Consider the following 57,671-nt stretch of genomic DNA (forward strand, 5'->3'; position numbering starts at 1 on the left):
TCCAGCGCCATCAAGCGTTCAGCCGTAAAGCTGATCATGTCGCGCAACAAATCGCTGTCGGAGGTCTTTTCAACAAGCCCTTTCAGGGCCATCATATCGTTGGTCATCGGTGGTCTTTCGTCTCTGGAATGAGTGTAGGAACCCAAACCATATCCGAAAATCACTGATGGCCAACCCCGCTTCGCTGAGGCTCGCTTTGCCCTTTGGACGGGCAGCGAGCCTAGCGCTACGCTCTCAACCAATTACACCACGCTGTGGGACACGACCTCCGCCAGCCCTCCCACCGCAACTCGCTTCTGCATAACCTCAGTATAGCACAGACATTCGTAATGTCCGGTTTCAGGCGAGGGTTGGACATCAGGGCCAAACTTCCGCCTTGGGCGCGTAGGCGAAGCGATGCTACGCTACGCGCCACCTCGGAGTGACGTTATAATTTGCCAACTGAGCAAAAGGGTTTGCGGCAACTGGGCATACCTATTTTGACTGCCTCGCCGACGGCAATGTGCTATCGTGACGGCATGGACGCGTCACACATTCTCGACACACTGATCATTGCTCCAATCCCGATCATTATATGCATCGGCGCCGTGATTACGCAGCAGGTGGCAAAGTCTGGAGGTAGTTTCGACAATCGCGCGCCGCTGGCGAAATGGTTGGGCTCAGCTGTCATTATAATTTCCACTGGGTTGGTCTGCGGCCTTTACACAGACGGAGCCAACCTCATACGGAACGGTGTGCCACATGACCTTTTATCATGTTTCACAGGCACAATCGTTTTCGTGGGGTTCGCTGTGGCTGGACTGCCTATATTCGCCTTGCTTTGGGGCTTGGATAGAATTGTGAGAAAAGTATTCAACTTGCCCCGTAGCGACAAAAATTGGGACATTTTTAATAGTCTGTAGTGGGCGCGTCCTACTTGGACGAGGAGTAAGCCGGGCTACTAGAGTCCGCTTCGGGCGCCTTCCGGAGGGCAACAGCCGCGAGCGAACTCAGGTTTTTGAAGCCATGCAGTCGAAGCGAGTTGCCTTCAGTCGATTTGTATAGTTGGGTTTTGGGCAAAGGGGGGAGGCGAATATGCAAATTGCGGATGACCTAAAAAAGCTCAGGAATGTGGGACCGGCTGCGCGGAAAGATTTTGCTGTCCTAAGGATCGAAACCGTTTCCCAACTCGCTGAATGCAACCCAGACGAACTTTACAGCAGGCTCCAATCGGAAACAGGGGTAGCTCACGATCCATGTGTTTGGGACGTGTTTGCCGCAGCAATCCACCAAGCCAAGACTGGAGAGGCGCTCAATTGGTGGGCTTTCACCCCCGTTCGCAAAGCGCGACAACAGAACGGTACTTTTTGAAGTTCGATAAGCCACCGAACGAGCGATTTCCCCCGTTGCTGGGTATGTCGGTTTTATTGATACGGACCGGGTTTAGTAGACGAGTGCGGATCGAAACTTCGCTAGATGTCCGCTTACGGGTTCACCACACAATCGACAGCCCTATGTCCGAAATGGGCGCACAGGCGACTTGACCTCCCTCAAAGGGCTTAGCGGCCATGGCAAGGAGGTGGAACATTAGCTCACTTGCTTCTGCTTAGCGGCTCGGTTGCAAAAGAATGTGTTTGACGTACACTCATCAAAACATGGGGGTGGGGATGACAACTGACAAACTTAAATATTTCTCAAGATTTTGGCCGCGCGTAGGTGCGTGGTTCATCGATGCCGTCCTGCTCGGAATCGTCGGCTATGCCATTGGCTGGATGGCAATGGACTACGTGTCACCGCTCGGGGCGAACGGCCGGTTCTTCGGACTGGCAGCTGGTGTTCTGTATAACGGAATTCTCGGAAGTAGCCTTGGCGGCGGCCGGACGGTTGGGAAGCGGCTGCTGGGGCTGAAGGTCGTGGGCCTGAATGGCAAACCGCTTAACCTCTTTGTGTCACTTTGGCGCGCTTTGTTCCTGGTGGTGCCTGGAATTCTCAACGGTTGGTACTTCAATGTCACCGACCCTTTTTCGGTTCAGGTGCTAACTTTAGTCGCGATCACGGCGGTATTTGGTATTGGGTTGGCGCAGGTCTATTTGCTCTTGTTCGGTTGGCCAGCGCGTCGGCTGGTTCATGACCTGGTATCCGGCTCAGTCGTGATCCGTGCCGAGACGGGCCAATTCCCTACGCCGAAGGTGGGTGTCCACGTAGTCGTCGCAACTGGTATAGTACTATTGGCGCTTGGTCTCGCGATGGCTGGGCCTGCTATGCTTAAGGCCTGGATGCCAAAGTTCGAAACCCTGTTGGCGCCACAACAAAAGGTTGTCGATGCTGTAGGCAGACTGCCCGAAGTTGGCGAGGTCTCTGTCCAGGACAGCACCATGACATTCTATTCGAACGGCCAGCAATCGACAACACGGACACTTATCGTCACAGCAAGGACTGGTAAATGGCCCGCAGATACCGATGCCTTGTTGGCAAAGATCGGAGCTCAGGCAGTCAAGGTCTACAGTTTTGCGCCTGGGCAGAGGCTGACGGTCAAGATTGTTCGCGGCTTTGACCTTGGTATCGCCAGCTACACAGAAGCCCGGAGCGCGCCATACGTGACGACATGCACGACGGCCAATGTGAAGTGTCTGGAAAAATAGCGGCAGACATGGACGGACCTGTCGTCTTTTGACTGACATCAACCAGCGTATCAGAGTGACTGCCGTAACAGCCACATCGAATCAAATGTTGCCATTTTGAAATCCTTGTCCAAATATTCCTGTGTTGGCGAGGTGCTGGGATACATCTTGGAGATGGGAAGGAGCTCTGTTGCTAGTTACCGAACCTGATATTTACGGAACTCGATGAGCCTCCCAGGCGAAGTTTGCGTCGAACGCCCCGACCTATCGTCGTAATTTTACCAAGCTATTTAACTGCCAAATCAGGCAGCCATGGCTCAACCTGAACAGCGATACTTTTGGCGGCAATGAGACCGTGAACACCATAGGCGCCCACCATATCGAGCTGGTAGGCGTCGTCCACTTTCTTGATTTCTAGACTTTGCAGCGCGTTTTGGTGATTCCAGTCGTCGAGCTCAACGCGCCCAATTCCAGATAAAGAAAAGGTGACTAGGGCATGCAAGTCGAGGCGATAGTAGCCACGCTCGTCAATGTCCGAATTCATTCTAAATGCAAATAAGCGAACGATCGACGGGATCGGGTCACGACGGAGTTCGATGCTTACGACTTCAGCGTCATGGAACAGCGGTACGTGCCCGAACCACCGGATGACCGGACCCCAATCAAGCTGATTTTCTTCCATCTTGTGCTTGGTAGCTTTAAGTCCGCTTTTCGGCAAGGGTTTTCGAACGCGGACAGGTTGGTCCGACTTCCGCATTGGGCGCCGGGCGGCCCTTTATCACGTTGATGTGGTTACCGATTTCTGATCGATGTAAACAAGCCCTACCGTATTTGATTTGGCGAGCAAACACTGAGGCAATATAAGCTAAGCACATGGTTTTCATCCCACGCCAACATCGATGCCGCCTGTTTGTGCTCATTGCGCGCGACGCCCGCGTCGGAGTAATTTTTCGTCACGGCCCGAAGAAACATACGCGAATGATCCGCTGGGATTTGTCGCAAGATCGCTTCGACGCTGGCCAGTGGTTCAAAGGTTCGATCTTCGATCACTTTTCCGACGTGTCCCCAAACGGCGATTTTGTCATTTACTACGCTTCTAAACATACCGGTGACCCGCCGGCCTGGACCGCAATCAGTCAGCCTCCGTATTTTACGGCGCTGGCGGTTTGGCCCCAAGCCCACACAAGTAGCGGCGGCGGCTTGTTGATGACAGACGGCCAAGTCATGCTAAACCATCTATTGGCCGAGACGGCATTGCTTCAAGGTTTTAAGTTGCGCAAAGGGATGACCGTCGAGCGGCGAAACTGGGAGGCTCACTCGGGCAAAGATCTTTATCATACCCGACTGCTTCGCGACGGTTGGAGGCTGCTGGACGATAGCCGAGGCTTTATCGTCAGCAAGAAAAACTGGCCCCTGTACGAAAAGACATCTCTGTTCGATGTCCGCCTATGGATGCAGTTATCCCGTCGAGCAGGTGTGGATGCCCTAAACTTCGAGGTGATCTTACCTACAGGTGAGGTGTGGCTAAAAGGACCAAATTTTGATTGGGCTGATTTCGACCACAACGGTGATCTGCTAATTTCAATAGAGGGAAAGCTTTGGCGAGTGCTCAACAGCGAAATTGGCCTTACTAACAGTCAGGCTCGCCTGGTTGCCGATTTCTCGGACATGCAATTCGAACCGATCAAGGCTCCGCCCGGGGCTGTTCATTGGCCGAATAATGTATCGGGACGTTAGAAAAGGCGGGTCGACGAAGCCGCCCAGCTTGGGCATTGAATGTCCGCTTCGGAACAAGAAATTTTAGATCGCAACTCTCGTGTTGCCATTTCCGCTTTGGGCGCCGAAGCGACTTCGGGGCCTGCCCATTAGTGGACGAATTTGCGTGGGTCAACGCGCAGCAAAATGCCGAGTCCAACTCAAACGAAATCAACGGAACTGGATTGCTAATTGCCCAGGCGCCAGACAAGGCCGATGAAGATGCGGCGGGAGCGGAAGTCGTCGAAGCCCGTTTGGCGCACGGTAATCGTGTCCCGCGTAAAGGTCTCCCGCGTGCCAGCCAAGACGTCTTGAGCGCGGATTACGAGGTTGATTTTTTTCGTCAGTTTGTGCGTCCAGGTTGCGTTGATCTGTTCGGTGCCCGAGCGCTGGCCTTGGCCGGTCAGGATGGCACCACGGGCCTGGGCATCGAGCGAAAAGGTGTCTCCGTCGTATGGCTGGTAGTCGATATTGAGCTGGCCGGTCCATGATGGACCGGATTGACGAGAGCCGGCATCGGCCTGGAGTTCGGCGTAGAACAGGTTGAGGTCGACAGTGTAGTCGAGTTTGCCCCATTTTCCGTTGGCCGAGATGTCGACCCCGCCGGAGCGTCCGGCACCACTGTTGCGCTTGGTCGTCAGCAGGACGTTACCCGAGGTGAAATAGCTATAGTCGGTGACGGTGCGAGCGCTGGTGCGGTAGTAAAGCGTCGCCTCGTAGCCGCGGCCGCCGTCCGGCGGGGTGTAGGCATAGCCGGCTTCGAGCGAGGTGACGCGCTGTGGCTTCAAGCCGGGGTTGCCAGCGGTTACATTCTGGGCGTCCACGTAGGTGACGAACGGGTTAAGGTCGCGCGGGTCGGGGCGTTGCAGGCTGCTGGTGAAGCTGGCCTTGATGCGGCGCTTCGTGTCGATATCGTAGCTGAGGTGGAGGCTCGGATTGAGGTTGGCGTACTTGTGTGCGCTGGCTGCCATATCGGTACGCACGGTTTCCAGCCGCACGCCGCCGAGGGCCGTCCACTTGCCTGCCGCCGCCTGGAAGGTGAGATAGGCAGCTGTAACCTTCTGGTCTACGGCAAATCGGTTGGAAGTGTCCGCGCGCGGCGTTTCGGTTCCCGTGGCGGGATCTATGCCGGCACTGTAGTTGACAAAACGGTCGGTCTGGTGCTGGGCGTCAAAGCCGGCCGAGATTTGTGTCGTTTCGCTCAGCGGTCGGGAATAGTCGCCGTTGACGCCCGCGGTCTTGCGGACTGAGCGGCTGAGGATGCGGTCCATCGTGTCGGGCTGGACGGGCCAGGCGAAGAGGTTGGTGTACGATTTGTCGCGCGTGGCGTCGCTTTCGGTGAAACGCGCCCCGACCTTGAGTTCGCCGCCGTCCTTCTGCCGCCGGTCGAAATTGGCGTTGAGGGCGCTATCGATCTGAGTGCCCGGACCTTTTGAACGGCGGTCGTAGGCGTCGGTAAGAGCGCCCGAGGCGGCGTAGTCGCGATGGTATTCGTCGAGATTGTTGGCAGAACGGCGCGAGGCGTAGCTGCCTGACAGGCTGATCGTGTCGCGGTCATCGGCATCGTAGTCGACGCCGAACGAAGCGCTGCGGCTGGCGCGGCGTGGGAAGCCCGATGAACTTTGCGTGCTACGGCCGGTGGCGGCGCCGGATGCGTCGAGCCAGGTTACGTCTGAGGCCGTGGAGCGCGGTCCGCCATCGTGGCGCACGCCGACGGTGGCGTTGAGCGACAGCCGGCCGCGCGAATAGTTGCCGGACAGACCCGAATTATAGATGGCATCGCGACTGATATTGGCCCTGAAAGCAGCGTGGCTGCCGAACTTGCGGTTTTTTTTCAGCACGATGTTAATGATGCCGCCACCGTTGGCGTTATAGGCGGCCGATGGGTTGGTGATAACCTCGACGCTAGCGATATCGGCGCCGTTCATAGATTGAAGGGTCACGGCGCGGCTTTCGCCCTGCATCATAGCCGACGGTTTGCCGTTGACGTAGACCGCGACATTAGAACTGCCGCGCAGGGAGACGTTGCCATCGGGCGTGACCGAAACCGATGGCACGGTTTTCAGCACGTCCGCGGCGGAGCCCGAGGTGGCGGCCGGGTTTCCGTCCTGGTTATAGACGGTGCGGTCGATCTTTTTGACGATTTTGGGGGCCTTGCCCTGGACGATGACGACCGTGGAGTCTTGGGCGGTCTGGGGTTGCGTTTGGGCCTGAGCCTGAGCCTGAGCCTGAGCTTGAGCTTGAGCGGGAGAGGCGATGGCGATGATGACGAGAATGGGGGGCGCGGATTGTTTCATGATGGTCGCCCCATGAAGGTGTGCGGCATATGTCGCATATGGCCGCACCCGGTTTAAGAAGGGAATTCATCGGTTTTGAACGGCTAGTGAGAGGCGGCTAAATTAACGTCCAGGAGCGGCGCCGGATCGACGGTATTGTCGCCCTGCCATATCTCGAAATGCAGGTGCGGCGTCTTTGTGCCATTGCCGCTGTTACCAACCGCGCCGATCGTCTGGCCGGCATTGACCGTGTTGCCAGTCCTGACGTCGACGCGGCTCAGATGGGCATAGCGCGTCTTTTTGCCGTCGGCGTGATCGATCTCCACGACTGTACCGTAACCGGGGCGATCGCCGGTGAAGCTAATCGTTCCGCCAGTGACGGCATTGACCGGTGTGCCCGTGGGGGCGATGAAATCGATACCTTGGTGAAAGGCCATTTCGCCATGGACCGGGTGCTTGCGCAAGCCGAAGCCAGCGCCGGGCGTGCCATTGACCGGCGTCGGGAAGGCGGGGGTGGAAATAGGGTTGGCGGGCGGCACGTCAGCGGCGACCGGCGCAAGCGGTTGTTGGGCAAAAGCAAGTTCGGCACCCACCGCCGGCACAGCCAGGCAGAGCAGCGTCGTCAGCGCGATAAGAGCTTTGGGTGGCGTCTTGCGGGTCATGATGGTCTCCAGTCGCATTTTGCAGGTGGCGAGATCGGACAAGGCTGGGATGGTGGCTGGCAGGCCCGGTGCGGCTGTGATAGTGCGTAGCAGGATTTCGGCATAGATGCGGCGCTTTTCCGGCGCGGTCTGGGTGACGGCAGCGTCGCAGGCCAGCTCGGCGGCGAGGCGACAGACGCGGGCCTGCAGGCGCAGGGCCGGATTGAACCACAATATGGCCTCGACGAGGCCTAGCACCAGGAACCACAGCGGATCATGCCGCCGCTGGTGCGCGCGTTCGTGCTCGACAATGAGGTTGAACTGATCCGTTGTCATCGCGTCACTTAAGGATTGCGGCACGACGATTCGGCGGCGGTTCCATGCAAAGGGCGGCACGACAGCCTGGGTCTGGTAGACGCCATTGCCGAGTAGCGTGGCCCTCGCGGCGATGCGGGCGAAGCGCAAGTGGGCGCGACCGAGCCGAAACAGCGCGACCAAGGCGCCCAGGCCCCAGATGGCCTGCGCCACTATCGGCCACGTCCAGCCTATCGAGGAAAAACTGTGCACCTGCGCCGCTTTTGGCGCGGTTATTTCGGGCTCGAAGGTGGGCAGTTGCGGCAGGAGATGCGTCATCACTTGGGGTGCGGGCACGGGCAGTACCAGCAGGAGGACGCCGGCTACGAAGGGCACCAGCATGAGCGCGAACAGCAGCTTTTCGGCCGCGTCGGAAAGGATTGGACGGCGGCGCAGGGCAGCGGCGCGGACAACGAAAACGATGATACTCCACAGCAGGGGCAAAAGCATCAGGGTGACGATCGCGCTCATTGGTCGTCCGCCTTGCTGAGCTTTTCCAGCATGGCCTCCAGCTCAGCAATTTCGTTGGGCGAAATATTGCGGCTATGGGCGAAGGTCGCGGCCGGCACAGGCTCGGTCAGGTCAAGTACGTTTTTGGCAAAATCACTGACCAGGGCGGCAAGGGTTTCCAGCTTGCCTTGCGCAGCAACATAGGTCTTGACGCCATGCACAGTCTCGATTGCCAGCAAGCCCTTGTCGACCATGCGCTCCAGAGTCTTGCGCGTGGCGGAAAAGGACCATTGGGTCTCAGTTTCGCTCAGGGTCTGGATCTCACGCGCACTGAGACGTTTATCCCGCCAAAGGTGTCGCAGCAGCTTCAGTTCATATTCGCTGGGCCGGATCATGTGTGCTCCCCACGTCGCCGTTATGTGACGAATGTCACACGTCGGCGACGCGAAGTCAAGGACATGAAAACGTCGGCACCGCAGGATAGAGGAGGCGCGTGGTTTCAACCTTGCTCGGATCCGCTAGGGCGCACAGGCGTCTCCATAGATTTAGGGAACCGTCACTGGAAAGGTTGAAGTCGACCGCAATCGCGCGGCTAGCACGTCTCCTCCCTCTGCTCTGCCAGCAGCAAACTCTTTGTCGGTTATGCCGACCAACGTAAGGAGGTTGACGTGACCTGACGGCAACTCAAAGCCTTTGGGGAGATTTTCCGGAACGACAACGAACGCATTGCGTAAACGGCCATTTGAAATGCCATCGATAGCGCCGCCCAACGGAATACGCGCTCCGACGCCGATTTGCCGGGGTTCGCCAGTTGCCCTGTGACTAGCAGAAGGTCATAGGCAAGAATATGCAACAAAAACCCAATTGCCCAATTGCCAGGCTCACTCGCCATAAAGACAAATTCAACGCCCCGTCCAGACGCGCCGTCCGTTCCGTAATCCGAAGTATTTAGCTCCCAAGGGTTTGAGTGCCCAGACGTCACGTACAGCCATGAAGGGCGAGCCGGTGTCGGTGCAAATTCAAGTACACCGTAAAACAGCCAGCGCGGATCAATATTCACTGCCCCAAACGCGTTGGTGATGGCCTGTTGGGAAAGGGGAAAGATACCCCTGCTTTGAGTGCCAAAGAGGGACGGGTAGACTTCCTCTTCTCGGATCCTCCAAACCTCTTCGAGGTCGATGGATGGATGCTGAATTGTGCTGCTAGGCAGGGCCCGTAGAAACTTTTTGATCTTTTCAAACGTGTGTTTGCGGCCTCCCTGTGGGCACTTCGCCGGCGAGAGCGCCGAGTGTCAAGCCAGGAACGCCACATGTGAGCTGCAAAATGACGCCCAATGTTTTTGAATTTGGATGCCAGGTGGATTTGGGCTCTTGTTCCGCTTATGGGATCATGCCCCATATCCCGATATGACCGTTTCGGGCGCGATGCGGATTCAAGCCCTGATCCGACCAAGAGAGTCGTTTTCTGCTAGGCGCGGCCTCGCTTCCACGCGGAAGTGTTCCGGCTTGGCGCTCCTATCCCGTCAGCCCCGGTTCACTTGCCGTTCAGACGCAGTCTGATAAAACGGCACAAGAAGCCATGGATGGCAGGGGGCTGTTTTGACATCGACACAGACACGGCGCGCGCATTTGGCGTCTCTTGTTTCGGCCATTGGCCTCGGCGCGGCCACACAGTCGAGAGCGGCCGACCCGCGCTTCGATGGCACCTGGACCGGTATTCTTCAGGCCGGCAATCTGCGCCTCACCCTACAACTGGTCATCGCGGGAGACGTCGTTACGCTGATCAGCGTCGACCAAGGCCGGGCAAGTATCGCAGCCACCGAGGTCGCCATCATTGGTGGCACCATCAGGCTCGGCTTTCCGGCTCTGGACGCCACCTTCGAAGGCCATTTGCGCGACGACAGCCATATCGACGGCGTCTTCACCCAGGGCCAATCGGCCACCATAGGCTTCGTCCGCGGCGAGATAGCCGAAGCCCCTGAGCCCGTGACGAGTGATGCCAATCCCATCATCCCGACGCCGAAACTTAATCAGATCGGTTTTACGCCCAAGGCCACTAAACAGTTTGCCGTTACGATCCAGCGGGATCAGCCGCTTAAAACCTTCGATGTCGTGGATGAGACTGGTAAGGTGGTGTTCAGTGCAAAGCCCTTGGGCCGGGTCTTCGACTTGCGCCAGAGTGCGGGCGAGACCGGCATGTGTGGCGATTTTAGCAGTCTGACGCGTCCCGGGCGCTATCGTGTACGGACCGGAAGCGAGCTGTCGCACGCCTTCGTCATCGGCGATGGCGTCTATCGGGACGTCCTGCGCGACGCGGCGCGCTGTTTCCATCTGATCCGTGCCAATGTTGACATCGACGACGCCAGGACCGGCGTGAAGCACAAGGCTGGCCACGCCAGTGACGCCGCCGTGTTGGTCGACGGCAAGACACGCGATCTTAGCGGCGGCTGGTATAATGCCGGCGATTTCGGCAAATATACGCACATGCACGCGTTGTCAGTCAGCCACATGCTGCGCCTGTACGAGTTACACCCGGAGACGGCTAAGCTTACGCTCGACGTACCCGTCCTTTATGACGGCTTGCCCGATCTGCTGCAAACCGCGCGTTGGGGATTGGACTGGCTTCTTCGCATGCAGAATACCGACGGCAGCGTGTTGCATAAGGTCGACAGCCAGCCGGTCCTAACGTGGGGCAAGCTGCCGGCCGACGACAACGCCCCCCGCGCGGCCATGGCGCCGTCCAGCATCGATGCCGGGGTATTCACCGGCGTCATGGCTCAGGCCGCGCGTGCCTTCGCGACGCAGGAGCCGGTATTTGCCGCGACGTGCAAGACTGCGGCGTTAAAGGCGTGGCAATGGCTGTCGCAGCATCCTCATGCCGACCACAACGATACCTATTATCTCGACCCCGATGCCAGTCAGGAAACGCTGTGGGCGCGATGCGAGATCGCCGTGTTGCAAGATACCGATATCGGCAAGATCATCCTGCCGGACATAAGCGTCCTGCCCTTTTACTGGCCATCCCCTCAAGTCCTGGGAATCATGTCGCTGGCCCTGCGCGGCCATGCCCAGGCAAAGGCCATGATCGTCGCGGGCTCCCGCCAGATCAAAACACGTACGGAGGGCGATGCCTACGGCTTCTCGGCCTCGGCGCAAAACTACAGTTGGGGATCGAACGAGATGGCTCTGAACGAGGCCGTCGTCTGCCTATATGCCGATCATCTGGAGCCGGACGCCGGCCTGAAGCCGGTGGCGCAAAGATTGTTCGATTACGTGTTGGGCCGTAACAGTCTCGACCACTCCTTCGTCACGGGCCACGGTGCACGCCCGACCCAGCGGCCGTTCCACTGGATATGCAACATGGAGAACGTCGCCATTCCCGGTTGGGCCAGCGGCGGCGCCAACGGTCAGGCCGCCGGGGCAGACGCCCTGTTGCAGGCTGCCATCGCGCGCGGCACGCCGCCGGCAAAGTGTTTCGTCGATGCCTGCCAGAACGAGGGCTCCTATGCGTCGAACGAGGGAGAAACCTCGGAAAATGCCGCACTCGTCTTTGTCGCCGGGATGTTGGGCTAGTGTCCGCTTTTGGGTGAAGCTTTTGCAATATTTCGGAGCCAAGCTGACGGCCGGATTGGGCGCGAGGGAGACCTGGGCGGTGCTTGATCCGAAGCGATCATCCTATTCTCTCCGAACTACTGGCGGTCGAGTAGTCTTAATACATACCTGATGTCTTCGCGACCGGCGTCCAGCCGACGGTGCTCGGCGCCAGTTAAGAGGCACAGCGGCCGAGGGGTCGACCAGGCCGACAATCAGGTCAAGAATTGGTTCCGCAAGGTTTCTGCAGGGATGAATAGCCGCAGGGGCTGACTAGGTAAGGCCTGGAACCCAAAACCTACATAGATTGCTCTGCGACGAGCGATTGCTTCGGCATCTCCGTCGTCTAAGACGTCGAGTATGACCACGGCTATACCCAGCTGTTCGGATATGTGCGCGATGCGGCGCAGACAATCGACGAGCAGGTCGGCACCCAGACCGGAACCTTTGAAGCGGATGTCTCGACCGATCATGGAAATGTAGGCAGCAGGAATGTTACCATGACCCGGACGTGTTCGCGCGTATTTGGGCGGGAGATTCTCGTATGACATCGAATGCGCATTTAGCGCATAGAAGCCTGCGACCGTGCCGGCGGCATCCGTCATGACAAAGACGCGCACATTGTCGGCGCGCGACAGCTTGCCAGCCGTTCGCTTGAAGAAATTGTCTACGGCCTCAACACCGCATGAAAAAGCCGCTCGATCGTGCTTCTCTGGATCGAGCGGCTCTATCTTAAAGCTCGGCGCGTCGGTCATATCGTCGACTGGGTCCGGCCTTTGTAGCGAGCGTGGGCGGCTTGCAGGGCAGCAGTTGGTGTTGCCGGCGTATCCAGCGCTGTGAAGAAGGTGTGGAAGTCCGCGGCCTGAATCTGAGTCTGTTCGTGAGCCTTGATGGTCTCCATAGCCGATCTATAGGCGGCGCTGATCATGAACGCGGAATCGTCAACGCCAGACAGGGCTGCGGCGCGCTGAATTGTTTCCTTCACGCGCGCTTTAGTGCGAAACTGCATGCGCGCATCATTCGGTTCGTCGACGGCATCGGCCGGGTTATTGAACGCTAACATCTGGCCCTCCTTGGCACTTCCTATAATGTACGGCAATTTGGCGTACATTTCAAGGTCTCCTGTTACGACAAGCATGTCTGGTTTAGCTGCCCGTCGCACTGCCAATCCGCTTCCGCTTTCGGCATAAGTCTCGTGACTGGCCGAATGTCCGTGGGCGCACAAGCGACGCCGGGTCGTGCTCGAAACGAGATGTGTGGCCGTGTACCGGAGGAAGGAACTAATCGTCTGAATCAATATTTTCGGGGAGTGCAAATAGCAACAAAGTCTTGTGAAGTAATGCGGTAGTAGTGGCTGAAGTCCTTTTCCGGAAATCCGGACCCGCCTCCTTCCGGGCCATACCAGTCCATTACGATATAGAACCGGGTGCCGAGCCTAGTCACGTACATCCAGCCGTCTTCCAGTTCGAGCAGTTTTTCCCCCCCACGGTCGAGATAAAGCGTGCACATGCGGTGCCATCCGGGTGCACCGCATTCGGACCGGAGCGTATCCGTTCGACCATCGCCATCGAAATCAGCCGACTTGAAGGTGTATTGGCCGTCATCTGTGGTCGAATAGGTAAACGGCCATTGATTGGCGGAAAGCACGGCCTGCAATCTGTCGTAACGTCTTTGCCAAGCAGGGGGGCCACGAAGGGACTCCAAAGCCGGTCCGTTAATGGCTCTCAAGGCCTTCCGATTTATGGCGGAAACTTTATGAAGTGTCTGGCATGGCGTCGGGGAGGTTGCGTGCGCAGGTGTGGCCAGAAACAGCGATATGACCAATGTCAAATATCGCGCGCGCCTGAGCTGGTTACATATGCCTGAACAGCTCAAAACGCCTGCCATCGTCGCGCACCTATCCATCTGTCAAGTCCTTCATATGATCCGAGGCAGATACCAGACCGCGACCCTACATGTCCGGAATTTTTAGCGGCCATCGCGGCAAAATTGTCCGGCAAGGGCGCTCAGGTGCCATCATTCAGGTTTCTTAGCCGGCGCGGCATCCCTCATCTGGATCAGCGTTTGAGTTTGCAAGTTGAGTGATGGTACGCCCATTGCAGCTCTTAGTGCGTCCGAGATCGCGGTACGATCATATGGTTCTTGCGTAGTGGCTTTGTCTTTGGGTGTCATGTACTGCGTGCCGAAGACCTGAGGGCGACCGATAGCAAGGAGATAACGGTCAAGTGTCGCCGCAGCAATCCACTTTGCAGCGGCTTTTCCACGCGCAACAGCAGCTGTTGCTAGGACATGGGCCTTCAAATAATCTGCTTCGTTGTCACCGTGCTGGTATACAAAGGCCGCGTGATAGAGGTCGTCGGCACTATGCAGCAGACCTTGATCAAGCAATTCGCCGGTGCGGACCCGGCGCTGGCGATCCGCTTCGCGTTGCATTGCGAAGTCCTTTGGTGGCCAGGTTTGACGGCTCGTTTGGTCAGCGTCGAAGATCGCAGTCATCTCAACATTGGTTGCCCGATAAAGCGGCGTAGGGTAGGCTTGGTTTTGATCCCAGCTACCCATCGCCGCATTCGGGGCTTCACGCACGAGAAGTAGCGGGTCAACCTTTATGCCGAACGCGGCAAGCGTAAGGTTTTCGGCGGCGACATGACTATCATCTATGGATTTCAGTCTGAATACATCTGGAGATGAGCCGGGACGCGGATCATCAAAAGTAAGTTCAAGGGTCTCACCAGCGGCAACAACTTTGTTCGCAACGCGATGTTCAATAGGCCCCGCGACATGGCTAAAGCTTTCGCCGTCGGTGCTCATGTTCGCCGGACGATCCCAAGTGGCGGTCCAGATCCCGTTAGACGCTTTTTCAATATCAAACTGGTAGATCAGCGTGCCCTCAGAGATCGCTGCCCAGATGCCAGACGGGGGCGTGGCCATAGCTGGCATTGAGAAAAATAACGCCCCGATAGTAGCTGCTATTCTGATAAACATATCTTCCCCTCCGTTCCTTTCGGATTTCGAGCCGCCTCGCAGCTTAAGGTAGTCCTAGCGGTAAGGAAAGAGGCTGCCGATCGGAGTGACTTTGGGGGCGCCGGACATCGGGCTCTTAACGGCAGAGTTATGGATAAGAGCGGATTCGCAATTAGTCAGAAGTGCGTAGAACATGTGTAGTCCGCTTTCGGGCAAGAACGTTCTTAGCAACCTGAATGTCCGGAGTGGGCGCGTAGGTGACTGGCGCGCCTCGGTCCAAAGCCGTCATTCGGCGATTTTCTAAAAATCTCAATTGCAGACCTTCTGTTCAATCGTAAGAGCCTGCAACAGCGATCAGGCAGTTGGTTCTATTGGCGGCAAATGTGGGCAGACATCATTTCAGCGGTTTCAGGACGAATTCGAAGACGTCATTCGCCCGAAGCGGTACTTCACGGGTGAACCGGCCTTTCTTGATCGAGACCTCGCCCGTGAACACAGGCGCGCCCGCACTGACGGCGTTAAGGTCGCTGACTTGCGCGCGTGTCAGTTGGTTCGGCGATCCCATTTCGACATAGGCTGTGTATGGGTCGTTCTGCTTGTAGCCGATCCGATAGATATCAAGCCGATACGTACCGTTCGTCATGCCAGTAATCTCAAGGCCCAGAGTGCCCTTGTCGGTCGTCGGCTGTTCCTTCTTGTAGAACACCTGGTCGGTCTGTCCCTTGGGAGGCACGACGGGCGAATAGTTCCAGATTAGGGCTTGCACGGAGCCGTCCTTCGACGTGGTCACCCAGGACGCCGCATCGTTGCTTTCCACGTCGGTGTCGCCCAGTCGCTTCAGGAACTTGAAGGCGTGGAAGGATGGCTTCTTGATACCCTGCAGGTTCAGCATGCCAAAACCGCCATGAAAGGGGGTGAAGCGCGGGCCGTTTTCTTCGAAGATGTCGGTGAAGGTCCAGTAGGACAGGGAATCGACGTATGGCGTGGCGCGCTTAACCACATTCATGATGAAACTGGCCTGGTGATACTGGTCATGCATATAGTCGGTTGGCGTGTAGGACGAACTCCATTCCGTGAAATGTAGTTCCTTATCGCGTAATGGGCTTACATCCATCAGCTCGCGCGAGTGCCGCATCCGGCCGGCGACGCGCTCGGGGTCTGGATCGATGATCGTGCCCGCCGTGCCGTCCTCGTCGAGGAAGCCTTGTTCAACGCCGTAGGCATGCAAGGCAATAAAGTCGATCGGTGCGGGATTTTCGATAATCCACTTTTCGAACGCCTGTTCGGAGGCGTAGGGCACCGCCGTGGCTGGACCACCGATACGGCATTTGGCGCACTCGGCGCGGATCGCTTCGGAAGTCGTCTTGTAGAGCTTGAAATAGTCTTCAAGCGGGTGTGGCCAGAAGCCCCGAATGTCAGGCTCGTTCCAGACTTCATAATACCACTTGGAGATCTCCTCCTCACCGTAACGCTCCTTCCAGTGAACCATCAGGGCGCGAATCAGGCCCGCCCACTTTGCATGGTCCTTGGGCAAAGACGTGTTACCCTTCCACCAGAAGACGGTGGTCGTACCATCGGCCAGTTTGGACGGCATGAAGGTCAACTCGACAAACGGTCGGATTTTCTTCTCAAGCAGCGCGTCGTAGAGCGCGTCGACATACTGAAAATTATACTTCGGATTTCCCTGCTTATCCTCGTCGTAGACGGCCATTTCGTCATTGAGGATGCCGTGCATGCGCAGGTATTTAAAGCCAATCTCCTCCTGGACGGTATCCAACTGCCCTTGCCAGTCGGCCCTTAGGCCCTCAGCCGCGCGCCCGGCGCCGACGACTTCCAGGGGCACATTTGAATGGGGGCCGAGCGTATGCGAGACATCGGCTTTTACTATCCGGGTGGCAACGGGCTCCGCTAAGAGGGGAGATGCTATTAGCAGCATGGCGACAGTCGAAAAAGCCAAGCTCATAAGGGCGCGAGGTTTAAGCATTTCTCTCCTCCTTAGCAGGCGTTTACCTGCAAGTTATTTTTATTGGTGATAACTGACCGGAAAATGCGTCGGCGTCAACAATCATGTCAGACAATTGATCATTGACAGTGACATCAAGTAACCCATAGTCTGGTAGCGCTAACAACCTCAAGGGCATATTGGGCCAGGGAGACGTCGGACTTGCGTCAGGGTGGGGAACTCGGGCGCGCTTTGCATCTATATCGGGTGTCATTGCAGGCTTCGGGAAGGGCTGGTTCGCGCATACGTATGCCCGCCCCTGTCCCACAGTTTACGGTCGCACTTGGCGGTCAACTAGAACAACAGGAGCAGGGATATGAAGGGGATTTCAAAGCTGGCCCTGACGGCGCTAGTCTTGCAGCTTGGGAGCGCAGCCATTGCCTGGGGCGCGGAATCGCGGGATATGCCGCCGCTAGATACGCGCGGTATGGCGCCTTTCTTCGAACCGGCAAGCGCCGGGCCTAAAGCTCCGGACGCCCAGGGATTCTTGCAGCGCTGGCTGCTTCTGGAGCCAATCACAAAGCCCAATACCAGTAATGCGGGCTTTACTGGCGCCTATGTGCGCGATGCGCTGGCCATCAGCACCTTTCCAGGTGGAACGGCGGCCAGGCCAAAGGCCGGCACTACGGTGCAGGTGGGCAGCGAGATCTTGCGCTGGCATGCGCTTGACGCCAAGCTGTTCGACGTCAAGCTGTTCTCTTTCGCACAAGGCCTGAACAAGCCGGTTTATGGCGTGATATTCTGGGCGGAAACGGTGGTCGACAGCCCGCGCGATATCCGCAATGTCCGTCTAGCCGTCGGTTCGAACTCAGCCTCGATGTGGTGGGTCAATGGCGAGGAGGCTGCCGGCTTATTTGGTGACCGCCGCATGGTGATGGACGATGTGGTGTCCGCACCGATCACCCTGCACAAGGGGCGCAACGTTGTTCGCGGGGCCGTCATCAACGGACCGGGGCTAAGCGACTTTTGCGCACGCTTCATCGACGAAAATGGTCAGCCGGTCCGCGATATCACCACCCACCTCGATTAAGCCACGATGACGCCAAAAGGCGCACAGATAACAGGAGACGCTCCATGAAACCAAAACTCCGGGCGGCAGCCCTCCTTTCCGTCCTGTCCTGCCTGACGTCGCTGCCCGCCTCGGCGCAGCTTGCCGGCGAGCCTTTTATTCACGACCCCGCGACGATCACGGCGTCCGACGGGAAATACTATACGTATGGCACCGGCACCGGCAGCTTGGTATCTGATGACGGCTGGACCTGGCATTCCGGTGCCGAAAGGCCCGGCCGTGGCCTGGCGCCCGACATCATTAAGATCGGTGACCGCTACTACGTGGCCTACGCCGCCGGTGGCGGCGGGATGAACGGTGGCCACGCTGGCGCAATCAAGCTCATGTGGAGCAGGTCTCTCGATCCCAAATCACCCGATTACGGCTTTCAAGAGGTTGGCGACGTGGCGACCAGCGACGGCGTGGAAGCCACTGACGCAATCGACCCCGCCTTTCTCTATGCCGATGGCCGGCTGTGGCTGACTTATGGCACTTATTACGGGTTCATTCAGTTGGTCGAACTAGACCCGAAGACCGGGCTCAGGATCGCTGGCAACCAGCCGGTGGCGATAGCCATCGATATGGAAGCGACCGCGATGATCTACCGCGACGGCTGGTACTACCTGCTGGGGACGCACGGCACCTGTTGCGACGGACCTAACTCGTCCTACAATATCCGGGTTGGCCGTTCCCGCAGCGTGCAAGGGGCTTATCTCGACCATATGGACACCCCTTTGCTCAGGGGGGGCGGCAAGCTGGTTTCGAACGGCCGCGGGCGGCATTATGGGCCGGGGCATTTCGGACGCATAGAGCTTGGTGATGGCGTCGAGAAATTCTCGATGCACTACGAAGCCGACCTGGACCGCAGCGGCCGCAGCGTGCTGGCCATCGCGCCCCTGCTGTGGAAGGACGGCTGGCCGGTCGAGGGCGAAAATATCAAGGCCGGGACCTATGAGATCGAATCCGAGCGCAGCGGCTTCGCCCTCCAGCTCGCCACCGACTTCGTGCGGATGGACTTCGATCGCCGGCGTAGCTTCACGGCGGCGCCGAGGGACCCGGTCGCCCCGATCCCCAACCAGACCCTGGACCAGGATTCGGCCGCCTGGCCGGCAGGCAGCATCGATATCGACCTGGGCGCCTATATGATCCGCGCCCATCAGCAGTGGACGGTTACGCCCGTACCTGAGGCGGGCGGCGTCATGGGAACGCCCTATTACAAGATCGTCCTGGCTGGCACCGAACGCACACTCACCGCGGCGGCGAATTCAAAGTTGGAGGTGGCGCCGGCCTTCACCGGCGCGCCGGAACAGCTGTGGCGGATCGACCAGCTTATCGACGGCGCCTTTCGGATCGTGCCCAAGGCGGCGCCGGGCGCCACGGCGGACGTGGCTCTGGTGGCCATCGGTGCCAGCACGCCTGCGCTGGTGCGATTCGACCCGAAAAGTGATGCCGGGCGGTGGCGCTTCCGGACGCCCTGATCTCGTCATCCTAGGCAATGACGGCTGGTTGCAAGCACGCTCCTAATCCGGATGGAGTGATTCATTTGGCCCGGGGACTGAGCCAGCCGTTTGTGGTGATCCAGTCCATGATGGCGCTTTGCCACGTGTCACGCGGTAGCAGTGGGAAGCCGTGCTGCCCTTTATCGAAAAACCTCGCCTCTCCCGGCACACCGGCGTGGCGAAGGGCTTCAAAATAGACAATGCTGTTGTCTATATCGACCAGTTGATCATCGGCGGCGTGAAGAATCAGGGCAGGCGGCGTCTCGGCGGTCACGTGCCTTTCGTTGGAAAGCGCCTCGGTCTGGGCGTCGGAAGGCGACGAGCCTAGAAGCGCGTTCCGCGAGCCCATGTGTGTAATCTTGGCGTCCATGCTTATCACCGGGTATACAAGGACTTGAAAGTCGGGGCGAAGGCTTATGCCCTCAGGGTTGTCCACGTAGGAGGTCTGAAAATGGGTTGCCAGCGTCGACGCAACGTGGCCGCCGGCCGAGTAGCCGACCACCCCGACGCGCACCGGATCGAGACTCCACTCCTCTGCATGTAGCCTTATGAAACGGAGACCCTGCTGTGCGTCCTGGAGCGGTCCGATCGACTTGTCCGGCATCGTCAGGTCATTGGGCAGCCTATATTTCAGAACGAAAGCGGCGATACCATGATCGGCGAAATATTGAGCCTGCTGGACGCCTTCATAGTCGAAGGTTAGGCCTGCGTAGCCGCCGCCTGGGACAATCAGGACGCTGGCGCCCGTCGCCTTTGCCTTGGCGGGCAGGTAGACCTGGATGGCCGGGCGGGATACGTTCTGGATCCAGCCCTTGTCGGCGCCGGTTTCATTATTGGGTCCGGGTTTGGAATTCGGAATGACACCGTCCCCGTAAAGCGCAAAGGCTTGCATTTGGGCCGGAAAGGCGGAGGCGGGATCCAAGGTCGCTGCCCTCGCCGGCATTGCGAAAATCGCCGTGGCCACGATGAAAAACGCAAGTTTCAATGCCATGCTTTCGACTCCCTTTTTGCCTCATATCTCGGCATAACCCTCTGATATGTAAAATCGGCAGGCCTTTCAAGGAAATGGTCCCGCAGCTCCGGATTCGCGCTAACACCACCACCTCGCATCAGTGATGGATTCAAAGGGTTCACCAGGTTCCACTTTCGGGCAAACAATGCCGAACCGCACTCGCTGACTTCATTTTCGCTCTGGGCGCAAGGAAGCCGAACTCCATTCGCCAAAGACGGAACGTCGCGTTCATTTGGCGTAAAGGTAACGCGGCCCAACCACAGCGATCCAACCTTTGAATTTGCAGGTATTGATTGATAACATAGCGAAGCTGTTATGTATTTGGGGGAGTGGGTATGCTTAAAAAATGGCGGCAGGTATCCGTTTGGCAAAACGTAACAGCGGCGCTTTGGTATGTCTTCGGCGTTTTTGCAGGTGGCGCCTTAATTGTTCTTGCAACCGATCTTAGCGGAATTCACCTGTGGGGTGAGCTTCGAATTGTCTGTCGCTTTGTTTATTATTGGTCAGCGGCTTTCCTTCTCGCCGGTTCCTGGATCTTTCGGACGTTTCATCTGGCGACTGGCGTTGATCAAGGCCTGTTTTCATATGGCTTAGGGCCGTGGCTTCATGGGTGCGTGTTTGGCTTGGTCGTCGGCGGCCCGTCGGCATATGCCATATGGACATGTTTTCGATACGACGAGACTCAAAAGCGCGATGCAGGCGAGTCGGAAAAGCAAAAAGTTCTTCGTGCTGTGAACCGCACCGTAGAGCGACTGGGACTGGCATTATATTTTCTGTTTATGTCGTTCGCGCTCGGGTTCTTTGTTCTTGCACATCAAACTTTCGCTAGTGGTCTAGTTTCGCTGATTTTAGAAGAGCGTCTATCGACCTTAATTCCTAAGCTGTGTGGCCTAATAGTTTACATCGGAATTTCTGCGGTTGCATTGTTTGTCGCAACGGTGAGACTGAATGGCTATTTTCTCGGTATGGCGTCGACAGTTTTGGCTTTGCTTATAGTCCAGTCCGCCATCTGGTGGTGCCCAACTTGGCCATAGTCGACATCGACGTGGTCTTGATCCGCCCCGGATTTGGCGGAGGCTCGAACTCACGAGGGAATGATTTCTTTAGTTTGGATCTTTGAACCGTGACGCCGATGTCCGCTATTGAATGTTCCAGCACGGATGAGATGTCCGGAGTGGGCGCGATGCGGCACCACCACGGTTCGGTATGAAGTTGCAGTTCCTTTTTTTGACAGATTCGGTTAGCTTTGCGAGATGACCATTAAATCTCTAACTGCTGAGGAACGAGACATTATTCTTAGGTCCCTGTCTGCCACATTTGAATATTTCGACTTTGACTTCCAGACGCGGCTTAGTGTGGATGAGGACGCAGTGCGCGGAGTGATCTCTGGCTGGCCCAATGTCGATGATAGTGATGACGATGGGGAGCCGGCGTTAGTAATTAACAACTCGCTGAACGACTTGCTCTATGGAGTGGGCGTAAAAGACGAAGATTTCATACGCCTTACGGGTGTGGGAAGGGCGGAAATTTTACGTGTCTACAGGAAGTGGGCCGTTGAACGTGGTTGGAAGTCAACTGGCGGCCACTGATCGCACTTTATTTCTGCATAGCCAACCCGGACTGGCCGCACTTTCAACATGCAGATTGTCCGCTTTTGAGCAATTCTATTCACCTTAACGTTCTCTTCCGCAATGGGCGCACAGGCGACGTCGGCCGGCTTGTAGAGCCAGTAAGGCGTCGCGACCTCGCACGTGTCAGAGGCGCGTGTCAGGCCCCTAGTGACTCGTCTTCTTCCGGACAGGCTTGGAGGCTGTCTTGGACTGAGCCACTGAGGGCGCCGTATCGGCTGGATAAGAGGCCGTGATGTCTTTGATGACGTATGCATATTCAAAGCCAGGGTCCTGTCCAGGAATAATGCCGTTCATACCTGAAAGGTCCTGCCTCCCAAGAATAGGGGATGGGCCTGGCGCCGAATTATTATATGTCCCCCAGGCGGAGCCACCATTTGACACGATGATTTCAACTGTTTTGATCGAGTCTGGCAAAAAGGCCGCGGCCCTTTTCGTTGGGGTTTCGAGACGCGCTGCGTGACTCGTCCCGCTGTATGCAATAACAAAGCCCTTCGCCATGGAGGCCGTGATGCTCTCGCCCATGCATTTATTGCCAAAGGCATCCGGGTCGGCCGGGACGCCGTCAAATCGACATCCAAGCTGATAATCGATCGTCACGCGACCGCTTTTGTCGCGAAGGGTCCGCAACCAATTGATCAGATCAACCATCGCCTGTGAGGTGCGACCATCCGAAGGATGCGCCCATTCCAAGGCCCAGGCAGGACTGGTCTCGGGAGGAAGCTCTAGAGAGACGACGACCGGCCCCTCGATTTGAACAACGGCTTGCTTCACGAAACAGGCCAGAACCTTTGGCATCTCCTGTGTCCCGTGCAATTCGCCGACGTAAATACCGCGTCCTGCTAGCAACTCACGTGGCAAAGGCGAGCAGTCTTGGGCACTGACAGGTGACTTTCCTTCTTTCGCCGCGCTAGCGGAAGAGGCAGCCCCGCTTAGGAGGACAAGGAGCATAAGCGCGCTCAACATAGGTCGGCCGTTTGACATCTGGATCGCCCTATCTCTTCGCGGGGTTGTTGATAGGTAGGAAGTCGACGGTTGCCGGTGAACCCGCCAGCAAAAAAATGACCGTCAGCGCTGTAAGACACTTACACATGAAACATCCCCGTGATTGTTATTTTATGGGTAATATCATCATGGTTGCGGTTTTGTGGCAAGAGTGGAAGTTGGTGTCTTACGCCTGTAGGCGGAGATTTTCATTTTATCAGGCTAACCATGGCCTGTGATAGTTACGCAATTTTTCGTTGGAATAAGATCGGTCTAATGCATTCCCGGATGAGCTTGGGCTGTAGGCCTTAAGAGGTCCGCTTTCGGCCAAAGCGCCGCCTGACGAGATCGACTTCCGCCTTGGTATAGGTTATCGGATGCCTGCCGAGCGCCGGCGTTTGATCCAAGCCTGAAGGCAGGCGTCGGATAAGCCTCCAAGGAGGAAGCCGCGGGAATGTCGAGCTGTGATTATGCCAACCTATGGGGATTTGGTAAGTTTGGCACTTGGGGTGATGCCCATTTGAGTCTTTTTATGCATCCCGTTCGTTGCGAAGACGATCATAGGGTTTGGTTTTTGATAGGTTTTCTGCCGTCCCCTGTCGGTTGACTGGCCCAGGCATTGACCAGAACGCCAATTTGGCAACGACGGTGCCGATCGCTGTCTTTTAAGACAGCGGCACATTGTCCAACACGCGTTGTTCTGTTGCGCGATCTGGAACAACCGGTTGCAAGACTTAGCTGATCATAACAGCGCTTGGACTTGAGCCAACCGTTCGAGGTCGCCGAGGTTTACGCGAAATTCCTTGAGTAAATGAAATAGGGTAGTAGTTACGTTGGTTGCGGCCCCCCGCAACCAAAGTACCCCTCGACTTTGTCGAGGAAGAGGACGAGCCCGGATGGTCCTCAAGCAAAAATGCCTCAGATTTCCCGGCACTTTCGTGCGGAACCACCGCACTTTTTCGGGGTTGCGTAGACCGTAATGGAATGAATCAATTGACGCATAACCTCTCCGATTTCCGGAACGGTTATGCGTCCGCTCAGTTGCCCTTCAAGTTGTCGAATTGGTCCCGGCACTTCCGCAGGACTGTCGATCCGTGTCGTTCTTACAGCAGCGTTGGTCCTGGCGCGGATTGGGTGCACCAACATAGGCGGGATGGAATGAAAAAAGATGGATGAGGATATGGTCGTCAGAACTCGATGGCCTCGGCATAAACGATACGTTCCCCGAAGAATGGGTCTTCTTCGTGATTGCCCGCTGGTTCCACAGGATAGGTTTCCGTCTCGGTAATCAACACCCGACGTTTGCCACCGGCAGGCGTCAGCGGTGGGTAGAATGTCTCGTTGTACAAAAGATTGGGCGCGATCATGGTCGCCGCGGCAATGGCATCAGATCGAGTTGCTGCCGTCTCGTTCTGCGCGCTGCTTACGCGCTGAAATTTTCCTTTGATTGGCTTTGGACCTGTCACCGGCGCTGAGGCCAGCTTGGCGGCGATCTGGCGTGCTTGCGGCGTCATGTCAGGCGCGGGCGAGGCGACAGGCGTGACGTCCGGCACGTTCACGACAATCGGCTTCTTGGGTGGCGTGCCCCATTCATCACGCCAGCCGAGCACCGGATCAAGTGCTGCGTCATCCAGCACCTGCGTCTGTATGCGTATGGCGCCCAGACGCGCATAGGGGCCGTTCTTGCCGTCATTTGGCTGATCACCGAACACAAAAATCTGATACTGAAATCCAAGATTTCCGACCGGAACCAGCACGGCGATTCTGTCCGCGCTGAGCTGGATGAAATCACAGCTTACAGCGCCTGACAGGTGACAGCCTTCGACGGAGGTGGGCTGATACCGTGCCACCGCCAGCCGCAGGAAGGGAAAGTAACTGCCCTTGGGCATGGCCACATTGACATCAGCGTACCAAAGTTGCCGGTCCTTGTCGAAGCCAACTTCGTGGGGCGCTACCGAATAGGTGCCCGACCGTCCTGGTATGGCCAAACCTGTAACCTTGAACGGCTCAGGTAGGTTGCCTTCCTTGTCGGGAAAGGCGTCCATCCCAGGACAGGCGACCGGGCCTTGCGTCTTGGCCAGACGGAAGGCCGAGGCTTTAGGACTTATGGTCGGAATGTCCTTGCTGATGCGGATGGGATCGCGCCCCCATTGCGTGACCAGGGGATCGTTGTCACCGCTATCGGTATTGCCCGCGGCGCCATCCGGCAAAATAACACCCAGCATTTCATTGAAGCCTGTGCTCATCCAGGGACGATCGAGATAGACCCGCAGACCTCCGACACGACGAGAAGCGGTGCTCGCCTCATTGCGGAACCAGCCAAAGGTCGGAATGACATAAAGTACACCGGGCGAGGGCGGTGGCGCACTATTCTTGATCCAACGGACTACGGACGCAGATGGCACGCGCATCGCCGGCTCATTGTCGCGCAGAGATTTTTCGAAAAACTCCTTGAAACGGGATACGGCCTGCATCGAATAATTGACTCGGCGATAGCGTGTATCGGGAAAATGCTGGCTCAGGGACGTATTGACATAGGGTGAGAAGAAACCATCGATCCGTTGGATCGCCACTTGAGCCACATTCTGTTTGAACGTGCGTTTAACCGGCTGGGACTTGGCGTCGACATCGACGGGATTATCGTCGGGTTCATCCCAGCTCGCATCGATATCCAGCCTGCCCGTAGAGGGACCACTCAGGGGCGTTTGCAAAGCCGGAAAGGTCACGTCCAGAGCGCCTTTATCACGTGCCACGTCAAACTTGGCGAAAGCGGGAACGACCAGCGGCTTTTGCGTAGCATGGATCAGCTCGATCTCCCGCCACGGCGTGAACATGTAATGCTTGCCCTCAAGAATGAAGGCTTTGAGGTCCGCAGCAGACCTTTGCTTCGGTCCCCTGGCCGTCGATTTTTGCATCAGGGCCCACAAGGCCATGGTTTCCAGCATCTCGGCATTGAGCATGCAGCTTAAGCGCAGTTTGTGCCGGCATCCTTTGTTCATATGGATTTGCAGGGTGCGGGAAGGGATGTCGAAATTGAAATAATTGACCGGAAAGGTTTCGCTGCCTTCGATCGTTATCGGACGTGACTCCGGCCAATCCGGCATGACCGCGCCTTTCGGATCGCCGTAAAGCGGAATGTACAGGTCTGTCCAACCCTTGTCGCCCAATCGGCGGAGACGGGCACAAATCTGAACCGCATAGGGATCGGGAAGATAAGGCAACTCAAACCTGGCCTCGCTGACGTTATAGGGGGTGGTGGCGCCACTATAGTTGCCCGCATTGTCCGGGTCCGCATTGAGAAAGTCCGATGCCGGCATAACACAACTGGGGAAGCCCTTGTCCTTGTGTACCAACATCTCGTACCTTGAAGAGTCAGGTACGCCATTTTTGTCGATCACGCTGTGCGTTTCCGCGAAGCGTTGCGTTACACGTGGCGGCGCCACATTGCGCCTGACGGATTTGTCACTGCGTTCTGGCTTATCGACATAGGTACGCAAGGCCAGACGCCCCAAAGATTCGCCCTGACGCGGCAGATCCGAACGCGCAATCTGCTTCCAGCTTATGTCCTCGTCTTTTCCGCTTTGCACGTTGCCAAACAATGTCAAAACGGGCGACTCAATCGCCTCGTAACGCAGATAGGGCACTTTGTCAGATACTGTGCCCGGCAGGGGCGTGGCGTCAAAGGCGGCGGAATAACCGCACAGGTCTACGGTACGTAAACGGACGGAATAGACATGGCCAAACCGTAAAACAGGCAGACTGCCTTTCACCGCGTGGAAAATCGTCTTCAGTGGCAGGCCTGCCGGCACACTGGCCTCGGTATCGGCGATCATGCCCTGATGTTGTTCTTCTTCGGAAGGTCCGGCTGCCGGATCGATTTCTGTACGCAGGGACTTGAAGGGTTCAGGCGCCGACAGCGACCAGCCGCGCCAGGCAAATATGCCCTCATGGAGTTTGTACACATTGGGATCGGTGACATTGGGCGCCGAGGTCAGGCCGGTGCTGATATTGCCTTCATCCTCTCGCATGGTGCCCGTAAGACCGATACCGCCGTCCGCCTTCAGACCCAGCCTGTCAATGGTTTCGGGTGTCAGGCCCGACGGCTTGAGCAATGTGTAGGTCACTGTGCGGCGGCACAGAGACTGCCACCTGGGATGCTCACGGCTATGGTCGAAAACATCCACCCGGTATCCTCGAAACAGATCATCAGCCGTCAGGACGTCAGGAATTTGATTGGCCACCACGGCCGTATTGGCCTTGGCGGCGACCGTCGCGCGTGCCTCGACCCGCTTATGGCGTTCCGCCTGAGCCAGCATCATCCCCGCTGTTCGTAAGGTGGGTGCGCCAACGTCGGCCGGCATACCAATCTCATCCTGAAAAGCGTCGTCGTTGAAATCTGACGCTATGGCACGCGGCAGTGAATTGGCGAGACCGATCGTCTTGTGTGCGGCGCCGTCGACATCAAGCTGGACGAGCGATATGGGCGATTTTTGCAGCACAGCGAAGCGATGATCAAACCGCACCGGGTCGCCGACCGGGCGAAAATCGAAATTATCGAGCACGCAGGCTGTAACCGGACTACTGTCCTTCTCCGCATCGGGCCCGGAGGCGCCGGGCCGGATAACCGACAGGGCGACATTGAGTGTTCCATTAACGGCCTGATACAAAGGCACACGAGCTTCAAACTCAAGGATCAGGCCACAATAGCGCGCCAGTTCCGGATAGTTGGCGAGGCCTGCTATAATTTTATGGAAATCGGTTTGTTCTGCCAGTTGAATCGCCGATGGCAATTTGGCCGGCGTGACATAGGCAGGGTAGCTGACGGCTTCATGGCCGTTATCAGGCATAGGCTTGGCCATATTGACCGTTGTTTCATGCAGCATTGGCTTATGGAAAAGCGAAAACACATCGAGAAGCTCTTCGGGCGTTTGTGCAACGCCTTCCACCCCTGCCTGAGCTATGGCAGTCATAAGCTGGGTCTCGTTGCGTTTTGCCTTGGCGCCCTGCCGGCGATAGGCGGCGCTCGTGTAAGGCCAGTTGGCAGCAACCAAATCGGTTGCCTTTGGCAGATCATCTGCCGCCTGAAGCGCCAGATCCGCATAGAGATCCTCGATCTGACCGGCGAGTTTTGCCACCGGATAGCTCAGGATCGTCTTGCCCTCCAGATTTTTGAATACGTAGTCTTGAATGGGTGTCGATGAGGGCAAAAGGGAGGCATAGACGTCCGGCCGCATCAGTGTCGCAAACCCTGCCTGAGTGGATTGGGGCCCACTCGCACCCGTTACGCTAAGCCGAAATTTACATTTGCGCACATAGGCCGCCCAGTTCTGCCAGACGGTTTTGTCCTTGAGGGTTGCCCCATGTGCGTCCGCTGTTAAGCGCGGCGAAACATAAACCCGGAACATAAGAGAGCCTTCGCCGTTACGGGCATAAGGGCAAATCGTCCAAATGACTTTTTCAGTGATATTCGGCATAATCGCGGTCTCCCCGGACCCGAAGTTCTGACGGAAATGGATTAGGCGAAGGCCTCACAATAGCTGTCCCAGATCACCGGCTTGCCAGTGTCCGAATCGATAGGCGCAAACAGGGCAAACGACGGGTCGGCGTCAGAGCCTGCGAACTGGCGCTCGACCGTGATGGCTTGGGAAATGCTGAAGAAAAGGATGTCAATCTCGACGGTTAGCGTTGCCGTGCCATACAGGCGCGTATGCCCGGACGTCTTCTCGAAGGCGAGCCCCAGATGAAAGACCAGGCTGACAGAAATCAAGCCAAGCACACTCAAGTGCCCACCCATTTCGACATAGCCTTCGAACATCACCATTTGCTTGTCGGCCGGTTCTCCGATCCAGTGGAAATAGAAGCCGCCCTTGACATAGACCCCACCCGAGGCGACGCCCAGATCGATCGATATCTGGGCGCCGAACTCAAGGCTGGCCTCCAGTTCTCGCACGCCGCCCGTATCGAGTGTGATGGCAAAAAAGCCACCACCACCAAACAGCGATATTGTCAGATTGAAGGGATTGTGGCGCTCGGCGAAATTGAAACGGGCGCTCGGGCCCAAACCGGTGAACGGCAGATCGAAACCCGCGCCAAGATTGACATTTTGCAGGGTCATGGCGCCAACGCCGATATCCGGCAGGCCGAGACTGTAACTGGCGGTGATGCCGGCAGGTGTAATGTCGAGGCCAGGCGGGTCGGCAAAGCCATCCATGGGAATGAGCTTGCGGAAGCTGTTCATGAATTCTAGCGGGCCACCAAACACGACACCTGTTTCAGGATCAAGGACGGGATCACAATCCGTCTTGCTACCGGGACGGACCTTGAGACTAAGCGACTTAAAATTGAGGATAATGAAGCCGAAAAGGTTTATTCTGAAGGCATTCAGCTTGGCCTCAACCGAGGCCTGAGGATCGCCACCCGCCTTGTGAACCAAAATTGTCGAAGTGATTTTCAATTGCGGATCGGCGTCGCCACCTGACCACGGGAGGGCGACGAAAAAATCACCGGCGCTTTTGACTGTCGGCTGTTTGATTTCATAGGTCGTGACAATCGTGTCTTGTCCGGTGACCGTTTTGAGCTTTGGAATGCCCTGTGCATCGCTAAGATTCAGGGCCTGAGTGATAATATCGCCCAGCGACACGATGCCGAGGAGTTGCATGTTCCCAAACGCCGCGATCGGATTGAATGGCGCGTCGCCGAGATACTGATCAATGCCGGTTATGGCGCCTAGCTTGCGAGATAGGCCATCTGGAGCCAGGTTCGGTGATAAAAGACCGCCGAATTTATCGGTTGGCTTCGTAGTCTGGTTGGGCACGTCTACGGCATCAAAGCCAAAGACGAGTTGAGCCGGATTAGCGCCGCTAAACCCGCTTTTCAGATATTTCGAATGATAGAGAACCTTCGGATTCGTCGAAACGCCAAGAAGGGATTTAACCGAAGGCACCTCGATATTGGCCGACGCGACCGTTGGATAAAAACGCGGCCCCTTGAAATTACCAAGCGCTTTCCACGATCGGAAAACGATCTCACTGGCGTGATAATCGCTTTCCCCGTCTCCAAGTGGATTGCCAGACGTATCGACATTCTGGCTAAAACGGATCAGGTTGTTGGAGACGGCAACTGTTCGCTTTTTTGCCGGGGTGATAGAATTGTAATAGAGAGCGACAGCCTCAATGGCGCTATGGCCAGCCACCATGGCATCGCTTGTCGGGGTGATATTGCTGGCGACATCGCTCTTGTTATTCCGTGTGCCGGCCACGAATATCAACGGCATCTTGAAGGCGGTGCGCCGCCCGGTGCTGTCAATGCCAACCAGATCGAATATGACATCCTGATCAGTGGTCGGTGTGCCAGGAGCCGGGTTCATAAGTTGCGGCCAGAAGGTCTGGAACCAAGTGTCAGAGTTATTAGGGGTGTAATAGCCTTGCGTGGCCAGGTAAGAGATGGCGACAGGCGCCTGCATGTCCGGCGTTTGCTTGGTCGTTATCTCGACACTGGTGAAGGGGAAGTCGCGGCCGCCAAAGCGCTGGCCATCACCGGGATAATCCCGCACTCGCTGGCGCACGATGATGAAATACTTTTGCATCAGGCCGGCGACGCGGCCGCCATCGGTTTGGCGGGTGAATTTACGGTCCGATACCTTGATGAGCGAGGCACCGTGACCAAACGGGAACAGCACACCGTCATAAATCACCCGAACATACTGATCCCGGCCGATCGACGTTATATGCTTCCACTGCACAATGTCGGTATCAACCGCCGTGTGATCCGGCCAAATCCCCTCGGCATCGAGCGAAGCGCCAAGCGCGGTCAGACGCAGATGTTTGGCCATCGCCGGTCGGGAGACATACTTACCCGATTTGGCGACACTGAAATCCGACATCAGCTTGACCATGTCCGTGCGGTCGAGCGCCGATAGCGCCCAGGCCGGTGAGGTCGGCATGTCGAAGCCGTGGGGCAAATCCGGGTATTGCGTGATCAGATCATCTGCATAAAGCGCCCTGACAGGCTCAGCATTCTCGCTGATCACCCATTCGCTCACGCGCGTACCGAGGCGTGTGTGCCAAAGCTCGGCGAATGGGCTGCCATGATCGACGACATCGCGTGCGTGGCTAAAGCCGGCCGTCGCCAACGGCGACATATGCAGCCGGAAGGGGACTTCGAGATCAGTCGCATTTTCCGGAATAGGTCCCGGCTTCAACGCGGCCAGAATGGCCGGATTGATCTCCAGACCTTCCATTTGATACACGGGTTTGATCACATCTAGGGCCAGTTTCTCGGTGGCCAAGGTGCTGACAAATGCTGTCATGCCGGGTGTGAGAGTGCCGGAATAATCCAAGATCTGATATTTGATCTCAGGGTCATCCAGTTTTTCAGGCGTAAGGGTCGCCTTGATCTCATATTTGATCAGGGCATCGATGGCCGCATTACTAAGCACCTTTCCAGCGCCGGCGGCAGAAGAAATGGCCTCGACGACCCTGTCTGCCGCCCGGCTCAAAAGCGCTTCGACGCTGCCGGACCCGTTACCATAGCCCTGCAAGGCGGCCTTTTGCGCGTTGGCGATGAGATTAAGACGTTGGGCGATCTTATCAAATGTATGCGCCGACGGCATCACCGCCGCAGAGGGCGCATCGCTGGCACGCCAATCCAGATTGAGCTTCCACCGTGCGCAGGCATCAAGAATGTCGGTGACGGTGAAGGGGAGGGTGCTCAGGTCATCTGGCATCAGGTAGGCGATGCGACTGGTGCCCGACATGAAAGATTGGGCGATATCTCCCTTGCCAATAACCGGTAACGCGCTCGGCTCCGGTGCAGACGCGACGCCCGTCTTGGAAATGTTCGGCATGGTTGGGGCGGACTTATCTGGAAACGTGCTTTCCGCGATCGCCTGGGGCTGATGTTCGACCACCATGATGGCGGTCTTGCCGGCAGTTGTACGTTGGATATGACGACCGGCGCCCTTACCTGTGACCTTCATATTCACAAGGCGAATATTGAGGATGAGCATATCCTCGGGCCGTATCAGTGCGAATTCGCTCAGATCAGAGATTTTATTGAAGTTGAAAATTGGTCTTCTGGTCGTCTTGAGGCTGTTGAGGGGTTGTGCGGTCTTGCCGATATCAATGCCCGTAACCTTGGCGCTCGCTTTGGGAAGCCCTTGGGCCGCGGCAGCGCCTGCACTTCCGGCCGCTACCAGCCAACCTAACAACAAACGCCGGGTCAAGCGGACTTCATCGATCGCCGCCTGAAGCGCTTTTTTCCTTTGTTTTTTGGCGCTCGACTTCGCGCGCGGCGACAAAGGCCGCGACTGGTCCTTAGAACCGGACATACCCCACCCAACCTCTATTCGAGAAAGGTTCAGCCTGCAGGCCGAAAACCTGTGAAAGCGTCAAAAAATTTTAGGGAACGCGCTGAAAAACAGCATAAAGACTATAACGGGTAAGCAACATGAACGGCGAGGTCGCCGTATTCGTCAAACAAAGCCATTACGCAAATCTGAAACATACGGACAGAAAAGAAGCCACGTAGCCTTTGATCTCCGTTGTCCGTCTGACTTCAAAATAACAAATTAAAAAGCATGTGGCTACGGGATTCTATGCTTAAAAACGGTTTACCAGAAACGGGCAGTTGTACTGACGTCGCTCCCTCGGATAGTGGAAGACGCCGGATTGGCGTCTTGGACATCTTGTTCTGGTAAAAAGACAAGGTGGGTGCACTGTTGTTGCTGTTTGTGCCACGGCTTTTTGCCATTCCATGCCGATAGTCATGTCCCCGCCGCTATCATGGGAAGGTCTCGCTGAGAGGCAGGCGCGGCAATAATTCGCGTCAGTTCAAAACTGGCCCCCGCAACCAAAATAAAAGTAATAAAATCAATAATATAAAAGTTTCGTGTTGAAGAGCAGAGGCCGCGGGTGGAGATTGAAGTTGTACGTCCGCATCGGGCGCCCAACAGTTGAGCGCCGCAGAAGATCAAAGGTCTATTTCAAGCGCGTCGTCGACTTAAACGACTAATAGGCGTCTCGGCGCTGCAATGTCCTGTTATCGTTTAGATTTCTTGATGGGATTCGGGTACTTTAACCCAGCATCATGGTGTTTCCTGGAAAGGCCAAAAGTCTCAATAAAACAGCGCACTATGAAATATCTATTTTTAATTTGATTATTGAAGTGCGTCAGAGCCGGTTTTGCATGCGAATTGACACTTTGCGAAATGCGCCGGTTCTTTCCGCCGATCGGGATATCAGGCGCCCTGCTCCAGAAGGGTTTTGAAATCCTTCTCATCGCGCAAAGCCCACGCATCAAGGAACATGCGAAACTGGTACCACCCATAGGCGGCGGGATCGCTTCCAAGTTTTGTGTAGTTCTCTTGGAAGTAAGCAATACGATCCTGACCTTCTGGCACCGGACTGGGCAGATGAGATTCGACCACTTCGACTGCCGACATCAAGCGCTCCATGCGTGCCTTGCCGCCGGTTTGACTTAACCAGAATGCGACGGCTACACGATTGGCATGAACTTCGCCGTCATAGAAACGACCGCCGTTGCGAAGGTTATCTCGCTTGGCGTCTACAAAATGGGACATTTCATGAGGAACCAGAAACGTGTTGAACACGTCGCCAAAGAACACGTCTGGAGCCATGATGGGGGTGTCGCCAAGTAGTGAGGCAATGAAACTCTGGAAGTCAGGGGGACATTGTACCCACGCGACGGTGTGGACCTCGCTGCCATCTGGCTTGATCCACGACAGTTCCGGCGTAAAGGATACAACGACTTTCGGGGTCGTGAAGCCTTTGACCAGGTCACCAGCACTGGTCATAAATGTAGCGACGATCTGCTCGACCTCGGCCTGGATGACTCCGACCGCCGCAGCGTTGTCAGCAGCGATGGCAGGGCTCGCCAACAAGGCGGCCACGCTAGATATGAAAATACGTCTGTTCATTGTGTTCACTCTCAGTTTTTAGCAATCATTACAGCGATCTCTTGAACCCGTCCTTTCTTAAAAAATCATAGTCTTATCTGTCCTACGGGCTTGCAAGCGGTTTCATTGCACTGTCACAGATGTTTCGAAACGCGCCGCGACCGGGCCGGTATAGATCGCGCCAGGAAGGCCGACGAGCATTTTGCCCGGCGGAACCAGGCCGAATTTCAAGACCGTTGCACCGGCGTGGTCGGCTTCGTAGAAAAAGACGGCCAGGTCGGTGCCCTGCGGCCCGCCGCCCGGCTTGATCTCCAGCCCCTTGAAGACGAACGGATCGGCTTCGGACATGCGCGTCGACGACACCCAGATGAGATTGTCGGACAGGCGCAGCGGCAGGGAAATGATCGCGGTGCGGCCATTGATGGCCACTGTCGGCGGCGGCAGGGCAGCGGTGCTGCCGGTGTCTGCGGCGGCTAACGGGGCTGAGGCCGGTTCGGCGGTCGTGGGTTCCGAAGGGGCCTGGCAGGCGCCAAGCATCAACAGGACGGCAAGCGCGCTCACATGCAGGGAATTGGCGATCATTTGTGGGCCTTTTTTGCTTTTTCCGCCGCCCTGACCGGCAGCGGCGGATAGAGGGCGTAGTCGAAACCCTGGGTCGCTCCGTCATAGGCCGGGTCGCCATCGACGAGGGAAAAGCGGATGACCACGCGGCGTTCACCGTCGATCAGCGTCATGTCGCCGTGCGTTCCCGGGGCAGCGTACCAGGCGGTGATGTCGGCCGTCCACGGATAGGCCTCGTGGCAGGCATCCGAGACGACATCCTTGCCGCCGATGGTTTCCGTGGCCATGAGGCGCAGCAGGCAGACAGGTTCACCTTCGCTGGCGCCCTCCAGCCGCCAGGCACCCGGGCGGGGCGTCAGGTCGGGCTTTGGCGCGGCATAGGCCGCCCCCCCCATCAGGCACAGCCCCGTCAGGACAAGTTCGGTAAATCGTCTCATCGCAGCACCAACTGCACGCGGCGGTTCTTGGCCCGACCGGCTTCGGACTGGTTGCTGGCCGCCGGTGCCAGTGGCCCGACGCCCTTTGCCGTCAGGCGGGCTGCCGGAATGTCGTAGGATTGGCTCAGCACGGCGGCAATCGCCTTGGCGCGCGCTTCGGCCAGGGTGACATTGTGGTCAAAGCCGCCCTGCATGTCGGTATGGCCGACGACGAAGATCTGCACGGTGGGATTGGCCTTCAGGTATTTGGCGATCTCGGCCAGCTGCGGCGTCGAGGACGGGAACAGCGTCGCCTTGTCGGTATCGAAATAGAGACCGTAGATATTGACCGCGCCATCGGCGGCCAGCGACTGGCCGATCGCCGACGAATTGAGGACGACGATATTCAGCTCCATCGCCTTGGGCTCGACGACCTCGACCAAGACGCTGACGCGATCGTTGAGCGCTGCCGACGTATCGCCGAAACCGCCACTGGCATTGAGGGCGCCGAACAGGGCGACATAGGTCGCGCCCTTTTTCAGCAGGGAATAGCGGATGTCCTTGCCTGCATCGAAGACGGCCTCCACCAGGGCCTGGCGGGCGTGGTCGAGATTGGTGCCTTCGACCTGGGTCGCCTCGTTGTCCCAGGCGTATTTCTGCTTGCGGAACGACGGCCCGCAGGTCGCCGCCGCGCATTCGAAGACCGGCGCAAAGCCCTTGGCGATCAGTGTGTCGCGGTAGTTCTTGACGACCTCGAGCGTGGAGCGCCCGGGCGGGGTGACATAGACCGACCGCGTCACATCGCCCTGCGCCGTCACGGTCTTGCCGAAGTGCCGCTTGGCGTCATAGTCCTCGCCAATGGCCGCCGCACTGGGCAGGGTCAGCTCATCGAACGCCTTGTGCGTCTGCAAGATCAAGGCTGACCCCTTATACCGGCCCGTCAGGGGACTGTCGATCGCCCCGGACTGGTCCTTCGACAGGGTGGCGACGGTCTCCGGATTGGAGGCGACCGCGGGCGTCGTGGCCAGGACAGCGAGTGAAATGAAGACGGCAGGGCCAAAGCGGTGCATTGGGAGACTTTCGCTTGTCTTGAGGGGATAGCTGTCAGCCGATCTGCGTGACGTCGCAGCCATAATTGATAAACATGCCGTAGATCCCCGTCCCTTGCTGAGACTCGATATGCAGGACGGCCGTCTTTCCAGCCAAGGTCTGGACGAGGAAGCTCAGGTGCTTGTCGATGGCGTTGGTCGTTCCCTTGGCGGTGACGCCTGCGCCATCGACATACCAAGTCACTTCGAGATCGTCCGATACCCGGCAATCGACGAGGAAGCTTTTACCGGCACCTCCCCCTTCGATATTGACTTGGGTTTCACTGCCTCCGTTCAGTATCAGTGCGGCGACACCCGTGTCTGAATGGGAGATCCCGATCGGATACAGGTAGGTCAGGTAACGCCCGTTTGCGCTCAGGCGGTCTATTGAGAGCGAAGTAGGAACCCCAACAACAGGCGTCGTCTGGGTTTTCATCAAACTCCCGGCAATGCGGCTGCGCTGCTGGCCCGTCAGAGGAGGGATTACCGGGCGAGCGACCAGCTTCCCCAAGGTCTGGGTGTCGAGACTGGCAGGCGAAGGCGTTGGGATAGCCGTGGCCGCCGTGGCTGTCAGGGCTGCGGCGACGGCCAGTCCGGCAATCGAAATTTTCGGGAAAATCATTTAATTGTACCTTGAGAGGTGAACGATGGAAGATGGCAGGTCTACAAGCCGCCGGCCAGAGCAGGCAGGCCGGTCAGCGGCCAGACAGCGGGAGCCAGACATACGCAAGCGAGGACAGCGAGCGACGGCAGGAATATGGGGGCCTCTTATTTCAGAACGTCGTCGCAGGTGTCGGAGACGTGGGTCCAGGCCGAGTTGGCAAAGACGTTGTCGATGGCGGTATTGGTCGTGTCGGTCGTGTCCTTGACCCACTGCATCAGCGGACCGGACATGGACGAGGCGCTGTCGACGTGCAGCACCGCCGCGTCATCGAGATTCTGGCCCATATTGCCGCGCCACAACAGGCTGGCCCCGCTCGTCAGCCACTTGCCTGAGCCGGGCTGGGACCCAGACCGCTGCACGGTATTGTACCAGGTATGATCCGCAGTCAGGCACACGCGGATCGTGTTGAAAGGCGCCCCTGTGGTGACCGTGGTAACAACGACGCTCCATTGACCCTTGGCGGGCTGGATCGCCAGAAGACCGGATGATAGACGCAGGGGGTCGGCGTGGACCGTTGTCCCGGCAATAAGCGAGGCGGTAAGCAAGGCTGGGGCGAGCAAGGCTTGAATGACACTTTTCATGCGTTTGGTTCCTTTTGACATTGGCGGAGAGAGGGCGATGTTTTGACGGGACGAGAGACATTCAGCCGATCGGCATCACGTCGCAGCCATAGAGGGCGAACAGGCCGAACAGTTTTTCGCGGTGCAGTGAGCGGATATGCAGGACCGCCGGCTGTGCGCTCGTGGTCTGGACGAGAAAGCTCAAGTGCTTGCCGGCCGAAGTCGTGGTGCCGCTGATCGCTACACCGCCGGGCCCGTCGACGCTCCAGCTGACGTCGAGGTCGTCGGAAACCTGGCAATCGGCGAGATAGCTTTTCTTCGGCGCCCCGCCCTCGATCGTCACCTGCGTTTCGGAATCATTGTTGAGCGCCGCCAGGCTGGGGCCGGCGCCGACATGGCCGATTAGGTACGGCCATTGAAAGGTAAGATAGCGCCCGTCGGCGGCAAATCGGTCGATGGTCAGCGAGGTCGCCGCCCCGACGGCGGGTGTGCTCTCGGTTTTCATCAGGGTACCGGCGATGTGGCCGCGTTGCTGCGGCGTCAGGGGGGCGATCGATGAGCGGACCGACAGCTTCGCCTGTACCTGGGGATTGAGGGCGCCCGCGGAAACTGTTGGCAATGCCCGCACCGCCGTTGCGGCCAGGACGCCAAAAACGGTTACGGTGGCAATAGATTTTATCGGCGAAGTCATAGGTGTGTCCTTTATTGTGGTGCTTGTGAAGCGAACTTGTGAAGACGGCCGCGGCCAGAGCAATGACACTGGCGCGAGGTCGTTGCGCCTATTGCCAAGCCCCGGATCACAGCGCGCCTGCCGAAACCAGTTTCTTGGCATAGAGGCGTCCATCGGCGCCCTGGATCATGCAGAGCGGTTGTTCATTGAGCGCGATGCACGACGGCGATGTCTTGGCCAGGACGTTGCCGCCTTCCAGCTTCCAACCCGACACGAAGGTCTTGCTGTCTGGGCTATAGATGATCTGGTAGAGCTGATAGTCGAGGCCGCGCGCCACGATGATCAGGCGACCCGCCTTGGTCCTGATGATCGTTGTCTCGCCGCTCGGGCCCTTGGGTGAGGCCGGCGAACTGCCGTCGAGCTTGGCGACTTCGAGATGGAGGAATTCGTCCACAAAGGCATTGCCGGTCTGCTGCGTCTGGTACAGACTGACGGCCTCGTCGTAATGGCCAGACAGCAGCGTGGTGGCAGCGCAGGTGGCAGCGCAGGTGGCTTCGCTACTGGCGGGAGGGTACGACGGCGGCGCGCCGAACACGCCTTTTTGCACGCTCCAGCCGGTGTCGGCCGTGGCCGGCGCCACCATAGGTCCGAAACCGAACGCACTGTCATAGGCCTGACGCCCGCCCGTCCGGCTGCTGATTGTCCAGAGCTGTGATCCCGCGGTCGCGACGCCGATATCCGCACTGTAGGCTGTCGGCCACCGTGTGTGATTACCCCACGGCGCATCCCCGCGGCTGTAGCCGGGCGAGCCGATGAATTGTGGTGCCCCGACGCCGCCCAGATCGAGCTTGGCACGGGTAGCTATGTTACCGGACTTGGCGTCATGGCTGATATAGCACAGCAGGCTGTTGCCCGACGCGCCCATGGCGACGCAAGCAAAAAGGAAGTCGTCTCCCGGCGGCGTACAGGAAGCCGTCTGGCAATGGGCTTCGCCGGCCAGGGTATCGGGCAGGTTCATCCACTGGCTGGAATCGATCACGCCCGGCGCGGACGGATTAAGGGGCGCGATATAGCGGCCGCCGTCGCTACCGGTGGTGACGAGATAGGTTTGTCCCGCGCCGACGATCAGGCTGCCGCCGCCTAGCGTCGCCGTGTCTGTGAGCGCCGTCCAGCCGTCCATGCTGATATTGCCGAGACTAAACTTGCCTTCGTTCGCACGGGGATTGAAGGGGGCTTTCACGCTACGGGGCAGCCCCTTTTTGACCAACGCCGTGACCGTCATATTTGGTGAGATTTTTCCTGCCGGGTGCATTTGAAGACCAGCCGCTACGGCCGTGGGACTTTCGGCCCGAACCGTCCCGCCAACCATCAATGTTGTTGTCGCCAGTAATATAGCTGAAGTGGCCAAAAGGCTCTCGAAGGTCATCGGGCGTCCATTTCGACAGGTGGTTTCCAAGCGGATCACACTGCTAGGCCTGCGGTCTTGGCAGCAGGCGCAAATCGGTTGCGTCATATGCCAAGCCGTGCGAGCTCCATGATCTTCTAGGTCAGGGTACGAATGACGCGTAGGTTAGGCTGCCTCATTAACGGGCGCCTCATCATTAATAATGAGGCCGGCGGAAAAAGTGCGCGAGGCAGATCTTCGCTCTTGCCGTGTTTGTGTCGGCCATGACATGTTTGCGCCGCACCAACACGGATCGGCATCTTCCATGACATTCGATAACGCAATGATCTCGCAAGCCGAGTTCGATGAGGTCCTGGAGCTGATCGAGGCGATCTACGACACAGTGGCCGACCCGGGCCTGTGGCCGCAGCTGCTGGAGCGTATATCCATGCATATCGGTACGGGCTGCGTCGGCCTGTCTCTGGTCGATACGCGCACCTATGAGATTCGGGTCGCCGCCCACTGGGGGGCGCAGCCGGAATTTCTCCAGGCGATGATGCAGTCGGTCAGCATCAATCCGGCGACGACGGCGCACTGGTACATCGATGTCGATGAGCCGTTCACCGTCGAATCCCTACTGGGAAGAGATAGATACCACAACTCACGTTTCTATCGCACCATCAACGCCCCGAATAATTGTGTTGACGGCCTGATCAGTATCCTCAACCGCAGCGGCGACCGTTACGGCAATATCGCGCTGCCGCGCTTCACCGAGCACGGCCCGATCACCAAGATCGATCTACTGCGTTTGAAGCGATTATCCCCCCACATCCGGCGCGCCGTAACCCTGACCGATATGCTGGACAGCCAGTCCTTGTCGAAGAGCCTGCTCAACCAAACCTTCGATCTGCTAAGCACGGCGATCATCCTGGTCGACAAGGGTGGCTATATCCTGCACGCCAACCAGGCCGCCGAAACCATGATGAACAAGGCGTCCGTCATCTGGCGAAAGGGAGGGAACCTGCATGCCTGCGACGACCAGGGTGAGAAGCACCTGAAGACAGCGCTCGGCCAACTGGACGCGGTACCCCGGATGATGCCCAGGCCACCAGCCGCCAGCGTAGCGCTGAGCTCTCATTCGGCTGACGACGTTACCGCTTGGGTCCTGCCGCTCGACAGTGAGCTCGGCCGGCTGAGGCGGGGGGCGAGGGCGGCGACCGCCGCCATCCTCATCCGTGAAGCCGTCGAAAGCCAGTTGCCCGGCAGCCTTCTGATGAAGCGCTTTGATCTGACGCCCGCTCAGGTGCGCGTGCTGAGCCTATTGAGTCAGGGCCAGCCGGCCAGCGATGTCGCCGACATTTTGGGCATTTCCATCCACACGGTTCGCAGCCACATGCAGCAGATCTTCGCCAAGACCTGCAGCAAAGGTTTGCCGGAATTACTGCACTTATGCCGGAGGCATCTCGCGCCGATTCTGGCGTAAGTGCCCGATGCGCCTTGCCTTTTCAGCGAGACCTCGACTTTCAGATCGGACTGACAATTCATGCGGATAAGATCGCTGGCATGCCGTAGCAGCTGTAAAAAAGACTAGTCCGGGGACGCCCGTGCTGAGGCCTATACACTCCGTCTGGCAGGCTGTTGAAGTGGCGACAGGTTTCTCACAGGCTCTCTCGCGCCAGAACAATCCGTTCCGTGGCAAATCGGTCCACCGTGTCCGCTTAAATACACGAAAAGTTGACAATATTGATCAAAAATTGACACACTTTTTGGCACACCAGTTAATTTGTTTTGTAAAATGAGTAAAAATAACCTATATAAATCAACATAATATGCTGTCAATGCCCGGTAGCTCGTCAGGCTCATAACCTGAAGGTCGTCAGTTCAAATCTGGCCCCCGCAACCAAAATATAAATATAATAAAATCAATTACATAAGAGCAAATTGCATTTAGATGTAGGGCTAAAGTGTCCATGTGTGTTGTGAAATTTGGTTGACTGAAAATTTAATTTTTTGAATTTATTTGGCTAAATTTCTAGCACAATATAGATAGAAAACCTGACGGTTCTCAGTGCTGTTTTTATCTGAAAGTCACATCCCTCAGGACAAGTTCTTGAGCCGGCGGCACCTAACGACACAAGATAGTCCTCGCAGTTGTACTTCATGTGCAGTACAGTGGTGGTGAAAGGTAGGTGGATGATGGCTTCCAGTGAAATGGTTCAGGCACGCATCGATGGTGCGATTAAAGACCGCGCGGGCGAGGTGCTGGGAAAGATGGGGCTCACGGTTTCAGACGCTGTGCGCATTCTGCTGACGCGCATTGCGAATGAGGGAGCGTTACCGGCTGGCCTTACAGTCGATCACGAAGCCTATGACACGTGGTTTCGCGCCAAGGTGCAGGAGGCTTTAGACGACCCGCGTCCAGCCATCCCGTACGAAGAAGTCGAAGCGCATTTTACGGCGCGACGCGCGAAGGCCCTGCAGAAGGCTGAGGGAAAAGCGTGAAGCTAGAGTGGACTGGTTTTGCCCTTGCCGACCGGGACGCGATCTTTGACTTCATTGAGGTTGATAGCCCTCGCTCAGCGGTTTTTGTCGATGATGCAGTCAAAGAGCAGGTCCAACAGGTGCTTCTCTTTCCTGAAAGCGGTCGGCCGGGTCGGGTAATTGGGACAAGGGAACTGGTCGTTCGCAATCTTCCTTATGTGATTGCATACCGTGTCTCTGACGGGGTAGTGCGTATCCTGCGCGTGCTGCACACGGCGCAACAATGGCCGGATGACCTTCCCCATTAGCAATAAGTCGATCTAACAAAATAGTAATTTCGATTCGCTCAATAATCGGCTCATCGACCGCAAGCATTGGCCACATGCCGGGACGGTACCCATGAGGGTATTTGGAAGACCACCCGACCTATCCTGAGATAGGGTGACGGATAATATCTGGTATCTGATGATGTCTTGGGGCACACTCGCAAAAAATGGGAGATGTGTCGCATGAAAAGTTGGTTTTTGGCCATGGTGATGGCTTTAACTTTGGCTGCGACGGTACCTGCCCATGCCGGTGACATTGCTTTCTGGGATAAGCCGCAATATGGCGGAAACAGCTTCAACGAAACGCCGCCTGATGAAGCCTATTTCGAGGCGCTGAAAGCGACCGGCGCCACATGGGTGCGTCTGACCCCCACAAAATGGAAAGGTGCCAGTCGCGATTTCCTGATTGGCAGCGCCGACGATTATCAGGCGATTCCGTCCGGTGACCTGGCCATTCTCATCAAATGCCTCGATGCCGCACAAGCGGCAGGAATAAAGGTCGTGATCGTGCCGCTTAATCTGCCCGGCAACCGGTGGAGCCCGCAGAAAGGCATTAAGGCGGATGATCGCCTGTGGGCAGATCGCAAATACTGGCAACAGTCGGCGGCATTCTGGCGCGATCTGGCGACAGCATTAAAAGATCATCCTGCCGTAGTGGGCTACAACCTGATCAATGAACCGACACCCGAAAAGGGCTTGGGGCTGGACGAGCAAGCCGATGCCGAAACGCGACAGGCTTGGTACGCCAAATATCAAGGCACGACGCATGACCTGCCGGCCTTCTATGAGCAGGTGATCGCCGCTGTTCGCACTGTCGATCCCAATACACCGATCATGGTCGATGGCGGCTGGTACGCCAATGGCTGGTCATTCAGCTACTGGCCCAAAGCGCTCAGCGACACCAAGGTTCTGTATAGCTTCCATATGTACGAGCCCTACGAAGCGACAAGCGGCCCGAACATAAAACGCAAACCGCAACTGCGTTACCCGGGCGTCGAGACCTCGTTGGGCGGGGAAAAGGTCAAGTGGGACAAAACTGTTGTGGAGCGGTTTCTCACTGGTCCATTCGATTGGGCCAATACACACGGCGTGCCAGTAAACCGTATGGTGGCCGGAGAGCTCGGCTGCGTGCGGGTCTGGGCGGATTGCGGCGCATATCTGAACGACGTCTTGGATACATTGAATGCACATGGCTCCCATTGGGCCTTTTACAGCTTCCGCGAAGATGGATGGGAGGCAATGGATTATGAACTGGCGCCTGATTTTCCGGCCGGACAATTCTATCACCTGAGCGAACAGGGCAAGACAGCGCAGATTAAACGCGACGGTCCCCTGATGCACATCATCGAAGCGCATATGAAACCCTAAGATATTGCCGCCCCTACAGAAGCTGATGCAGACCTATTGAAAGCGCGTTGATACAAAATGTCTATCGCGTCGGTGACCGGAGGAAGAGGGCAGATATGCCTCTCGCCGAAAAGTGGAAAACCAGAGTGCAGTACGAGCCACTCGGATCGCTACCAAAGCCCGTCGCCGTGTTAACAATCGGAGGCGCACCTCTTTTGGAGTTGAATGAATCTTAGGCGAGTATTTGCTGAAATAATCCTCGCGGCACTGAACGACGAGACGCTCCTGGTGCCCGATAGGGCGGCACTGGAGATCACATGCACATTCAGCTAACAGGGATGGCCCCAGAAGCAGCCATCGTGCTTATCCAGCTAGCGATTTCTGCGCTTGAATATGCACGGAGTAAGGCGCAAACCACCCCTCATTTTCTAGCACACCATTTAGCACAAGTATTTTTCAGCGGCCTAAATTATGTTTAAATTCATAAGGAAGTGTGATTTTCGTTCAGGCTCATAACCTGAAGGTCGTCAGTTCAAATCTGGCCCCCGCAACCAGTCTTTTAATAAAACAAATCACATAGATAGCCGCCTCACAAGGCGGCTATCTATGTTCGAAATCCACCACCAGCTACCGCATAGCTACCATTTGAAGCAAAAAGACACACACGGAAAAATGTGTACGCGGGCGGATGGTGGAGTCGGCCGGTATTGGCCCATTAGCGGCCGACGGATTGATTTGGCAATTGGCGTTAGCGAACATTCGGGAGCAGCCAATTACATAGCTTTCTGCTCGGAACTTGCAGCCTGTGGCAATGCAGGTGTGCGGTTCAGATGGTAGTTAGGCCATTACAACGTTGGACCATCCCGGCACCACCTGTTTTACAGCATCGGATTGCACTTTTGCCACATCGCCTTGACATGCGAAGCTTCCCTAAATAGCGTATAAATTATTCAAAAATTTGGTTCGGAGATGGCGATGGCTTATTCAGTGCGAACCTGGCGTTTCCAGCTATTTCTGTCCGGCCTGCTGATGGCTAGCGCGGCGCCGGCGGCCTATGCCATGGCGGATTACCAGCAACTGACAGAGCTATCTGCGAAGTGGCGTACATTTGAGCCGCCGGCGGTCAAGGCGTGTGTGCCCGATTATAGTGAAGCCGCCATGACGGCGAAAGCCAAGGGCCTGGCTGATTTCCAGCAAAAGCTGGCTGCCATGGATTCAAGCGGCTGGACGATCGCACAGATCGGTGATGCCAGGCTTGTCGCCGCCGAAATGAACGGTATGGATTTCGACCTGCGGGTCCTCAAACCGTGGGCCCGTGATCCCAGTTTTTATGCCGCTGTCTGGGGTGAGGACAGCGATGTGCCCGAACATGAAGGGCCGTCGATCTTCCCGATCATCGATTTGCAAACCTACAGGTATCCACTCTCCAAAGCCGATCAGAAAACTCTGACCTGCCAGATCGGCGCCATTCCCGCTATCCTTGAGCAGGCGAAGCTCAACCTTAAAGACTCCAACGCCCGCGACCTGTGGGTTTACGGCACGCGCGCGTTCCGCGAGCAAAGCGCTACTCTAGCCGCTTTGCAGGACGGCACGCTTGACATGCGCACGCTCGAAGGTCGCGTACATGGGTCGCTCAAGGGGGCTGACAAGACTCTGATCAAAGCTGTGGCGAAGGCGAAGGCCGCCACGGACACGTTCCAGCAATGGCTGGATGCCGAGGCGCCGTCCAAAACCGGCCCGTCCGGCGTCGGCAAGGACAATTACGACTGGTACATGAAGAATGTGCACCTCGTGCCCTATACCTGGGCCGAGCAAGAAACCCTGTTGAAGCGCGAACTGGAGCGGTCGCGGGCTTCGCTGGCGCTGGAAGAGTATCGTAATCGCAACCTGCCGCAGCTAGATCCGGTCAATAATCCGGACGCTTATATGGCTATGGCCAAGACAAAGATGCGGGCCTTGACCGACTTCCTGATCAAGGGCGGTCTGGTCGATGAGCAGACCTATTACCGTGACGCCATGGCGAACCAGGTCGGCGGTTACACGCCGCCGGAAAAGCGCAACTTTTTTACGCACGGCATGGCGCTAGATCCGTCAGGCCTGTTTTCGCACGACTATCACTGGATCGAGTTGGCGCGCCGCAAGCATGAACCCAATGCCAGTCCGATCCGTGCCAATGTGCCACTGTACGATATGTATGACAGCCGTTCCGAAGGTATGGCGACAGCGGTGGAAGAGCTTTTGCTGCACGCCGGACTTTACGATGACACGCCCCGCAGCCAAGAAATTGTCTGGATCATGCTGGCCAATCGTGCTGCCCGAGGCCTGGCCTCACTCTATGTCCAGTCGAACGACATGACCTTAAAGGAAGCCGGCGAGTTTCATGCCCGCTGGACACCGCGCAAGTGGTCAGATCCCGACAGTGACCTGGTCGGCTTTGAGCAGTTGCTGTACCTGCGTCAGCCCGGCTATGGCACCAGCTATGTCACCGGCAAGCTCGAACTCGATCGCCTGATCAGCGAATACAGCTTCGAGATGGAAAAACAGGGCAAGCCGTTCAGTCTGCCGGAGTTTTTCACGAAGATGAATGCGTCGGGCGTTATTCCCTTCCCCCTGATCGAGGCGGATATGATCACTGCGCCTTTGCATGTCGAGACCAAGGCGCCCGCACAATGAGGCGGCGAATGTGGCTTAGCCTTGCCGCCGTTTTCACTCTGGTGTCGCCGGCATTTGCTGAAGACATGCCGGCTTTTGTCAAGCAAGGTGATCGCTTCACCCTGATGGTCGATGGCAAGCCCTTCTTTATGATGGCGACCCAACTGCACAATTCCAGCGCCTGGCCGACGCAGCTCGACAAGGCATGGCCGGCGGCGCTAGCCCTTTCGCCCAATGTCATTCAGGCTCCAGTCTACTGGGAGCAGTTCGAGCCAAGGCCGGGCGTTTACGACACGACCAATGTCGATGCGCTGATCGCTAAGGCGCGCGCCACCCATGTCCGTTTGACGCTTCTGTGGTTCGGCACCTGGAAAAACGGCGAGATGCATTATGTGCCGGAATGGATGCAGGCCGACCGTAAGACCTATCCGCGTATGTTGAATGAGCGCGACGAACCGGTCAGCGTTTTGTCGCCGAACGTACGCAGCAATGTCGAGGCTGACAAGCGCGCTTTCGCCGCCCTGATGCGTCACCTCAAAAAGGTCGATGGCGAGCAGCATACCGTCATCGTCGTGCAGGTCGAGAATGAACCGGGCGCTATAGGTTCGGTACGCGATTTCGGGGCAGAGGCGCAAAGCCAGTTCAATGGGGCGGTGCCGCAGGCGGTTCTCGATAAACTTTCACTGAAACCCGGCACCTGGCGTGAGGTTTTTGGACCCGACGCCGACGAGGCCTTTGGCGCCTGGTCGACGGCGCGCTATATCAACGAGGTGGCGGCGGCCGGCAAGGCCGTCTATCCCTTGCCACTCTATGTCAACACATGGCTGCGCTACAAGGACAAGAAGTATCCTGGTATCGATTATCCGAGCGGCGGCGCGACCTTCAATGTCTTCGATATCTGGCGCTCGGTCAGTCCGGCGATCGATTTCATCGGCACCGATATCTATACCAGTGATGCCGGCGAATATCGCAAGGTGCTTGATCAATATGCACGCGCCGACAATCCGTCCTGGGTATCGGAGACCGGTTTCGACGCCAACACTGCGCCGTTTCTCTATTATGTGCTTGATCGCGGCGGTGTCGGGTTCTCGACCTTCGGCATCGACAATGTCGCGACATCCGAGGCCCATCTGGCGGCCGCGAAAGCGCATGGCGACAACTATACCCTGCTGGCGCCGATCCAGGATCTGTTGGGACAGGCCCTCCTTGATAAGCGCGTGAAAGCCTCGGTCGAAGAACCTGGACGCGGTCGTCAGAGCCTCGATTTCGGTGCGTGGCAGGTTGATCTCTCCTACGGTCCGCCGCCCTGGGGGGAACTGCCGGCCATCGTGCCCAATTCCAAAGACGGGCTCGGTCGCGCCCTCGTAATTCAGCTCGACGAAGCCACCTATTTAATCAGCGGTGTCGATGTGCGTTTCGAATTCAAGCGCGTCACGAAGGATGGTCTTTACGGCCGGTTGGCGCGTGTTGAGGAGGGGGCTTACGATAAGGGTGTGTGGAAACCGACGCGCTGGCTCAACGGCGATGAAACCGATTACGGCATCAACTTTCGCAAAGACCAGAAGCTGCTGCGTGTAACGCTCGGAACCTATTAGATAATATCGGCTGCACTAAGATCTAATTTCTGGACGGGCGGCATGCAAATGCCTCCCTTTTTCTTTTTGCGCTGCAAAAATAGCCGCGCCAGCTACGCAAAAAAATCGGTCAAAGCCCATAGGAAGATTCGAAATTATCTTGTGTGCGGTGCACCATTTATTTCTTTGCATATTCATAAAAACTGACGAAATGCGGTAAAATTGTGACACAATTGTCGCACTGCAGCATATGTGTCTGATTTGTGAAAGTCCAAGTTGTCCACAACCGTATTTTGTATACGCTTTCCTCCTGAGTTCAATTTTGGAGGTGCGGAATGAAGTATCCATACGGAAATTCGAGTCTGAAACTGGCAGCGAGCTTACTCGTCATTGCCAGTGTTATGCCGGTTACTGCCTATGCTCAAACTGCCGATTCGGCGCCTGCTGCCGATGATCCAGCGGTCGAGATCGTCGTTACCGGCTCGCGTATCCGTCGTGACCCGGTCCGCCAGGCGGCGCCGGTGACTCACCTGGACCAGGCTGATATCAAACGCACGGGTCTGACCTCTCTGACCGACATTCTGCAACGCTTGCCCGGTACAACCGGCGGCATCAATTCGCGCTCCAACTCATCGGGTAACAATGGCAATCCGCCCGATGGCGGCGGTGTCGGCGCCGGTTCGGCCGAAGTTGATATTCGCTATCTGGGTTCGCGCCGTGCGCTTGTTCTGGTCGATGGCCAGCGCTTTATCAACGGCACGGCTGCGAGTGGTGTTCCCGCCGCGGTCGATCTCAACGCCATCCCGGAAAGCCTGATCGAGCGCGTCGAAATCCTGCGCGATGGTGCCTCTGCGGTCTATGGTTCCGACGCCATTTCCGGTGTCGTCAACATTATCACCAAGACCAGGCAGGAGGGCTGGGCCTTTAGCGGGCAGACCGGCGCTTACGACAAGGGCGATGGCGTCACAGAGCTCTATAATTACAGCTATGGCCATACGTTCGATTCGACCGGCGGGAGCCTGATTATCGGCGGCAACTATGCCCGTCAGGGATCGATCTTCAAGGGCGATCGCGCGCTCTACAGATTCCCGACGCCCGGTGCTACCGCGTGCGATTCGAGCTGTTCCTCCGGCACCCCCAATGCCCGCGTCATCGTCACCAATCCGTTGACCAGCGAGAGCATGAACATCACCCTGAAGGCGCCCGTCCTGACCGGAAGGCCCTTCATCGACCTGACCGATCCGACCGGCCCGGACAGCGATTATAAGGCGTTCACCGTCGCTGACCGCTTCAACTTCAGCCCGTACAACTACATCCTGACGCCCAACAAGCGTATCGGCACCTTTGTCAGCTACGTCCAGCCTCTGGGCGAGCGCGTCAATTTCAAGTTCAAGGCAACCTATAATGAGCGGTCCTCGGCCAATCAGGCGGCGCCTTTGCCCCTGTTCGTCGGTCCTGATGCCGGCAACGGCAACCTGCTCGACACCATCTCGATCGACGCGACCAACCCCTACAATCCCTTTGGCTTCACGCTGAGTGCCGGCGGTACGGGCGGCACCGGCGCCAACTATGCCTTTATCGGCAAGCGTCTTGTCGAAGCCGGTCCCCGCCACTTTGAGCAAAGCGTCAAGACGGCTTACTTTAACGCCGGCTTCGATGGCAATTTCGACGGCTTCGGCAAGACCTGGTACTGGGACGTCAGCGGTATCTATTCGACCAACAAGGCCAATCAAACCATGTCGGGCAATATCAATGCCGCCAAGCTTGCCAAGGCCCTTGGTCCCGTGGCGGATTGTACGGGCGACTGCGTGCCTTTTAATATCTTCGGTGGCGAAGGCGCCGTGACGCAGGACATGCTGAGCTACGTCCTGTTCCAGCAAAAGGACGCGTCCGAGCAAAGCATGGTTGATTTCTCGGCCAACATCACCGGTTCGCCGTTTGAATTGCCCGCCGGTCCGCTCGGTGTTGCCGCCGGTGTCGAGTTCCGACGCCTTGCCGGCTCGTTCGATCCTGACCCGGTTGTAGCCGCTGGCCTTGGCTCGGATATTCCCGCCTTGCCGACGCGCGGAAGCTATAATGTCAAGGAAATCTACGCCGAAGCCGACGTGCCGCTCCTCAAGGATCTGCCGGGCGTGCGCTTGCTGGAGGCAACCTTCGCCATTCGCTATTTTGACTACAGCACCAGCGGTTCGGATTCGACCACCAAGGCGGGTCTGAGCTGGAAGCCGGTCGATGATCTGCGCTTACGCGCCACCTGGTCTGAAGGTTTCCGTGCTCCCAGTATTGGCGAACTTTATGGTGCGCCATCGCGCTTTGATGGCGGCGTTGCTGATCCGTGCTCGGGCTTCAACACTTCGGGCGTTTCGGCCACCATCAAGGCCAATTGTATCACGCTCGGCGTCCCTGCTGACGGCGGCTATGTGCAGCTTAACGGTCAACTGCCGATCGTCACCGGCGGCAACGAAGCTCTGAAGCCGGAAACCTCGGAAAGCACGGTTGTGGGCTTCGCCTATAGCCCGACCTGGGCCAAGAGCCTGCCGTTTGTGGATGCGCTGTCGCTGGAAGCCGATTACTACAACATCAAGGTCGACAACTCGATCACCTCCATCAGCGCCGATGTCCTCCTCAACAACTGCGTCACCTCGCTTGATGCCACAAGCTGTGCCGCCATCACGCGCAGCGCGACCGGTTCAATCACTCAGATCCGCGGTATCCTGCAGAATGTCGGAACTCTGGAAAGCGCCGGCGTTGACATGACGCTCAACTACCGGGCGCCACAAACGGCGCTTGGCCGCTTCGGCCTGATCTGGCAGGCGACCTTCCTCGATAAGTATCAAACCTCACTGCCTTCGGCGACCGGCGTGACCGTGCTGGACTACAAAGGCGTTGAAAACAACGGCCAGGCCTATCCGGAAAACCGCTCGAACGTGACCCTGACTTGGCAGAAGGGCAACATGTTTGGCTCATTGACCGGCCGCCATATCAGCGAATTGGACGAGCCCAATTACGACAACACCATGAAGGCCACGACCTACACCGATATTCAGTTCGGCTGGTCACCGGAAAAGCTGGGCGGGAAGTACGAGTTCGCCATTGGCGTCAACAACCTGTTTGGCAAGACGGCGCCTATCTGTCTGGCCTGCGGAGGCTACGATGCCGCTTATGATCTGCAAGGCCAGTTCGGGTACGTTCGTCTGAGCTACAAGAACTAGACGTCTATTAACGGAAGCCAGACACCCGCCAGATACCAATCTGGCGGGTGTTTTTATGGAAGCCTGGCAGGAGGCTTGCCACCCATGTATGGACGGATTCGGGTGGGTAGTGGTCGCTCGTCAGCGGCTGGTGACGGAAATCGGAAAGGCACCGGTCGTGTCAAGCCAGCGCGGATTGTAGGCGAAGACAATCGTGCCGTCTGCGCCAATTTGGCGGCGGCCGATTTCGTAAGCTTCGTGAAAGACCGCAAGGGCGTCGATTTTGAATAGCTGCGGCGTCGACTGGGAGATCCGAACTGTCGAGATTCCACTGCGAACGTCTGTCTTCGAGTGGAGGCTTTTGGATTGCTGCCGACAAGGGAGAGGCGGGTGCAGACCTGGACCACCTAGAGGTCGTTCACGTATTCCGGGGCCGTGAGACGCCGAGCGGTCGAGTTTTACATCAAGCTTGGCAAGCGGATTAAGGCGACCCTTCGCCTTGTCCCGAACTTTAGCGGTTCTGCGCGCACGCTCGGATATGGAGCGACGCGTAACCCAGGAAAATGATACCCACCAGACCCGTGATCTGCATGAACGAGATCGCCGGAGCGAGGCCCTCGACGAAACCGTGGCCTGTCAGGACATCGCTCATCCATCCGGTCACGAAAGGACCGGCGCCCATGCCGATGACATTGAGCAGGAACAGCACAGTGGCCATCCCAAGCGCTCGCAAGCGTGGCGGCAAAAGGGACTGGCCGGCGGTGAAGAGAGGCGCGTAAAACGCCGAAGCTGACAACTCGATGAGGAAGTAGCAAACATACATCGCGTGGCCGGTAACGCGGAAAAACATGACGATGCCGGTGCCCATGACCAGAAACCCCAGAATGGGTAGCCAAAGATACCAGCGCGGATCGCGGCTCCCGAGCTTGTCGGCAAGGAAGCCGCACATCAGGGTGCCGAAAAATCCAGTCACGCCCTGAAACAATCCGCTAATGGACCCAACCTGTGATGAACTCATATGGTTGACCCTGATCATATAGGTCGGGATCCAGTTCTCAAAGGCGCTGTTTGAGGCTGCGAGCAGTGAAAGCCCAAGGGCGATTGCGATAAAGCAGGGATGCTTGCCGATGTGAAAGGCGGCTTCTTCGAGCGAATATTGACGGTCGCCGCCTTCAATATGCGTGTCGTGCTGGCCGCGTTTGGGTTCCTTCACGACCAGGAAGAATAAAAGGGCGATGAGGACGCCCGGGAAACCCAGCATCATAAACGCGCTGCGCCAGCCAAACCTGTCTTCCAGGATGCCGCCGAACGTCAGGCCGGCCCACATGCCGATAGAGATACCCAGACTATAGATCGCGATCGCAGTACCGCGCCGCTTTTGCGGGAAGTAGTCTGAAATAAGGGAATAGGCAGCGGGCGAACAGCCGGCCGACGAAATCGCAATGCCGAACCGCGTGAGAGCCAGCACGATAAAATTCCCGGCAAAACCGCTGAGCGCCGTCAGCAGACTCCAGGCACTGACCGCTGCGGTGATGATCATACGGCGGGAGCCCTTATCCGCCAGCCGGGCGATGGGGAAACCGGCCAGGGAATAAAGTAAAGAGGAACCGAAACCGGTCAGAAGCCCGATTTCCGTGTTGGAAACATGCAGGTCCTTACTCAGGGGATCGATGAGGATAATCAAAAGGGAGCGATCAACCCAACTAAAGCTATACACACAGACCAAGAGCAGGAGCACGATCCAAGCGCGCCATGACACTTGGTCTTTGACAGGCTGAGGCGGGGAGGTGCGTGTCGTCTCGGCGTCGGCCATGGTCTATCCTGAAACTAAAGGGACTATAGCCTCATGAAGCACGGCGTTCGCAAACATGAAGATGCTGTTCTGTGCAACCAAGCTTACCGAAATGATGAACTTTTGTTCGTACAGTCTCAAACAACCGCTCGGAGGTGGCCTTTGCGTGCTGACGGCGCACCGATAATCGCATCGACGTGGTCAACGAAGGCGGTCACTAAGGGAGAAAGTCTGCCTTGACGGGTAATGACCGAGATGTTGCTCGCATAGCCGAAGGTATCGGGGGAAATTTTGTGGAAGCGTTTGGCATCCGGATGGCTGGCGACATAATGGTCTGTCAGGAAGCCGAGATACCGCCCGGAGCTGATCATCATCGAGAGGGCTTCCATGTGGGTGACGGTGGCTGTCCGCCTTAAGATGCCGCTGACGCCAAGCTTCTCCATTTCGTGCTCAAACGGGTAGCCGACGAACTCGTAGCTGGCGATATCCTCTGCCGTGACATTGCCTTTTCTCTTTTGCCAGACGGGATGATCTTCTGTGCAATAAAGGTAACTGATTTCTTCATAGAGGAAGTGATAGCTCAACTGCTCCATGCGACGGCGCTCAAACACGATGCCCACATCGAGCTCCCCGTCCATCACTTCCTGTTCGATAAAATTGGAAGTCTTTCCGGCAATGTTGAAATGGACGTTGGGGTAGCTCTGCTTGTAACTGTCGAAGACTTCGCCCAAGCGGAAATTCGGATCGGTAACCAGCGCGTCGACCATGCCCACGCGGATCGCGCCGGCAGGGCTTGCGTGAATGTCGCGCACACGGCTCTCAAACATGCCAAGATCGTCGAACAGTTGCTGGCATGCGTCATGAACCAGCTTGCCTTCAGCCGTCAGGGTGAAGCCGCGGCGGCCGCGATCGCACAGGCGCACACCGAGGCGGATTTCCAGGTCCTTGATATAGCGGCTTATCGACGGCAGGCCGATCTGGAGCTCAGACTCAGCCGCGACGAACCCTCCATGTTTGACGACGGTGGCAAAGGTGCGCATCAGACGCAGATCGTTGTCGCTGATCCGGCCCGTGAAGCGTTTTAATCCCAGTTCCATTGTTGCAGGCTCCGGCAAGTACAATTGCAAACAGCAACATTCTCCCGCTGTCACAAAAACGTATCAATGAAGCGGGCAATCTGTACAGGCAGGGAATCGTGGAGTTACAAACAGTTGCATTGCAGCAACAGGGGTAATTCGAAAATCCAGTCCTAATAAGGATTTCTCGCAATTTGGGTTTCCTGTCGCGTTGGAAAATATGGTGCGGTGCACCATTTTTTCCTCGCAGAAGTGAACTTAGAAGTTGCCAATAGACCGGTGCGCAAGTGATGCGAGACTTTCATGTTTGATCAAGTAATGAGGAGATGGGCTGGTGACCTTACGTAAATCGCGTGTTTTGATGATAACGGTCTCTCTGTTGTGTGCCCCTTTGGCAGGCTATACGCAAGGCAGGCTTGATCCATGGTCCGGCGACGGTGGGGTCACGCCATTTTATAGCTGGCACGGGCCCATCCCGTCCGTGCCAGGTTCGATGCTGCGCACGGAAGCGGCGCCGGCTGAGGTGTCACTGGCACAAGCGGCCAGGGCAGATCGCATCCTTTACAGTTCCCAGAGCTGGCAAGACGCGACTGTGGCCACGACCGTGTCCGGTATCGTATTCTTTCCGAAGGGAGAGATACCAAAAGCCGGTTGGCCGATCATCGCATGGGCGCACGGGACGACGGGCATTGCCGATGTCTGCGCGCCCTCCTTCATGGCGCGGTCCGATCGTGACAAGGCCTATCTTGGGGCCTGGCTTGAGGCCGGATACGCGATTGTTGCGACAGACTACGAAGGCCTTGGCACCCCCGGTCCGCATCCTTACCTGCAGTACAAATCCGAAGGCATGGCGATCCTGGACAGTTTGCGCGCCGCCTTGAAGGCGTACCCTAAAACCTTGCGCAACCAGATTGTCACCATGGGGCAGTCGCAAGGCTCGGGCGCTGCCATCGCCGCGGCTTACCTGGCGCCGGATTACGCGCCGGAACTGAAGATCAAGGGGACTGTCGCCACAGGCATCGTCGCCCATACGACCCGTCTGAACGGTGCGCACCAAGAGCCGGTTCAGGCACTTTACAGTGACCGGGATACGGGCGGCAACACAGCCTACGAAATCCTCTATTTCCTGGGAACGGTCCGGTCCATTGATCCGGCCGGCATTAAACCTGAGGACTATATCTCGGATGCGGGCTGGCCCATTCTGGAAAAGGCGCAGTCAACCTGTATGGGTGGCTTGCGCACCTTTGCGACAGAGCTCGGACTGCCTGTCGATCAACTCTACAAGCGCTCGATCAAGGATCTGGAAGCCTGGGCGGATGCGACGAGTGACTTTCCGGACGTGAATATCGGTACGCCGATCTTTGTTGGCACTGGCCTAGCGGATTCTGACGCGCAGACCGTCACGCAATATAATTTCGTGTCGGCCATGTGTGCGGCCGGGGATCTCGTTGAATGGCACTACTATCCGGGCGCGACCCATTCGACAGCCGTCCTGCGCTCACGTGCCGACAGCCCGGCCTTCATTGAGAAGGTCTTGACCGACAAGCCGGTCAAAAACCTATGCCCAACCCTGGTGCCACCGGGACCACTTCAGTCACCGGAAAGCCGGGTGGGCGAGTGATAGAAAGTGAAGAGGCCTTTCCGGATACCGGAAAGGCCTGGCCTATCGCGCTATGAAGGCACGCCAGCCGCCCAGAGCGGTAATGTCTTCACCGCCTTCGATGGCGCGCGGCTCGGCCACGAAACCCTTGACGCTCGAGCCATTGTCGAGGACCACGGTACCGATCGCCAGAGGGGCAGGCACGTCAACGACAAAACTGCCAAACGCCGCCAGATCCAGCTCGTAAATCTCCACCGCAATGGAGGCCCCGGTTTCGTCATAAATAAGCGCGGGCTTGGGCGGCACCGCGTTGGCGATCGCGTAGAGCCTGTAGTTTGGTGCCGTTTGAGCGGCGCCGACGAACCGGGCGTTGCGAGACGTCAATTGCCAGTGCAGGGGCATGCCCGCCAGGTGAGCGCCGACAACGGCCAGTTTTACAGTTTCCATCTTGTCTCCAAAGTCAAGCTCAGGGGGCGAGGGCAGGTCAGCCTTTGCCAGGTACGCCTGGCCGGCTGCCAGCAAGGCCTGGTCCGTGTGCGCCGGTCCGATCAGGGTGATGCCGAACCCGGTACCGCTGTCACGGAATCCGGCGGGCAGGGCGACAGCGCTCATATCGAGTAGATTGACGAAATTGGTGTAAAGGCCGAGGGCTGAGTTCAGGCGGACGGGCTCTTCACGCATTTCAGCGATGCGATAGCAGGTCGGTGTGGTTGGCAAAGCCAGCATGTCTACTCCGGCCCACAGGGCCTCCGCCTGGCGCGCCAGCGCTTTGAGGCGATATTCGCCTTCGAAAAGCTCCACCGCAGTAATGCCAAGACCGGCTTGGGTGATGGTTCTCACGGTGGGGTCAATAGCGTCCGGATGGTTGGACAGGAGACTTTTGAGCGCAGCGGTACGCTCAGCGACCCAAGGACCGCTGTAGAGCAGCTGGGCGGTCTCCGACAGGAAGCCGATGTCGATCTCCACCAACTCGGAACCGGTCGCGCGCAGCGCCAACAAGGCGGCCTCATAAAGATAGGCTGAATGGGCATCGCCGAGATAGTTGCGTTGGGACAGCAAGGGCACACCGATACGCTTTCTTTGGCGAGGCGTATTTTCCACGGGGCGCGAGAAGGGGTCAGCGACATCGAAAGAGGCGATGACGTCGTCAACCAGGGCCGCATCCTCCAGAGTGTGGGTAAAGGCCGTAATGCAATCGAGCGACCGGCAGGCCGGCACCAGACCCGAGGTGCTCCACCGGCCCTTGGTCGGCTTGAAGCCGATCAGGTGATTAAACGCGGCCGGCACCCGTCCCGATCCCGCGGTGTCAGTGCCCAGCGAAAACGCAACAAGACCCGCGGCGACGGCGACCGAGGATCCGGAGCTTGATCCACCACTTATGAAATTGCGATTGAACACGCAAGACGGCGCGCCATGTGGGCTACGGGTGCCGTTGAGCCCGGTTGCGAATTGGTCGAGATTGGTTTTACCTATGGGGATGGCTCCAGCCTCTATGAGGCGCTCGACGACAAAGGCTGATCGGTCTGGCAGGAATGCAAATTCGGGACAGGCGGCGGTCGTGGCGGTCCCGGCCAGATCGATATTGTCCTTGATGGCGAAGGGCACGCCGGCGAGGGGCAGGGGCTCACCCGCCTTTACGCGCGCATCGACCGCCTCGGCATAGGCGATAACGGCTTCGCGCGGTAGCCGACTGATCCATACCTGAGGCTGGACAGCGTCGTATCTGGTGATCCGGTCGAAGGTTTGCTCAAGAACCTCGACCACAGACAGGGCGCCGGATTGAACAGCCGCAGCTGTGTCTGTAGCCGTGATCATGCGCGGATAACCATGCGCACCGGCGTTGGATTAAACCCGTTGCAAGGGTTGTTGATCTGTGGGCAGTTCGAGACAACCACGGTAACATCCATCAGCGCTTTCAGGGTCACGGAGAGGCCCGGCGCGGAAATGCCGTCAACAATGCCCAACGCCCCGTCCGCCTCGACCGGCACATTCATGAACCAGTTAATGTTGGAGACCATGTCACGTTTGTTGCGGCCGGCGCGCGCATTCGCATCAAGGAAGTTGTCGACACAGGCATGTTGTGATTTCGTGTGGTGACCATAGCGCAAGGTGTTTGATTCGCACGAGCAGGCGCCACCGATGGTGTCGTGATACTCGACAGTGGTAGTGGCAATGACCATCATTGGACGGCCCTCGTTCGACAGCAGGGTGCTACCGGCCCTCAGGAAGATATTACCCTGAGCCGCAATCGTGTCCTGGGCACTGTAACGTTCTGCATCGTCGGCCGTCACATACATCAGGAAGTCGACCGCTTGGTTGCCCTCGAGGTCAATAATCTCCAGGGTTTGTCCGGCCAGGACATCGTACATCCAGGGAGCCCGCGCGGGCACGATCTCATCATAGATCACGAGCTCCGAGGCGTTCAGATCTTCACGCATCGCCTTACCTTGCATAATAGTCCTCGACATTCAGGAAGGCGCGTAGCGCTTCCGGCGTGCCGGTACGGATGGGATCGTTCTCAGAAGTGACGGGACCGCGCCAGGCAACGGCGCGGAGGGACGTTACCGTGTAGTC

At 57.3% G+C, this 57,671-nt stretch carries 44 protein-coding genes (1 of these 44 running past the window's edge); 17 read left to right on the forward strand and 27 right to left on the reverse strand.

Going from position 1 to position 57,671, the window contains the following annotated elements; translation table 11 throughout:
- Positions 1 to 1,074: 1,074 nt before the first annotated feature.
- Both B060_RS0115605 and B060_RS0115610 read left to right on the forward strand, forming a co-directional pair.
- Positions 1,075 to 1,350, forward strand: a complete 276-nt coding sequence (locus tag B060_RS0115605; protein WP_018082734.1) for a helix-hairpin-helix domain-containing protein — start codon at positions 1,075 to 1,077, stop codon at positions 1,348 to 1,350.
- A 296-nt stretch (positions 1,351 to 1,646) separates the two neighbouring features.
- A complete protein-coding gene (locus B060_RS0115610; RefSeq protein ID WP_157405653.1) occupies positions 1,647 to 2,621 on the forward strand; it encodes an RDD family protein in 975 nt (324 codons plus the stop codon).
- Between the two features lie 265 nt (positions 2,622 to 2,886).
- On the opposite strand, the gene B060_RS0115615 is transcribed toward B060_RS0115610, so the two are convergent.
- The gene (locus tag B060_RS0115615; protein ID WP_018082736.1) at positions 2,887 to 3,357 is read right to left on the reverse strand and encodes an Imm50 family immunity protein; all 471 of its coding nucleotides are present in this window, start codon (positions 3,355 to 3,357) and stop codon (positions 2,887 to 2,889) included.
- A gap of 116 nt (positions 3,358 to 3,473) precedes the next feature.
- Here B060_RS0115615 and B060_RS26205 point away from each other — a divergent pair, with 116 nt between their 5' ends.
- On the forward strand, positions 3,474 to 4,337 hold the full coding sequence (locus tag B060_RS26205) for a hypothetical protein (protein WP_018082737.1): 864 nt from the start codon (positions 3,474 to 3,476) through the stop codon (positions 4,335 to 4,337).
- A 206-nt stretch (positions 4,338 to 4,543) separates the two neighbouring features.
- Here the strand turns inward: B060_RS26205 and B060_RS0115625 are convergent, their stop codons facing one another.
- The 4 genes from B060_RS0115625 to B060_RS28460 all read right to left on the reverse strand — a co-directional run bounded on the left by B060_RS0115625 (position 4,544) and on the right by B060_RS28460 (position 8,870).
- Positions 4,544 to 6,652, reverse strand: a complete 2,109-nt coding sequence (locus B060_RS0115625; RefSeq protein WP_018082738.1) for a TonB-dependent receptor — start codon at positions 6,650 to 6,652, stop codon at positions 4,544 to 4,546.
- Between the two features lie 83 nt (positions 6,653 to 6,735).
- A complete protein-coding gene (locus B060_RS26210; RefSeq protein ID WP_018082739.1) occupies positions 6,736 to 8,097 on the reverse strand; it encodes a M23/M56 family metallopeptidase in 1,362 nt (453 codons plus the stop codon).
- On the reverse strand, positions 8,094 to 8,471 hold the full coding sequence (locus B060_RS0115635; protein ID WP_018082740.1) for a BlaI/MecI/CopY family transcriptional regulator: 378 nt from the start codon (positions 8,469 to 8,471) through the stop codon (positions 8,094 to 8,096). Before B060_RS0115635 ends, B060_RS26210 begins: the two co-directional genes overlap by 4 nt.
- A 150-nt stretch (positions 8,472 to 8,621) precedes the next feature.
- Positions 8,622 to 8,870 carry a suppressor of fused domain protein gene (locus tag B060_RS28460; protein ID WP_081606886.1) on the reverse strand — a complete coding sequence of 83 codons (249 nt, stop codon included), beginning with the start codon at positions 8,868 to 8,870 and terminating at the stop codon, positions 8,622 to 8,624.
- A gap of 834 nt (positions 8,871 to 9,704) precedes the next feature.
- On the opposite strand from B060_RS28460, the gene B060_RS0115640 reads away from it, so the two are divergent.
- The gene (locus B060_RS0115640) at positions 9,705 to 11,648 is read left to right on the forward strand and encodes a glycoside hydrolase family 9 protein (RefSeq protein WP_162149126.1); all 1,944 of its coding nucleotides are present in this window, start codon (positions 9,705 to 9,707) and stop codon (positions 11,646 to 11,648) included.
- 233 nt (positions 11,649 to 11,881) lie between these two features.
- Here the strand turns inward: B060_RS0115640 and B060_RS0115645 are convergent, their stop codons facing one another.
- The 5 genes from B060_RS0115645 to B060_RS0115665 form a co-directional block, all read right to left on the reverse strand.
- Positions 11,882 to 12,421: a hypothetical protein gene (locus B060_RS0115645; RefSeq protein WP_018082742.1), complete on the reverse strand. Its 540-nt coding sequence runs from the start codon at positions 12,419 to 12,421 to the stop codon at positions 11,882 to 11,884.
- On the reverse strand, positions 12,418 to 12,729 hold the full coding sequence (locus tag B060_RS0115650) for a type II toxin-antitoxin system TacA family antitoxin (protein WP_026172891.1): 312 nt from the start codon (positions 12,727 to 12,729) through the stop codon (positions 12,418 to 12,420). Before B060_RS0115650 ends, B060_RS0115645 begins: the two co-directional genes overlap by 4 nt.
- Before the next feature lie 230 nt (positions 12,730 to 12,959).
- Entirely contained in the window at positions 12,960 to 13,313 is a 354-nt protein-coding gene (locus B060_RS27275; RefSeq protein ID WP_155847740.1) for a hypothetical protein, read from the reverse strand.
- 369 nt (positions 13,314 to 13,682) lie between these two features.
- Positions 13,683 to 14,648 carry a hypothetical protein gene (locus B060_RS26650; RefSeq protein ID WP_018082745.1) on the reverse strand — a complete coding sequence of 322 codons (966 nt, stop codon included), beginning with the start codon at positions 14,646 to 14,648 and terminating at the stop codon, positions 13,683 to 13,685.
- A gap of 373 nt (positions 14,649 to 15,021) precedes the next feature.
- Positions 15,022 to 16,611: a GH39 family glycosyl hydrolase gene (locus B060_RS0115665; protein WP_201768102.1), complete on the reverse strand. Its 1,590-nt coding sequence runs from the start codon at positions 16,609 to 16,611 to the stop codon at positions 15,022 to 15,024.
- A gap of 334 nt (positions 16,612 to 16,945) precedes the next feature.
- Here B060_RS0115665 and B060_RS0115670 point away from each other — a divergent pair, with 334 nt between their 5' ends.
- Both B060_RS0115670 and B060_RS0115675 read left to right on the forward strand, forming a co-directional pair.
- Entirely contained in the window at positions 16,946 to 17,659 is a 714-nt protein-coding gene (locus tag B060_RS0115670) for a type 2 periplasmic-binding domain-containing protein (RefSeq protein ID WP_018082747.1), read from the forward strand.
- 206 nt (positions 17,660 to 17,865) lie between these two features.
- A complete protein-coding gene (locus B060_RS0115675) occupies positions 17,866 to 19,155 on the forward strand; it encodes a family 43 glycosylhydrolase (protein ID WP_201768103.1) in 1,290 nt (429 codons plus the stop codon).
- Between the two features lie 61 nt (positions 19,156 to 19,216).
- Here the strand turns inward: B060_RS0115675 and B060_RS0115680 are convergent, their stop codons facing one another.
- Positions 19,217 to 20,167 carry an alpha/beta hydrolase gene (locus tag B060_RS0115680; RefSeq protein ID WP_018082749.1) on the reverse strand — a complete coding sequence of 317 codons (951 nt, stop codon included), beginning with the start codon at positions 20,165 to 20,167 and terminating at the stop codon, positions 19,217 to 19,219.
- Positions 20,168 to 20,523: 356 nt separating this feature from the next.
- Here B060_RS0115680 and B060_RS0115685 point away from each other — a divergent pair, with 356 nt between their 5' ends.
- Positions 20,524 to 21,222, forward strand: coding sequence for a hypothetical protein (locus tag B060_RS0115685; protein WP_018082750.1), 699 nt, complete (start codon positions 20,524 to 20,526; stop codon positions 21,220 to 21,222).
- Between the two features lie 219 nt (positions 21,223 to 21,441).
- The gene (locus B060_RS0115690; RefSeq protein WP_018082751.1) at positions 21,442 to 21,777 is read left to right on the forward strand and encodes a hypothetical protein; all 336 of its coding nucleotides are present in this window, start codon (positions 21,442 to 21,444) and stop codon (positions 21,775 to 21,777) included.
- Between the two features lie 186 nt (positions 21,778 to 21,963).
- On the opposite strand, the gene B060_RS0115695 is transcribed toward B060_RS0115690, so the two are convergent.
- From B060_RS0115695 to B060_RS0115745, 11 genes are all read right to left on the reverse strand, one after another.
- Complete coding sequence (locus B060_RS0115695; RefSeq protein WP_155847741.1) at positions 21,964 to 22,614, reverse strand: hypothetical protein; 651 nt, start codon at positions 22,612 to 22,614, stop codon at positions 21,964 to 21,966.
- A 1,373-nt stretch (positions 22,615 to 23,987) separates the two neighbouring features.
- Positions 23,988 to 28,274, reverse strand: a complete 4,287-nt coding sequence (locus B060_RS0115700; RefSeq protein WP_155847742.1) for a hypothetical protein — start codon at positions 28,272 to 28,274, stop codon at positions 23,988 to 23,990.
- A 41-nt stretch (positions 28,275 to 28,315) separates the two neighbouring features.
- Positions 28,316 to 32,128 carry a hypothetical protein gene (locus B060_RS0115705; protein WP_155847743.1) on the reverse strand — a complete coding sequence of 1,271 codons (3,813 nt, stop codon included), beginning with the start codon at positions 32,126 to 32,128 and terminating at the stop codon, positions 28,316 to 28,318.
- 909 nt (positions 32,129 to 33,037) lie between these two features.
- A complete protein-coding gene (locus B060_RS0115710) occupies positions 33,038 to 33,736 on the reverse strand; it encodes a hypothetical protein (RefSeq protein WP_018082755.1) in 699 nt (232 codons plus the stop codon).
- A gap of 102 nt (positions 33,737 to 33,838) precedes the next feature.
- A complete protein-coding gene (locus tag B060_RS0115715; RefSeq protein ID WP_018082756.1) occupies positions 33,839 to 34,297 on the reverse strand; it encodes a hypothetical protein in 459 nt (152 codons plus the stop codon).
- Positions 34,294 to 34,713: a hypothetical protein gene (locus B060_RS0115720; protein WP_018082757.1), complete on the reverse strand. Its 420-nt coding sequence runs from the start codon at positions 34,711 to 34,713 to the stop codon at positions 34,294 to 34,296. The genes B060_RS0115715 and B060_RS0115720 overlap by 4 nt, the downstream gene beginning before the upstream one ends.
- Positions 34,710 to 35,762 carry an OmpA family protein gene (locus B060_RS24820; RefSeq protein ID WP_018082758.1) on the reverse strand — a complete coding sequence of 351 codons (1,053 nt, stop codon included), beginning with the start codon at positions 35,760 to 35,762 and terminating at the stop codon, positions 34,710 to 34,712. Before B060_RS24820 ends, B060_RS0115720 begins: the two co-directional genes overlap by 4 nt.
- 34 nt (positions 35,763 to 35,796) lie before the next feature.
- Complete coding sequence (locus B060_RS0115730; RefSeq protein ID WP_018082759.1) at positions 35,797 to 36,402, reverse strand: hypothetical protein; 606 nt, start codon at positions 36,400 to 36,402, stop codon at positions 35,797 to 35,799.
- 146 nt (positions 36,403 to 36,548) lie between these two features.
- Positions 36,549 to 37,025: a hypothetical protein gene (locus tag B060_RS0115735; protein ID WP_018082760.1), complete on the reverse strand. Its 477-nt coding sequence runs from the start codon at positions 37,023 to 37,025 to the stop codon at positions 36,549 to 36,551.
- A gap of 61 nt (positions 37,026 to 37,086) precedes the next feature.
- Complete coding sequence (locus tag B060_RS0115740) at positions 37,087 to 37,695, reverse strand: hypothetical protein (protein WP_018082761.1); 609 nt, start codon at positions 37,693 to 37,695, stop codon at positions 37,087 to 37,089.
- A 106-nt stretch (positions 37,696 to 37,801) separates the two neighbouring features.
- Positions 37,802 to 38,956 carry a hypothetical protein gene (locus B060_RS0115745; RefSeq protein WP_018082762.1) on the reverse strand — a complete coding sequence of 385 codons (1,155 nt, stop codon included), beginning with the start codon at positions 38,954 to 38,956 and terminating at the stop codon, positions 37,802 to 37,804.
- A 427-nt stretch (positions 38,957 to 39,383) separates the two neighbouring features.
- Here B060_RS0115745 and B060_RS0115750 point away from each other — a divergent pair, with 427 nt between their 5' ends.
- The 8 genes from B060_RS0115750 to B060_RS27280 all read left to right on the forward strand — a co-directional run bounded on the left by B060_RS0115750 (position 39,384) and on the right by B060_RS27280 (position 50,920).
- Positions 39,384 to 40,541 (forward strand): helix-turn-helix transcriptional regulator, encoded by a 1,158-nt coding sequence (locus B060_RS0115750; protein ID WP_018082763.1) that lies wholly within the window; start codon positions 39,384 to 39,386, stop codon positions 40,539 to 40,541.
- Between the two features lie 713 nt (positions 40,542 to 41,254).
- A complete protein-coding gene (locus B060_RS0115760; RefSeq protein WP_026172892.1) occupies positions 41,255 to 41,560 on the forward strand; it encodes a type II toxin-antitoxin system RelB/DinJ family antitoxin in 306 nt (101 codons plus the stop codon).
- Positions 41,557 to 41,847 (forward strand): type II toxin-antitoxin system RelE/ParE family toxin, encoded by a 291-nt coding sequence (locus B060_RS0115765; RefSeq protein ID WP_018082765.1) that lies wholly within the window; start codon positions 41,557 to 41,559, stop codon positions 41,845 to 41,847. The genes B060_RS0115760 and B060_RS0115765 overlap by 4 nt, the downstream gene beginning before the upstream one ends.
- Before the next feature lie 201 nt (positions 41,848 to 42,048).
- Positions 42,049 to 43,233: a glycoside hydrolase family 5 protein gene (locus tag B060_RS0115770; protein ID WP_018082766.1), complete on the forward strand. Its 1,185-nt coding sequence runs from the start codon at positions 42,049 to 42,051 to the stop codon at positions 43,231 to 43,233.
- Positions 43,234 to 44,187: 954 nt separating this feature from the next.
- Positions 44,188 to 45,885 (forward strand): DUF885 domain-containing protein, encoded by a 1,698-nt coding sequence (locus B060_RS0115775; protein ID WP_157405657.1) that lies wholly within the window; start codon positions 44,188 to 44,190, stop codon positions 45,883 to 45,885.
- A gap of 8 nt (positions 45,886 to 45,893) precedes the next feature.
- Positions 45,894 to 47,459 carry a DUF5597 domain-containing protein gene (locus B060_RS0115780; RefSeq protein ID WP_018082768.1) on the forward strand — a complete coding sequence of 522 codons (1,566 nt, stop codon included), beginning with the start codon at positions 45,894 to 45,896 and terminating at the stop codon, positions 47,457 to 47,459.
- Positions 47,460 to 47,773: 314 nt separating this feature from the next.
- On the forward strand, positions 47,774 to 50,650 hold the full coding sequence (locus tag B060_RS0115785) for a TonB-dependent receptor plug domain-containing protein (RefSeq protein ID WP_031220717.1): 2,877 nt from the start codon (positions 47,774 to 47,776) through the stop codon (positions 50,648 to 50,650).
- A gap of 84 nt (positions 50,651 to 50,734) precedes the next feature.
- Complete coding sequence (locus tag B060_RS27280; RefSeq protein ID WP_023447338.1) at positions 50,735 to 50,920, forward strand: hypothetical protein; 186 nt, start codon at positions 50,735 to 50,737, stop codon at positions 50,918 to 50,920.
- Between the two features lie 220 nt (positions 50,921 to 51,140).
- Here the strand turns inward: B060_RS27280 and B060_RS24825 are convergent, their stop codons facing one another.
- Together B060_RS24825 and B060_RS24830 are read right to left on the reverse strand one after the other, a co-directional pair.
- A complete protein-coding gene (locus B060_RS24825; protein ID WP_018082771.1) occupies positions 51,141 to 52,442 on the reverse strand; it encodes a spinster family MFS transporter in 1,302 nt (433 codons plus the stop codon).
- A 116-nt stretch (positions 52,443 to 52,558) separates the two neighbouring features.
- A complete protein-coding gene (locus tag B060_RS24830; protein ID WP_018082772.1) occupies positions 52,559 to 53,518 on the reverse strand; it encodes a LysR family transcriptional regulator in 960 nt (319 codons plus the stop codon).
- A gap of 313 nt (positions 53,519 to 53,831) precedes the next feature.
- On the opposite strand from B060_RS24830, the gene B060_RS24835 reads away from it, so the two are divergent.
- Entirely contained in the window at positions 53,832 to 55,118 is a 1,287-nt protein-coding gene (locus tag B060_RS24835) for a lipase family protein (RefSeq protein WP_155847745.1), read from the forward strand.
- A 42-nt stretch (positions 55,119 to 55,160) separates the two neighbouring features.
- Here B060_RS24835 and atzF read toward each other — a convergent pair whose 3' ends face one another.
- The 3 genes in view from atzF to B060_RS0115820 are tightly spaced (at most 4 nt apart) and all read right to left on the reverse strand, a layout consistent with a single transcriptional unit that may run on beyond the window.
- Positions 55,161 to 56,912 carry an allophanate hydrolase gene (atzF, locus tag B060_RS0115810; protein ID WP_018082774.1) on the reverse strand — a complete coding sequence of 584 codons (1,752 nt, stop codon included), beginning with the start codon at positions 56,910 to 56,912 and terminating at the stop codon, positions 55,161 to 55,163.
- Positions 56,909 to 57,535 carry an urea amidolyase associated protein UAAP2 gene (locus B060_RS0115815; RefSeq protein ID WP_026172895.1) on the reverse strand — a complete coding sequence of 209 codons (627 nt, stop codon included), beginning with the start codon at positions 57,533 to 57,535 and terminating at the stop codon, positions 56,909 to 56,911. Before B060_RS0115815 ends, atzF begins: the two co-directional genes overlap by 4 nt.
- A gap of 4 nt (positions 57,536 to 57,539) precedes the next feature.
- Positions 57,540 to 57,671, reverse strand: partial view of an urea amidolyase associated protein UAAP1 gene (locus B060_RS0115820; RefSeq protein ID WP_026172896.1) — the end only. The gene runs 696 nt beyond the window's last position; 132 of the gene's 828 nt are visible here — the last part of the coding sequence; its start codon lies off the right edge, out of view; the stop codon is at positions 57,540 to 57,542.

The sequence above is a fragment of the Asticcacaulis benevestitus DSM 16100 = ATCC BAA-896 genome, assembly GCF_000376105.1.
Taxonomy (GTDB): domain Bacteria; phylum Pseudomonadota; class Alphaproteobacteria; order Caulobacterales; family Caulobacteraceae; genus Asticcacaulis; species Asticcacaulis benevestitus.

Coding starts and splice junctions, on each gene's coding strand:
- B060_RS0115605 (WP_018082734.1), top strand. CDS start 1,075: ATGCAAATTGCGGATGACCTAAAAAAGCTCAGGAATGTGGGACCGGCT.
- B060_RS0115610 (WP_157405653.1), top strand. CDS start 1,647: ATGACAACTGACAAACTTAAATATTTCTCAAGATTTTGGCCGCGCGTA.
- B060_RS0115615 (WP_018082736.1), bottom strand. CDS start 3,357: ATGCGGAAGTCGGACCAACCTGTCCGCGTTCGAAAACCCTTGCCGAAA.
- B060_RS26205 (WP_018082737.1), top strand. CDS start 3,474: ATGGTTTTCATCCCACGCCAACATCGATGCCGCCTGTTTGTGCTCATT.
- B060_RS0115625 (WP_018082738.1), bottom strand. CDS start 6,652: ATGAAACAATCCGCGCCCCCCATTCTCGTCATCATCGCCATCGCCTCT.
- B060_RS26210 (WP_018082739.1), bottom strand. CDS start 8,097: ATGAGCGCGATCGTCACCCTGATGCTTTTGCCCCTGCTGTGGAGTATC.
- B060_RS0115635 (WP_018082740.1), bottom strand. CDS start 8,471: ATGATCCGGCCCAGCGAATATGAACTGAAGCTGCTGCGACACCTTTGG.
- B060_RS0115645 (WP_018082742.1), bottom strand. CDS start 12,421: ATGACCGACGCGCCGAGCTTTAAGATAGAGCCGCTCGATCCAGAGAAG.
- B060_RS0115650 (WP_026172891.1), bottom strand. CDS start 12,729: ATGTTAGCGTTCAATAACCCGGCCGATGCCGTCGACGAACCGAATGAT.
- B060_RS26650 (WP_018082745.1), bottom strand. CDS start 14,648: ATGTTTATCAGAATAGCAGCTACTATCGGGGCGTTATTTTTCTCAATG.
- B060_RS0115665 (WP_201768102.1), bottom strand. CDS start 16,611: ATGCTTAAACCTCGCGCCCTTATGAGCTTGGCTTTTTCGACTGTCGCC.
- B060_RS0115670 (WP_018082747.1), top strand. CDS start 16,946: ATGAAGGGGATTTCAAAGCTGGCCCTGACGGCGCTAGTCTTGCAGCTT.
- B060_RS0115680 (WP_018082749.1), bottom strand. CDS start 20,167: ATGGCATTGAAACTTGCGTTTTTCATCGTGGCCACGGCGATTTTCGCA.
- B060_RS0115685 (WP_018082750.1), top strand. CDS start 20,524: ATGCTTAAAAAATGGCGGCAGGTATCCGTTTGGCAAAACGTAACAGCG.
- B060_RS0115690 (WP_018082751.1), top strand. CDS start 21,442: ATGACCATTAAATCTCTAACTGCTGAGGAACGAGACATTATTCTTAGG.
- B060_RS0115695 (WP_155847741.1), bottom strand. CDS start 22,614: ATGCCAAAGGTTCTGGCCTGTTTCGTGAAGCAAGCCGTTGTTCAAATC.
- B060_RS0115700 (WP_155847742.1), bottom strand. CDS start 28,274: ATGCCGAATATCACTGAAAAAGTCATTTGGACGATTTGCCCTTATGCC.
- B060_RS0115705 (WP_155847743.1), bottom strand. CDS start 32,128: ATGTCCGGTTCTAAGGACCAGTCGCGGCCTTTGTCGCCGCGCGCGAAG.
- B060_RS0115710 (WP_018082755.1), bottom strand. CDS start 33,736: ATGAACAGACGTATTTTCATATCTAGCGTGGCCGCCTTGTTGGCGAGC.
- B060_RS0115715 (WP_018082756.1), bottom strand. CDS start 34,297: ATGATCGCCAATTCCCTGCATGTGAGCGCGCTTGCCGTCCTGTTGATG.
- B060_RS0115720 (WP_018082757.1), bottom strand. CDS start 34,713: ATGAGACGATTTACCGAACTTGTCCTGACGGGGCTGTGCCTGATGGGG.
- B060_RS24820 (WP_018082758.1), bottom strand. CDS start 35,762: ATGCACCGCTTTGGCCCTGCCGTCTTCATTTCACTCGCTGTCCTGGCC.
- B060_RS0115730 (WP_018082759.1), bottom strand. CDS start 36,402: ATGATTTTCCCGAAAATTTCGATTGCCGGACTGGCCGTCGCCGCAGCC.
- B060_RS0115735 (WP_018082760.1), bottom strand. CDS start 37,025: ATGAAAAGTGTCATTCAAGCCTTGCTCGCCCCAGCCTTGCTTACCGCC.
- B060_RS0115740 (WP_018082761.1), bottom strand. CDS start 37,695: ATGACTTCGCCGATAAAATCTATTGCCACCGTAACCGTTTTTGGCGTC.
- B060_RS0115745 (WP_018082762.1), bottom strand. CDS start 38,956: ATGACGGTCACGGCGTTGGTCAAAAAGGGGCTGCCCCGTAGCGTGAAA.
- B060_RS0115750 (WP_018082763.1), top strand. CDS start 39,384: ATGACATTCGATAACGCAATGATCTCGCAAGCCGAGTTCGATGAGGTC.
- B060_RS0115760 (WP_026172892.1), top strand. CDS start 41,255: ATGGCTTCCAGTGAAATGGTTCAGGCACGCATCGATGGTGCGATTAAA.
- B060_RS0115770 (WP_018082766.1), top strand. CDS start 42,049: ATGAAAAGTTGGTTTTTGGCCATGGTGATGGCTTTAACTTTGGCTGCG.
- B060_RS0115775 (WP_157405657.1), top strand. CDS start 44,188: ATGGCTTATTCAGTGCGAACCTGGCGTTTCCAGCTATTTCTGTCCGGC.
- B060_RS0115780 (WP_018082768.1), top strand. CDS start 45,894: ATGTGGCTTAGCCTTGCCGCCGTTTTCACTCTGGTGTCGCCGGCATTT.
- B060_RS0115785 (WP_031220717.1), top strand. CDS start 47,774: ATGAAGTATCCATACGGAAATTCGAGTCTGAAACTGGCAGCGAGCTTA.
- B060_RS27280 (WP_023447338.1), top strand. CDS start 50,735: ATGTATGGACGGATTCGGGTGGGTAGTGGTCGCTCGTCAGCGGCTGGT.
- B060_RS24825 (WP_018082771.1), bottom strand. CDS start 52,442: ATGGCCGACGCCGAGACGACACGCACCTCCCCGCCTCAGCCTGTCAAA.
- B060_RS24830 (WP_018082772.1), bottom strand. CDS start 53,518: ATGGAACTGGGATTAAAACGCTTCACGGGCCGGATCAGCGACAACGAT.
- atzF (WP_018082774.1), bottom strand. CDS start 56,912: ATGATCACGGCTACAGACACAGCTGCGGCTGTTCAATCCGGCGCCCTG.
- B060_RS0115815 (WP_026172895.1), bottom strand. CDS start 57,535: ATGCGTGAAGATCTGAACGCCTCGGAGCTCGTGATCTATGATGAGATC.